The sequence below is a fragment of the Acinetobacter sp. 1294243 genome (assembly GCF_000588015.1).
In the GTDB taxonomy this organism is placed as follows: domain Bacteria; phylum Pseudomonadota; class Gammaproteobacteria; order Pseudomonadales; family Moraxellaceae; genus Acinetobacter; species Acinetobacter pittii.
This window is the reverse complement of the sequence record NZ_JFXG01000005.1, coordinates 173,014-230,684: the sequence shown is the minus strand read 5'-3', so window position 1 is coordinate 230,684 and position 57,671 is coordinate 173,014. Positions and strand designations below refer to the sequence as shown.

The following is a 57,671-nucleotide window of genomic DNA, read 5'->3' as shown; positions in this document are numbered from 1 at the left end:
GCCCCAGGGTTACCTAACAGTAATAAGATAAAAGCAGTAAATGCTGGGATGAGAATGCTAAAAATAGGCGTGTGTTGTTGCCAAAAAGATAAAAAATCAAACATCACGGCTCATCCTCACGTGGGTCGTATGTTGGGGAAGCATCTTCTTTAGCATCAACATGATCACTACCTGATTCATAACGGCTACGTAGCGCAAGTTGTACAATAAACGCTGTAGTTGCAAAACCGATCACGATGGCGGTTAACACCAACGCTTGAGGAAGTGGATCGGTTATTTTTGTTGTTTCAGTTAAAATTGCTGGTGAGCTGATTTGTAATCGACCCATAGCAAATAAAAATAGGTTTACTGCATAACCGATTACAGCCAATCCGAGCACAACAGGGAAAGTACGAGCACGTAAAATCAGATAAATACCTGTGGCAACAAGTAAACCAATAGCAGAAGCCAGTAAGAATTCTAAACTGATCATGATGATTCCTCCCGATGTGGTACAGGACCGGACATACTCGAATGACGAGAGTCGCCTAATACAGAGATGAGCAACATTGTCGCGCCTACAACGGTGATATAAACACCCAAGTCAAAACTTGCAGCTGAAGCTAGATGTAGTTTTCCTAGAATTGGTAATTCAACATAGACATGAGCACTCGTGAGGAACGGACGTAACCAGAACCATGCTGCTATACCAGTCAGACCTGCAATCGTTAATCCTGTGCCAATCCAGACTTCGTAAAGGCGGCCAGACTTCGCTTTTAATAGCTGTTCTGCTTGATCTTGACCTAATGCAATATATTGAATGATTAGCGCCATTGAGGTGATTAGACCTGCAATGAAGCCACCGCCTGGATAGTTATGTCCTCGCAAAAAGATATAAACACTGACGACAAGCGCTAGCGGTAATACCCAAGAGGCCGTAATACGGAACATAAGTGGAGATGGATTAAAACGGTAGGTGAGACCTTGCGTCATGGTTGTGCCGTGTACACGCATACCATCCATTAAACATAGGGCACCAATCGCAGCGATGCCTAATACTGTAATTTCACCGAAGGTATCGAAGCCACGGAAGTCAACTAAAATGACATTTACAATATTTGAGCCACCACCAAGTGGTAAAGACTGTTGGGCAAAGAACCAAGAAATTGAATTGTGATCACGGGTTAAAATGAGCCACGTAATCCAACCAATTCCTAAACCTCCAATAATTGCTAAAGCTGCATCTCTTAAACGTCTAGAACGACGAGATTCATACGGCGTGAGCTGTGGAAGTAACGATAAGCTCATTAATAAGAGAACAGTGGTTACTACATCTACTGTAATTTGAGTTAGTGCTAAATCTGGTGCTGACATGGTGACGAAGACCATCGTTACCACTAGACCAATTGCACCACTAATAAGTACTGCCTTAATACGCTCATGGTGGAACCAGAGCATCATCCAACAGCCTGAGAATAACGTCAGCCAAAGAACTACAGCAATCCATGGAGCATGGGTGAGTTCGCGTGTACCTGTGCTCAACCCTTGATTGAGTAAAGGCATGGTGACCATGATGATGCTAAAAGCAATGATCCAGAACAAATAACTTTGCAATGAGCCATTTTCAGTTTTTTGTTTGATTTTTCGGCTGGTCAGCAACAGATGTTTTAAAAATAAATCAAATAAGATGCGACCTTGTAATCTACCTAGGCGCGGATCAAGGTCAATTTTACGAATCATGCCGTCTTTTGCTAAAGCAAAGTAGAACAGCGTACCGCCAACCAAAGCAATAATACTCATCACAAGAGGGGCGTTAAATCCATGCCAAATTGCAAGGTGTGTACCCGCAAATTCTGGTTGCATCAAGCTTGCTCTTGTTACGCTATTGACCAGTGGTTCTACCAATAACGAAGGTAGAACGCCGACCAAGATACAAAGCACAGCAAGAAGAATGGCTGGAGCACGCATACCGATTGGTGGTTCATGTGCATCTTTATTTGGAACTTGTTTACCAATTGGACCGTCAAAGAACACACCATGCACTAAGCGAATTGAATAACTTACTGCGAAGATACCCGCCAGAGTTGCAATAATGCTGGCAAAGATAACCGTTGAGCCTGAAAGATTTGCCAATAGCTCGGTAAAGAACATTTCTTTTGAAATAAAGCCATTGGTAAGTGGTACCCCTGCCATAGAGGCAGCGGTGATCATGGTGAGTGTGGCAGTAAAAGGAAGTAATTGCCAAATACCACTAAGTTTTCGAAGATCACGTGTGCCAGTTTCATGATCAATAATCCCTGCAAGCATAAACAGCGCTGCTTTAAATGTTGCATGGTTAATAATATGGAAAATAGCAGCGGCAACCGCTAAAGGAGAACCGATCCCGAGTAAACAAACAATAAGTCCTAAATGACTAATGGTTGAATAGGCTAACAGTCCTTTTAAATCTTCTTTGAAAATAGCAAAACACGCTGCCATACAGAGCGTAAATAGGCCGACAAACGTAACGATATTATGATAAATCGCAGCGCCTATAAAGATTGGAAGTAAGCGGGCAAGTAGAAAAATCCCGGCTTTTACCATGGTCGCAGAGTGCAGGTAAGCGGACACTGGTGTTGGTGCCGCCATTGCGTTAGGTAACCAAAAATGAAATGGAAACTGAGCACTCTTTGTAAATGCGCCAAGCAAAATAAGCAATAACATTGGAATAAAAAGAGCGTGGGCTTGGATCGCATCTTTCATGCCCATGATTTCGCTAATTTCATAGGTTCCAGTGATTTGCCCCAATAGAACAAATCCACCTAGCATTGCTAAACCGCCCATCCCTGTAATGGTGAGCGCCATCCGAGAGCCACGTTGAGCAGCTTCATAATGACTCCAATAACCCACTAACAAGAAAGATGAAATACTGGTGAGCTCCCAAAAGACTAATAAAATAATAAGATTATTAGAGAGCGAAATACCCAGCATTGCTGCCATAAACAGCATGAGTAAAGTATAGAGTTTACTTAATGAATTTTTAGGGCCTAAATAATAATAGGCGTATATATAAATGAGTGTACCGATACCGGTAATAAGAAGAGAAAATAATAAACCAAGAGCATCAAGTCTAAAGCTTAGATTAATCCCTAATTGAGGTAACCAATCCCAACTTTGTTGAATGCTTGCACCACCAAGCACAGTTTTAGCTTGAGTCAGTAATAAACCAAAACTGGTTAAACTGACTCCAATTGCCCCTAAAGCCGTTACTCCACGCGAGAACCGTTGAAGCAATGAAACAAGGGTGGTGCCTAATATTAACGGTAATAAGATAATTATCGGTAGCACACTCGTATCCATATGTGATTTAGGCCGAAACCTAAAGGTGAAATTTTAATTTCAGAATAGATAGGAATTCAAAGAGAGTTCCAAAGCTTATTATTCCGAAAACCCAACCAAATTAGAAAATAAAGCGAGAAACAAGTTGTATTGCGCAACTTGAAGAATAAAAACGCAAAATGAAATTTATTGTACACTAAAAAAGCATTGAAAATCTGATGTTATTACATGTAGTAACAACATCTAGTTATTTTAGTGCCTAAAAAACCGTACTCCACCATATATTTTGTGAGTGTGGTTTTTTTGATTATAAAACTCAAACCGAAGGGCTTTCTTCCGGTGCGTCTCCCGCATGAATCATCCTTAATAATTCATTTTTTTGTTGTTCAGTTAAACCCTGAATCTGCTGAAATAAAACCTCAATCTGTGCTGGTGTTGGGTCTATTAAACTCAAAGGCTGTGCTTCTATAGATGGTGTTAAAGGTTCGCTTCTTTGAAGTAAGGTATAGATATGTTCAAGCTGTTGCTTGGTCGTATTTAGGTCAAGATGGCTAATTTTACCAGACTCTAATTTTAGACATTGATAGGTCGAGGCATGTTCAAGTAGCTCTTCACGACTTCCTGTTGCAATAATTTGTAGGCGTGGGAATGCTTGATGAAGCCGATTTAAGATTTCGGAGCAATGTGTTGAGTCGAGCTGTGCATCAATCTGGTCAATGAGTAAAACGCCATCTCCCTCAAGACAAGGGTTTAGGCTTAAAGGATTGAGTAAACAGAGTCGGCGGGCTATATCGCCTACTAAAGCAATCCAGGTTTTCGTTGTATTGGAAAGTTGCTGAAAAGGTAAGATTTGATCTTCATAGTCGACCATAAGTTGTAGTCGAGGCTGATAGTGTAGATAGAGGTCTTTAAGCTCAGGCAGAACTATACTTAATGCATTCTTGAGGGCATAGAGATTGGGTGAAGTAAGCTGTTTAGGTTGCCCTGATAACTCTTTTTGAAGCTCATTTAATAATTCTTTTTGATCTTGCTGATCTAATTGTTTCGATCTAATCCGTTGTACTAGATATGCAGCTTGAGCATTTTCAATATCACTGATTTCTCGTAGCCATTCAAAAAAGCGTGTAAAAGTTGTAAACGGTAGTGGGCTAATGTCATAGGCTGAAATGGCTTGAGTAATGCCGGGTAAATTTTTATTCAAAAGATTAATATCATTCACAAATCGCTCGGCTGGGTAGTAAGCGATTAAGGGAAGTCCTTGTAATGGATCTTTTTTTATGACTTGTTGATAAAGAGCCATGGTTTGGTCAAGTTGCTGAGTTTCAACTTGGCTCACTCCAATCCCACTTGCATTTAAGGTTTTAAAAAGTTTCCAGCTACATAGTGAAGAGTCTACCTGCTGAGCAGAGGTACTTTCTGGCAGGTGACCAATTTCTGAAGGAATTTGAATAGTCACTTCAATTTTTGATTGTAGACGCGACTGAGTAATGTCTTGATCAGGCATGACAATACCGGGACTACGCAAATCTTTAAGGCGAGCAGGGAACCAAGTTAAAGCATGGTAAGTATGTTTGAGCAACATACTTTTACCAGTTGCCTGTTCACCTAAAATTAAGGTGATTGGCTGTTTTTCATAGTGAAAGTTTATTTTAAGGTCGTGAAACAGAGCAATATGTTTAAATTGGACAGATTCAAGTTTCATAGGCTCACCTCAATATGAGCGCTTCAACCAACCGACTGACGAAGACTTAAAGGCGCCCTTAGTTTTAATTGTTGTATCAGATCATAAAGATGATGGATATTTAGACTTACTTTAGCACGAGTACAGGCAACGTACAGTAGTCTTAATTCTTCATCGGTAATCTTGTGTTCTAACCCATTAATTTTAAATTGATAGTCATCTTCAATATGAACACGGTTCCATTCTAAGCCTTTCGCTTTATGGGCTGTAGAGATGACATAGTCAGCTTGCTCAAGTGGTGTAATCTTTGCAAGCGCTTTTTTTAGTGGGTCAGTGCCGTGATCATCCACCAATTTAACCAATGGTTTAATATCACTGCCTTCATTGGTTTCACAGTATTCATGGACATCATGCCATGAATTGAACCATGCTAATTCAGGAACATCAGTAACCCGTTTTCCTTGCTTTAAGAGGCTTGCAGCGTCTACAAAACGGTTTAGTTTTTGATGATCAGCTTGCAAACTCACTTTATCGCCGTGAACTAAACCTGCCAGTAAAAGTTCCATGGCCCGAGCATTGGTACGGCATAAAATCGCATCACGCATTTTGGTATGCGGTTTATTTACGACACTTGATTTTTGATTTGGATTACCAAGCAAAGGAACAGTTTCATTTAATCCGCCCAGCAATGCATTGGCAACATCCGCAATCGTTTCACCAAAACGAAAAGAAGTGGTGAGGCGAGACTCTGGCAAGGGTAATTGTTGCATTGCATTAATTGCACCACGCCACGCATAAATTTGCTGATGTGCATCGCCTACATAGATGACCTGCGTACTTTTTTGGCGAAGTAAAATACCCAGCATTAAAGGGTCGGCATCTTGTGCTTCATCAAATAGTACATAATCGGCTGGGATGTTAGGTTCAGACAAAGCCCAAAGTTTGAGATAAATATCGTGACCAATTCCTGCCTGATGATTTGGGTCGATGGACTCTAACCAACGGCGCTCTACAGCAGGGTAAAGATGAGTTTGTAGCTCGGTAATATCATCCGGATGTAACCAGTTGGGCGCCTGAATATGTCGAGGCGCTGGATATTGAGAACTGGTTGAACAGAAATAGCTGACAGCATTAGCGACAAGGCTTGCGAGGCGACTTGGCATTAAGACGTATTTTTCATAACGTCCACCCATCATGCGTCGTAAAGTAATAGGTTCTAGTCGATATTCTTTTGCGATAAAGCTTGGGCTTAAGCGAGGCAAGCGTAATTTATCAGTCACACCTCGTGGCACACTGCGAAACGCGAGTGAGTGAAAAGTCCGGCAGTCTACATTACGATGAAATTTGTTTTGTGCTTCACCAGCAATGGCTTTGTTAAAAGCCAAATACATACCGCGCCGTTCAGGCATGGCATCACTAATCATTTGTAACGTAGTAGTTTTACCTGTACCCGCATAGGCAATCACTTTAAATGATTGCCCAAGACGTGCGTTATCTATGGCAATAGCTTGCTCATAGGTGGCTTTAGGTTTTTCGATATTCGACACTGAGTGATTTTAAACCTTGTTGCGGTTAGCTTTTTCAACTAAACCAGATAAACCCTGACGACGAGCTAATTCGTCAATAATAAGTTGTGGATTAAGATCGAAATAACCCAACATGACAATGCTATGGAACCACAAATCGGCAGTTTCATAAATCAAGTCATTTAAATTGCTTTCTGTATTTTGAGCAGCGTAGTCTTTCGCAGCAATAATAGTTTCTACGCTTTCTTCGCCGACTTTTTCCAAGATTTTATTGATACCTTTTTTATAAAGGCTTGCAACATATGACGTATCCGCTTCAGCTTGCTTACGCTCTTGCATCAATTGCCCTAAGTGAGCAAGTACATCAACTTGTTCAGTGGTGTGAGCATGATCGTGGCTTTCAGTTTTGGCTTTATCGCCATAAATTGCAGTAGGGTCTTTTAATTGTGCATCGACAATTTCCCAGCCCTGTGGGGTAAGTTTACGGTAGAAACAAGACTCACGACCTGTATGGCATGCAATACCGCCGTGTTGCTCAACTTGTAATATGATTACATCGCCATCGCAGTCTAAACGAATTTCATAAACTGTTTGGAAATGGCCTGATTCTTCACCCTTGTGCCAAAGTTTTTGGCGAGAGCGAGAGAAATACACAGCCTGATTTTTTTCTGCTGTGAGCGCAAGTGATTCACGGTTCATCCACGCCACCATCAAAATACGTCCGGTTTGATGATGTTGAGCAATGGCAGGGATAAGACCTTGTTCGTTAAATTTTACTTCATCGAGCCATTGCGTGTTATTCATGAGGAATCACCAAAGAAATATGAACTATAAATTGATTTCAATCTGATGCTAAAAAATAGCTTGTATAGTGTACGGCATCAACGTCGCTTTGCGGAAAAATTCTTTGTCCTTTTTGTCTTTGTCAGCGTAATGAATAGCTTGTAACACTTACCAATCTGTATCTTATTCAAATGACTAAGGCGTGAGAATATTTGAAATCTCAATCAAATTTTGATCTGGGTCGCGAATATAAACTGAAAGAATAGGATGCATTGCACCAGTACGCTCAATCGGACCTTCTTCAATTTGAATATTTAATTGATTAAGGTGTGCAACCACTTCTGAAATGGGAGTGTCTGAAATAAAACACAAGTCGGCAGATCCGGGAGTCGGCTGTAATGCCTTCGGTTCAAACTCGTTGCCTTGCTGGTGTAAATTTATTTTTTGATTTCCAAACTTTAGAGCTTTTCTATTACCTTTAAACGTGATGACTTCAAACCCCAATATGGTTTGATAGAAATGACAGGTAGTTTCAATATTTGAGACGGTTAAAACAAGATGATCAAGATGGCTGATTTTCATGTGTTAATCACTATTATTTGGTGGGATTAATAGTCAGACAAAGATTGGCTTTCTAAATGAAATGCACTGTTTTCTTTAGGCAATTGAGCGACTTGATCATAATCAAGTTGTTGGAATGGCCCTGTTTTTAAGCCTGAAATTGTAATTGCCATTTCTTTTCGAAAATAAGGGATTTGATACATCCACGGAAAAACTAAATCTCTTAAACCTCCAGCCCACCAATGATCAGACTGATAAAGTGGTGTTAATAAGCGACTAAGGAATTGATAAAACTGGGTGGATGAGCGGCGAAGCTGGTGGTAGTGCTGCCAGAGCAGGGACCAATCAATATTCTGGTTTTTTTGAGCATGTTGCAATGATTGAGAGAAAGCCCAAGCATCCAATAATGCCATATTTGCACCTTGACCTAACTGTGGACTCATTGCATGAGCGGCATCGCCAATCACCCCAACTCGACCCTGACCAAATTGAGTCAGGACGACATCGCGGTAGTTTGCAGATAGCCATTTAGGCTGAGTTTGACTGTTATACAAAATTTCTTTCAGCCATTCTGCAACTTTGGGCCAACGTTCTGAGACTTGCTTTAACCAAGCTTGTTTAGCCTGCTCATCTTGTAAAAAGCTTTGTAGTTGTGGTGTAGGTAAACTCCAAAAAACACTTGAAAGGCGCTGTTGAGGTTCAGTTGGAATCGCTCCTGTAGGAAGAATTCCCATCATAATTTTCGAGCGATCATAAAATTGATGCAGAATTTCAGAATCGAGAACTTGGCACTCAGGTACGATACTCCATGCCGCACCCCAAGGATAAGCTTTGTCAACCTTTACCCATGCTTTAGGGCGTAACTGGCTACGTGCACCGTTGGCAATGAGTAGGCTATCAAAGCAAGCATCAAACTTTTGGTTTTGATGACTGCCGAATAGCTGAACTTCATTGTTATGTTCTTCAAAACTTTCAACAGAATGGTTCATATGCCAAGTGATCTGGCTTGAATACTCGCTAAGCTTTTGAGTGAGTACATGACACAAAGTGGCTCGGGGTATACCTAGACCATAGAGGTTTGCTGATGCTTCGTGATAATGACTATTAACTAAAAGGCGCTTGTCTGGAAGTTGTCCTTCTAGGCCTGTTACTCTTGCGCCTAATGTTAAGGCTTTTTCGAGCACACCTAAGTGTTCAAATACAGCTAAGCCCGCAGGTTGTAGTAATAAACCGGCACCTACCGGAGATAACTCATCAACTTGTTCAAAAATAGTAACGTTATTGCCTTGGCGGGCAAGCAAAATAGCAGTGGCTAAACCTGCTGTACCTGCACCGATAATGGCAAAATGAGGTGTTTTCATTGTTTGTTCTTTTGAAGCATTTATAGCTTCAATTTAGCAATGAACGAATAGCTGATCTATAAATTTTTTGAAAATTAAATTTTTTCCATAAAAAAAATCCCTTGCACTGGCAAGGGATTTTGAACTTATTTCAATATACGCCAAAGCGCTAATAAGCTACTCAGCACAATTAGAATAATCGAAACAAACCAAGGGCTAATAATTGCAATAGTCAGTAAAATCAGCATAGTACTGCCGAACATCCAGCTACGGCGTTGCTGATGTTCCATTTGCAAACGAAGTTGCTGAATTTCGCGTAACTGGCGGTCTTGCCAAGCCGACTGATTTTTTAAACCATTTAAGCTATCAATAATTAAGCTTGGGAAATCTTGAGCGCCTAAAAGCAGGTCAGGTAATTGCTGGCCGAGTTCTTTTACATTTTTGACTGGATTCATGTTGGATTTGACCCATTCCGTCAAAATTGGTTTTGCCAATTTCCAGATGTCGAGCTGCGGGTAAAGGTCAGTCCCTAGGCCTTCTACATGCACTAAAGTTTTGAGTAGCAGCATGAGCTGTGGCGGAATCTCAAGATGGAAGCGTCGAGCAATATCCATCACTTGAATTAAGATACCCGCAAAATCAAGCTGGTCCATTGGTTTAGATACCATTGGCCCAACAGTGCGGCGCATCTCACGTGCTAAAGCATCTTGGTCTGTACCCGGTGGAATCCAGCCAGCTTGGTGCACAATTTGAATGAGCTGCATAAAGTTGCTGTTCATGACAGCAAGCAACATACGGGCAACTGTCATCTGGTCGTGTTTAGATAGCTCTCCCATAATCGCACAGTCCAGTGCGATAAAGCGTGGATTGCTTGGATTAATGGTTTCTACAAAGACATTACCGGGATGCATGTCGGCATGGAAAAAGTTATCGCGGAATACTTGCGTAAAGAAAATGGTTAATCCTTTTTCTGCAAGTTGTGCACGGTCCATGCCTAGACGGTCAAAGGTTGCCGTATCTGAAATAGGGACACCAGTAATACGCTCAGCCACCATGACATCTTTGGTGTCCATGTAGACTTCTGGTACATACATCATGGTTGAACCAGTGAAGTAATGGCGCATACGACGGGTGTTATCTGCCTCAATACTCAAGTCCAGTTCATTTAAAATGATCTGGCGGTAGTCTTGAATAATTTCGGTGAGATGCAACGCACGAGCAGCTTCTAGGCGACTTTCTAAGGTGTTGCCTAGCCAAGCTAAAATTTCAAAGTCTTGTAAAATCTGGCTACGAATGTCCGGACGAGTAACTTTAACAACAACTTCACGGCCATCATGCAGTGCCGCTGTATGTACTTGTGCAATTGAAGCAGCAGCTAATGGTTGGTCATCAAAGCGGGCAAATAGAGTATTTACGTCTGCTTTTAAAGAATCTTGAATACGTTGTTTGGCAACATTGCTATCAAAAGGTTTTACTTGATCTTGAAGTAAAACTAGTTGAGCGAGTACCTCAGGTGGAATTAGGTCACGGCGAGTAGACAGTAATTGACCAAGCTTGATTGCAAGTGGTCCCATATCTTCTAAAGCTTCTTTAAGCTTTAAAGGATTTTTACGTTCACGACTCGACCATGCAGCTGGATGCATTTTAATAATATTTAATGCATGCTGAGCTTTAACTGGTAATTCATCCGCAGGGAACAACGTATCGAGTCTATAGTGCGCTGCAATACGCCAAAGTTCGAGTAAACGTGAAACGTGCGGAATCATATAAAGTCTTACCTAGTCTTGAGAGGGTTGTAGTTGTGCATTGAGTTGCTGCAATCTTGCTTCAAGACGGTCAATGTCTTGATTAAGCTTGCGAGTTGCTTGAGTTAAGTCGTCCATTTCCCAGCGAGGGGCAAATAGGCCGCTATCTTCTTTTAAGGCATCTTCAGCAAAAAACAGATGGCTTTGCACCGAGCGTTTTAAATGTTTTGGTGCAAGTTGAATCTTACCAATTTCATGAGCGAGTTGAGGACCCACCCATCTTGATAAATGCGCAGCTAAATCAGGTTCAGCTTGCTGCATAATTTTTTGAATATCCTGTAATAGGTGATAATCACCTTGGAGCGGGATATTCCCAATCTGGTCTGGATCGCTGACCAATAATTTAATCAGTTCAACGACATCTTTAACATGCAAAGTTGCAGTTGCTTCAGAAATTTTGAATTGGGCATCAAAAGGACGCTGTTCAAAAATAGAAGGCTTTTCACTATGACCTGTTACGGTAGGTTCAAGACGTACTTTTTCTTGGTCAAAGAACACATCGACAGAAAGCTGCGGGCTATCAATCACAACACGCAACATTTTGCCCTGTAACTGATTAAACTGAATGCGAGTAACCGCATCCAGATCGATCAGATGATGAATGATACGTTCGACTGCACCGAGTGCCAGAATCGACCACATATCGTTATCCCTTACAGTTTGAAGCCACGGTGAACGGCAACGATACCAGCAGTAAGGTTGTGATAGTCACAGTTCTGGAAGCCAGCATTTTCCATCATACCTTTTAAGGTGCGTTGGTCTGGGTGCATACGGATTGATTCAGCCAAATATTTATAGCTTTCTGAGTCATTCGCAACCAATTTACCCATAATCGGTAAAGCGGTGAATGAATAGAGGTCATAAAGTTTTGAGAATGGCTCAAATACAGGTTTAGAAAACTCAAGAATCAGTAAACGGCCACCTGGTTTTAACACACGGAACATAGAAGCAAGTGCTGCGTCTTTATCTGTCACGTTACGTAAACCAAAGCTAATGGTTACAAGGTCAAAGCTGTTGTCTGCAAAAGGTTCTAATGTTTCAGCATTGGCAAGAACGAAGTCAACATTGGTACAGCCTGCATCAATTAGACGGTCACGGCCAACATTGAGCATAGATTCGTTAATGTCTGAAAGTACAACATGACCTTGCGGACCAACTTCACGGCTAAATACTTTTGCTAAGTCGCCTGTACCGCCAGCAATGTCTAACACGTGTTGACCACGGCGAACACCAGACATGTTAATTGCAAAACGCTTCCACAAACGGTGAATACCAAATGACATCAAGTCATTCATCAAGTCATATTTGCTTGCAACTGAGTGGAAAACTTCTGCAACTTTTTGTGCTTTATCTTCAGTTCTAACTGTTGAGTAACCGAAATGTGTTGTTTCACCAACGTTGCCAGTATTACCAGCACCACGAGGTAAATTGTATTTAGGTACAGAGCCATTCACAGGTGTGTCTGTTAAGGTTTGCTGTAAAGTTTGTTGTTGCCCTTGAGGAGTACCTTGAGGTAAAGGTGAGCTTAGGAATGGGCTAACTTTGTCTGAACTTTGTGCCTGCTCAGTTGGAGATGTTGGCTTTTGGTTTTCGTTAGACATATTGTCTCTCCTAGACTCAAACTCAAGTGAAACGGAATAAGTTCTGCATGATGACAGATTTTGTCTATTTTTACAGGCATCATCATGCAAATATAATGAATAAAATCTCAACTTCGCGAGGTTGAGTTTTTCTATGTGCCGACCTTATCACACTCTAAACGGATTCGGATGCCCTGAATGTACATTTTCAATAATCTGGCGTTCTTTTTCAGTAAAAGTCTTAATAAAGGTCTCGGCTGATTTTAACGGTTTCATCGCACTAAAACCATCTTGAATGAAATCATACATCAATTCGAAGTGATATTTTTGGGCAATACCTTTACACATTTTAAAAGCAGTAAACATCATAAATGAACGCATGTATTTATCGAGTGCTGCACCTAAATCGTCAAGAAGAGCAAGTTGTTGATAACGAGCTTCGGCCTGATCAAGCTTGATTAAGGTTAAACGCATAATCTCATCAGTTAATACTGTATCTGCCGGATAGTCCTCAAGAAGTTGCATTGCTACTTGCTCATCAAGTTGGGTTGCAAGTACAGCCAAACTTACTGATTTAGTACCTGTTTTAATTGCATTCTCAGGTAAGACTTTTTCTGCTTTATGGGCATATTTTAGTAAACGCTCGATTTGAGCTGCAAGAGCATCAAATTCTGGGCCACCATATAAACGATTTAAAAAGTACTCTGACATGAGCTTGTGCGCTGGCAGATTAAAAAAGTCATGATGCGTATCTTTCATCCGCTCTTTTAACCATGTTTGTACATCTTGCAAACGCTGAGCAAGTACTGGATTATCGTGATAATTAAATGTTTTATATTGTTGTAAAAGATCATCAAAAGCAGCGAGTTTAGACATTTAAGGCTCTAATATTGGGCTATTTGCAAAAAATCATAAAAGGCATTGTAACCTTGTACTATGGCGAGTAGATGTAAAAAAAATGATTCATGCGTCAATTTTTAAACAGAATTTTGGCACAATGACATAATTTGTATAGCAATTCATCATTTAAGCGCATAAGTTAAAGATCATCGAAATTAAACAATAAAAGATTAGAGCCGTGGACTATGAGTGAACAACAACCAAAATTTGAGATTCGTGATGAAGAACAGCTTTCAGTCGATTTGATTGAAGCACAATATGCGTTAAAAGAAAGTCGGGGCAAACCCAACGCTAAGAGCACACTAATATTAATGAGTGGTATTGAGTTGGCTGGAAAAGGCGAGGCTGTTAAGCAACTTCGTGAATGGCTAGATCCACGATATTTACGAGTCAAAGCAGACGCGCCACGTGTGCTGACAGATACAGAAGCATTTTGGCAATCTTACTCGGAGTTCATTCCGACTGAAGGGCAAATTGTGGTGATGTTTGGCAACTGGTATAGCGATTTGCTCGTCACGGCAACGCACGTGTCTGAACCTTTGGATGAAGCACGCTTTGATGCTTACGTTGAAAATATGCGGGCATTTGAGCAAGATTTAAAAAACAACTATGTCGATGTGGTCAAAGTCTGGTTCGATCTGTCATGGAAATCACTGCAAAAACGTTTAGACAAGATAGATCCATCTGAACAGCATTGGCATAAGCTCCATGGCTTAGACTGGCGTAATAAAAAACAATATGACACTTTGCAAAAGTTACGTCGTCGTTTTACCGACGATTGGTACATTATTGATGGCGAAGATGAAAAGCAGCGTGATCAGTTTTTTGCGCAATACCTTTTACAACACATGCGTCAACTTCCAGAGCATGAAACCGAAGTTAAAGGAAAATGGCAGCAAGCTAAAATTCCAGAGAGTTTATTAAACCCTTCTAACGAACCACTTGAAAAAGCAGAATATAAAAAAGAACTCGATAAACTGAGTAAAAAAATTGCCGATGCCATGCGTTTTGATCAACGCAATGTCGTCATTGCTTTTGAAGGCATGGACGCAGCTGGTAAAGGTGGGGCCATTAAGCGAATCGTTAAAAACCTAGACCCGCGTGAATATGATATTCACTGTATTGGAGCACCTGAACGTTTTGAAGCACGTCATCCATACTTATGGCGCTTTTGGAACCGCATTAATGAGGCCGAAAAAATCACGATTTTTGATCGGACATGGTATGGACGTGTACTCGTTGAACGTGTCGAAGGTTTTGCTTCACCTTTAGAATGGCAGCGTGCCTATGATGAAATAAACCGCTTTGAAAAAGATTTATTTGATAGTCAAACGATTGTAGTAAAAATTTGGCTGGCGATTAGTAAAGATGAGCAAGAGCAGCGTTTTAAGGCCAGAGAAGAAACACCGCATAAACGCTTTAAAATTACCGCAGAGGATTGGCGTAATCGTGATAAGTGGGACGATTATTTAAAAGCGGCCGCAGATATGTTTGAGCGAACTAGTACTGAATATGCACCTTGGTATATTGTCGCAACCGATGATAAATATACGGCACGTTTAGAAGTGTTGAAGGCCATTTTAAAACAGCTGAGAGCAGACTAAGCTCTCAGCTACAAGGCAAACCTTAATTTACAATAGTGCTACGGCTTTTTTGCTGAATACGTTTTGCAAGGTTATAACTATCATTCAGATGAGTTTCTGCTATTTTTTTCATCATGAAATAGCCCAAACTTGCTGCTACAATTTGCCCACCTAGTGGTATAAATTTAGTCACCTGTTTCGTTACGATTTTGCCAAGAAAGCCATTAAATGTTTTTTTAACTGTAGTACGCGCTACTACAAAGCCTGAAAATTCAAAACCGCGTTTACGTAGTTCATCCCAATGAATTGTTTTAGTTTTCGGGTCGTAGACACTCACGTGTTCAGGTGCTAAGCCAAAACGGGAATTGATATCTGGAATAAGGTACGACAAAATTCCCAAATCGACTGCCACGTCAAAAAAAGGAATCGGTACAATTGCCGCTCCTGCTGAGACGTAAGCTCTTTTTTTGATGAGATCATGACACTCATCGCGAATTTGTTCCAGATTTAGGCTAGGATCAATATAGTCAGGAATCTTGTCAATTTTCATAATGTCTACCTGTATAAGTTTCTTGAGGGCGTCATTTAAACCAAGTGTAAGTGACACCTAAAGTTAAATTATGCTGTGTTTAAACCAACGTGACATAGTCAGATTCAGTTGTATAGTAATGAATGTTTATGATTTTGTGCATAAATTATGCAAGCAGGATATGAAATAAATGGGGATTCATGTTATTCAAAGTCAACGTATTGATGTGTTGTTGCAAGGTGTATTGACGTCTACATCTCAAGCTTCAACGCATCCATTACAGGTTTTGAAAACCCAGCATTTTATTGTTCCAAGTCCTGCGGTCGAGCAGTGGCTGATACAAAAACTTGCAGAACAGCAAGGCATGAGTGCTAATTACCAGTTTCACCAACGGGTACGCGGCTTCCAGTGGTACGCCTACCAGCAAGTTTTAACTGCGCATAAAGAACAGGTTCGTAAAGCGAACATCCCACGTTTAATTTTTAAATGGCGGGGGCATCAAGCTTTGCACGAATTCATTCAACCAGACACGATAAGTATAGATTCGTCGCATCCTTTACATTCTATTGTCCAGCGTATTTATGACAGCGCAGATCGACTCGAACAAGGCATAGACAAACAATTAAAAAAACAAAAAATGCTGTACTGGGTCGCTGAGCAGGTTGCCGATCTATTTAGTAACTATATGATTTATCGTGGGCAGTGTCAGCGTGGTTGTGAAAATAGTTGTACCTGTCCGGAAAACTGGTTGTCTGCTTGGGGGCAGGGCCGAGCACTCGATATTGAAAAATATATTGTGCAAAAAGATGAAGAAGTGACTGCTTTTGCATTACATCAAACTGAGGAGCTAGAACGTTGGCAGCGTTGGTTATGGCAACAACATTTTCATGATGACTTTTTGCAGATGCAGCAAATTGATGCATTGTTTTGGCAAGAGTTAGATCATCCAGACCGCAGTAAGCGTGCTATTTCAAGATTACCTAATCAGGTGGTGATCTTTACGTTATTAGATTTGCCGCCAAGCCAGTTACAGTTCTTGCGCCGTTTAGGCCAATACGTTGATGTACTGATTTTGCACTATAACCCTTCACAAGAATATTGGGCCGATAGTGTCGATCCACTCTGGAAACAGCGTTATGACTTAGGGGTAAAAGAGCGTTTTATTGCGAAAAATCCAAAGGCTACTGATGCTGAAATTAGTGATTTCTTTAATAAATTTACACTCAACTTTAATGCTGAAGCGCGTGAATCCAGACATCCGCTTTTAACCCGATTGGGTAAACAAGCCCGCGATCACTTTTCTTTATTATCGAATTTATCTACGGGTGAAGAGGGTAAGTGGGTTGACGCTTTTGTGGATGATTTCCCTGAAAGTCTGCTTGGTAAAGTTCAGTCAGATATTTTGCATTTAGTGGAGCCTCAAGCTAAACAATATGAGCTTGCTTCCGATGATGACTCTATTCAGATTCATGTTTGTCATTCGACTCTACGTCAACTTGAAGTATTAAAAGAGCAATTAATCTGTTGGTTGGCTAAACCGCATGAACAGCCGCGCCGTCCAAACGATATTTTAGTTCTAGTTCCTAATTTGGCCGACATAGAGCCTTTAATTCGAAGTGTATTTCCTGCTACTGCCACTGAGCAGGGTGTGCATTTGCCAGTAAAGATTGCAGGTGTTGCATCACTTGATGCACTGAATGCTTGGCGTGCAGTAATTGGGCGTATTCAACTGATGCAGGGGCGTTTTAGCTTTGATGATTTTGCTGATTGGTTAAGTTTGCATGCGACTCAACAACGTTATGAACTTGAATATGTTCAGGTTGAGCGAATTTTAAATTTGCTTGCCGATGCAGGCTTTAAACGAGGGCTTGATGCAGAGCATCTCAAGCGCAGTTTGTGTGAGGGTGATGATGATTATCGATATAGTTTTAAATTTGCCCTAGAGCGATTGGCCCTTGGCATTGCTGTGCCTGTGCATGCAACATTTAATCAGGTGTTGAGTTATGCCAAAGTTCAACCGAGCGATTTCGAGTTGGTGGGTACACTCATTCAGATTTATCAGGATTTGAATGAGCGCCGTGATTGGCTTACTCTGCATGAGCAGGGGAAAGTCTATACCGTTGAATATTGGCTCCAAGTGCTGAGCAAAGATATTGTTGAATTTGAGCAGGTCGGTGTTGCTGCTCTAAAAGCTGTGCGGGAAATTGTTAAGAAACAAGAGCGAATGTTGACCCTCGCAAGTTATTACGCCGAGACAGAAACAGGAACTTTGCGCAAAATTACCTTGCCTCTGCCTTATATTATTGAAGAAATTCAACGGACATTAGAAAGCCAAAGTGCACAAGCTGAACCGACAGGGCAAATTACCTTTGCCCAAATTGGACACATTCGACCGTTACCTTATCGTTTAATGGTCATGCTAAATCTTGATGCAGGGCAATTTCCAAACCGCGATACCCATGTTCCATTTGATTTGATGGATGCACTGCGCCAGCAGTTAGGTGATCGCTCTCGACTTGAAGATGATCAAGGTGCTTTTTTAGATGCTTTATTATTAGCCCAAGAAAATTTATGGCTGTTTTATAACGGCTTTGATGTGAACGATGGCGAGGTGCGCGAACCTTCCAGTATTCTTCAAGAGTTCCGTGAACATCTTGCCTTGATTGTGAAAGCTGAAGATGGTGAACCTGAAAGTGTCGTTATTGAAGGAATTGAGATACCTTCACAGCTAAAACAACTCCATCACTTCCATGATTTACAGCCCTTTGACCCGAAAGGTTTTACTGTAGAGAAGCGTGTTATTCGTTATCAAGATCACTGGTTTAAGGTCGCTTCACAAATTCAGCAAGTCTCAGGAAACCGTCAGCCTTGGGCGAACACGACCTATCCGCTACAAATACCTGACACACTGGTTTTAGAAAGCCAGCAGTGGATACAGGATGTAACATTCCCTGCACGATTATATTTGAAAACTTTAGGGGTAGAAAACTTAGGAAGTGTCGGAGTGCTCGACCAAAATGAACCTTTATTATTAGATGGTTTAGGGCGCTATGCGATCCGACATTTTTTACAACAATCTGAACAGCAAGCACAACCTGAAGTATTAATTGATCAGTTGCCTGTCGGTAAAGTCAAATATAGCGCATGGCAACAAGGTGTTTTTGAGCAAGAATGTTTACTTGAACGCCTTCACCATTATGCACCAGCAGTGACACAAACAACTCAGCGTATTTGGCGAATTGCTAAACAGCTTCATATGAATATTACCGTTCCGAAGTCTGAAACTCGGGACTGGGTGAGTATGGAACCTTCAAGCGCTCGCGCAAAAAGACGTGCTAAAGTCTGGTTAGAATATCTGCTCTGGTTAGCTTATTTGAATGAGGGTAGTGCAGGAGCCGAAAAGCGCCGTATTGTGGTTTTTAGCGATCAAACTGTGATTTGTAGTGGGATTAGTTCTGAGCAAGCTCGGCAATATTTACAACCATGGTTTAAAATCTGGCGCCATGCACAGCAACAACCATTGGTTTTACCAGCAGCCTTATTATTAAAGCCATTAGAAAAAGCTAAAGCATATCAGTGGGAAACAACAAATCAGACAGAAAAAGCAAAACTGGATGAGAAGAGCTATGCTGAGCTGCTAAAATACTGGAATGAAACAGGGTCATTTACCACGATGGATATGACTCAAAATGAAGCTTGTAAGTTGCATCAAGACTGGAGCTTTATTTTACAAGAACAAGATGCGCAAGCTTTGCTTCAACATGCTTGTGATGAGTTTGCGTATGATTTGTATCATCCGGTTTTTCAATTTCAACATTCGGAGTAAGGCATGAACTCAAGAGTACAGGTGTCTTATCAACCTATTATTGATATTGAATTTAGTGGCTTGCACTTAATTGAAGCTTCGGCAGGGACAGGAAAAACCTATACCTTATCAAGTTTGATGGTCCGTATCTTTCTTGAAAAATACTTGCCTAGACAAGTCATTGCGACCACGTTTACCCGTGCTGCTGCTGCTGAGTTAAAAAGCCGTATTCGTGCACGTTTGGTTGAAACGTACCGTTATTTAGATGCCAAGCGTAGTTTTACAGAACAAGAATTACTTACGCAGGCAGAGCAAGAACCTGACTTATTACTCCAGCATATTCTAAAGCATTTTGCGACGCGTATTGCCTATGCGTGTGAACGTTTAAAATTGGTTATAGATCAGTTAGACGAGTTATTTGTCGGAACACTCGATAGCTTTAGCCAAAAACTATTACGTGAGTTTGCCTTTGAGAGTGGCAAAATTGAACGCGCTCAAATTACCGATGATGCTAAAACTTATAGTCGACAACTGATTCATGATGTTTTACGTGAATGGATACAGTCTCAACCTCAGACCGTGATTGATGCATTGTATCTGGCTGGTGAACTCAAGAGTGTCGATAGTTTTGTCAAACTTGTTGAAGACTCACTTAACTTTAGTTCTGCTCATTTTAAACTTCCCGAAAAACCAACCATTCAATTTGAAGAACTTACGCAGCTCAAACAATTAGCGACAGAAATTGATATCAGTCTTTTAGAAGCATATTACTTGCTTGATGGCGAGCACTATAAACATGTGAGCGGGACAGTATTTAGAAATGGGGCATTTAATAAACTATTTAGTGAATGTTTACCGCAGCTACTACAAGTTCTAAAGCAAAGCGACAGCATTTTGGTTTTTGATGGGTCATTAGCCGCACAACGAGAACTTGTTTTTAAGTTTTTAGGTCAACTTGCCGATCAAAAAGTTTTCAAGAAATGCCCTGCTGAAATTTCAGATGGTTTCTATCAACATCCTTGTATTCAACAGATTCAGCAGTTATTTGGTGTGTTAAAAAACTACGCCGAGCAGTTCGACCAGCTTCATATTTTTTTAAAGGCCTATTTATGTGTAGAGGTTAAAAAACGCTTACCTCAGGTTTTGCAAAATAAAGGTGAAACTACTTTTTCTCAGCAAATTCGTACACTTTCAGAAGCTTTAAAAGGTGAGCAGGGGCAACGTTTTGCTGTATTTGTTCAAGCGCGTTATCCCTTAATTTTGGTCGATGAATTTCAAGACACTAACCAAGATCAAGACGATATGCTGGCGAGCATTTGGCGTCATCCGGAGCGCTACCAAAAAGGCTGCATGATTATGGTGGGTGACCGTAAACAGGCGATTTACGGCTTCCGTGGTGGGGATATGCTCACCTTTTTAAATGCCTATAAAGATATTCAAGCCAAACATGGTCGTGAATATAAGTTAATTCATAACCATCGTTCTGTTGCTGATCTGGTTGATGTGGTCGACGCCTTATTTCAACGACAAATTGATTTTGGTGAAGAGGTTCAATATGACCCAATTCGAGCGGGCACTCGACCTCATCCTGTACTGATTGAGCAGAACAATCATAATCCTTACCCTTTGCGCTGGTTAATGCTCAAAGATAAAGAAACAGAGGCTCAGCAAGTTGCATGGAAGATTCGAGATCTACTTAACCAGTCACATGCTGGACAACTATATTTTCAAAAAGATACTCAGACTCAAACCTTAAACGAAGATGATATTGCGGTATTGTCTCGTAATCATGATGGCCTCGATAAAGTTCAATTTGAGCTAGAGCGTTTAGGAATTCGGGTTAACAGGCCATCAAAACGAAGTGTTTTCGATTGTACGATTGCTCAAGACGTGGGGGCTTTGCTGACCGCCATACTTCATCCTTACGATGAGGCAAAAGTGAAGCGAGCTTTGATTAGCCGTCTATTTGCCATGGATTTAAAACAACTCTTGCAACTTGAGCAGACAGCCGAAGGGTTAAGCCAGTTTATGACTGGTTTTGACACGATTAGAGAGTTGTGGTCCGCTCAAGGCTTTTTAGTGGCATGGCAACAATGTCTCATCCAGTTTGATATATGGCAAAATTTGGTTGCAGCTCAAAGTAAAGATAATGAACGGGTTGTGGTGAACTTGCGTCATTTAACTGAAATTCTGAGTCAGCACAGTGAAAAATACTCAGGTGCTCAGAACCTTTATCACTGGTATCTCAAACAGTTGCGTTCTCCTCTTGACCGTGATTGGGAGCTAGAACGTAAATTGTCGAGTGAAGCTGGTGTTCAGCTCATGACCATTCACCAGTCAAAAGGGCTGGAATTTAAGATTGTATTTTTACTAGGTGCAGACAAGCCCTTTCGAGAAAATAATAAAACACTCAATTTTTCGACCCAAGATATTGTCCAACTAGACTCAAACCAGACTTTGACTCAACGTGTCGTTGCGATTGCTGACAAGACTTATTTGAATGAAATAGAACTTAAGCAGCACGAAGAACGAGCGCTCGCTGAACAGAATCGACTTTGGTATGTCGCTTTAACGCGAGCAAGCCACCGCGTCTATGCACTTTTACAAGATCTTGATGGCAAGTCAGTATCAGGTCTCGCATTTTGGAAAAATAGGACTGAGCCTTTTCAACACCGTTGCTGTACGGATGAAATGGTTTTGGAGCAGATTCCACAGGCAATTCATTTAGCCAAACAAACAAGTATTATTGAAATACAAGCACAACGGTTTCCGGAACAACGTTTTTATTCGAGAGGTAAAACCAGTTTCAGTTACTTGGCACAGCATTTAAAACATAAGGCTGGCACAGATTTATTGGCGAGTCAGAGCAATGATGCGGTATTAGCAGAAGATGAGCTGGATTTGATCAACACTGCTGAAGAAATCAGTGCTCAGCCGATTGACTGGATAAAGAGTAACTTTCCGCGAGGAACGCTTGCCGGTAATTTCTTGCATGAAATCTTTGAGCATATCGATTTTCAATGTTCAGATGACTGGGTAAGTGAAATACGTCGTCGTTTTAAAAATGACTATAGTAGTCTTTGGCAAGATTTACTTAATAAATATAACGAGAGCTTCCCAGAGCAAGAAGATGCCGAGCATCTGCTTTACCAGTCAGTTGCAGAGTGGCTGAAAGATATTTTGCGAACACCGCTTTATCAAGGTTTCCGACTAAATCAGCTTCAACAAGAGCAGTATTTGTCAGAGTTTCCTTTTTATTTGGCGTTGTCAGATCGGGTTCTAGCGATGACACGTATTCAGCAGCTTTTCGCTGAGTATGGTTTGAATATGCCGGAATTACTTGAGGCTCGCTCAGCACGTTACCTCAACGGTTCTATCGATTTGGTTTATTTTGATGGGCAGCGTTACCACATTGCCGATTATAAAAGTAATTACTTAGGTGATGATCTTGTAGATTATCGTAGCGATAGCATTGCCCAAAGCATGTCTTTAGCAAGTTATTGGCTACAAGCAGGTCTATATCTCGTTGCATTACATCGCTATTTGCAAGTCAAAATGCAGGATTACCAAATTGAGCAACACTTAGGTGGGGCAACTTATCTTTATTTACGTGGTATGAATGGTGAAGCTGAGCAGGGCTATTATTACTGGCAGCCTAGCATTGAGTTTATTCTGCGTCTTGATGCCATTTTAGGGTATTTTGCTGAGGATAAAATTGCATGAAAAATGCTGATAAAGTATGTAATTTTAATATTAACAAATATTTGGCATGTGGATAAGCCTGTCTATAACCATGTGGACAAGCGTGTGGAAAACTAGGTGGATAAGTGTGTGGACAATCTAAACAGCCCTGAACAAGCCGATTTAAGCTGGTTAACAACGTGGAGTAACTTCTTAAATCAGGCTCCATTTACTGAACAATCGCAAGTGTCAGAAGCTACTTCTTACTTGCAGCAGCTTATTGAAGCGAGCTTACAAGGCGATAGTTGTATTGATATCAGTTTAGAGCAAATTGCAGCACTTGGTCAGCTTGCTATATCTGCCGATCAAGCAAACTTAAAAGTTGCGCCGTGCGTCTACGATGAGCAGGGGTTGGCATTATACCGATATTGGCACCTAGAGCAACGACTTGCAGAACAAATTTGTCGATTAAAGCAACAATTAATTCAACCTGTCTCTTGTGATGACTATTTAGACCTGCTTACCGATGCTCATCAACAGGCAGCTTTACAAATGGTTGCTCGGCAGAGCCTGAGTATTATTACGGGTGGGCCGGGTACAGGTAAGACTTATACGCTGGCACGTATCATTGCTGTACTTAGCCAAGCTATTCCACATATTCGTGTGGCGATGGCTGCTCCAACAGGTAAAGCAGCACAGCGAATGCAAGAGGCTTTACAGAACTCGTTTAATGACCCTAAATTGCTTGAGTCCGGATTAGTGAGTGAAGAGCTCAGAAATCAGGGAACACAAACGATTCACCGTTTGTTGGGGATGGGACATAGCCAGACACCACGGTTTAATCAAAAACAGCCTTTGCCTTATGACGTGATTGTCGTCGATGAAGCTTCCATGCTGGATTTAAATCTGGCTACTCTTTTATTTGAAGCTGTGCCTGAGTCTTGTCGAATTATTTTATTAGGAGATGCAAATCAGCTCGCTTCCGTTGATGTCGGGGCGGTTCTTGCAGATTTGCAGCAAATACAGGCGTTGGCTGATAACCGGGTACAATTACAAACCAGTCGTCGTTTTACTGAAGGTGCGTTGATTGGACAAGTGGCCAAATTTATTCAGGCACAAAGCTATAAACAAGACCATGTAGAGGTTTTGCAGCGGTTTGAAATTGATATTGTTCAGGTTTCAGAATTAAAGCCTATACTTTTACAAAGTGACATGCCTGATGTTGTTCAGCTTGAATATTTACCAGAAGGGGGGCTATTAGACCTAGATACCTATTATCAAAAGCTAATGCTCGGTTTCCAAGGATATGTACAGAGTCTAAAAAATTATTTAAAAGAAGAACGCTCGATTGAACAGGTCCAAAACGTAGTAAAAGCATTTGATGACTACCGGATTTTAACCGCGGTTCGTCATGGTCCGTTTGGATTGCAGCAGTTAAACCAATATGCGCAGCGTTGGTTGCAGCAGCAACTTTCAATAGTGACTCTTGGAGGATGGTATGTCGGTCGTCCTGTAATGATGACCTATAACGATTATCAGCTCAGTATTTCAAACGGGGATATTGGTTTGTGCTTTGAGCACAGGACTCAGCCACAGCAGTTTGAAGTATATTTTCCAAGTTTGAACAAATGGGTTGCTGCAAATCGATTACCTAAAAGTATTCAAAGTGCATTCGCTTTAACAATTCATAAATCGCAAGGGTCTGAATTTACACATACTGCTGTCGTTTTAGATCAGGCTGCCAAGAACTTATTAAGCCAAGAACTTATTTACACTGCGATTACACGAGCTAAGAAAGTAGTCAGTCTTTTGGTGCATCAAGAGGCTTTATTACAAGCATTTACAGTTCGTACTACACGAAAAAGCGGTTTAGTTCAAAAAGTTAATCGGTTAGTTCGTTAAGACAAACTTAATATTTTTACCCTTGTAAGAAAAAGCTTACATAGATTCGAGATATTTGCTGCTAGAGTACATCCCACGTTTTTGAGATTATAAACGCACAACGAGCTTGGCACGGAATGTCGGGCAAAATCGCACAATAATAATAACTTAAGTCGAGAGACTGCGAACTTACAATGAAGTAGGTGTATAAAGAGGAAACTTACAGCCGCTAAGCCTTGTAGTTTTGGGAGAGACTACAGGGCTTTTTTATATTCTACTTTTCACTATGTTTAAAAAAGCATTACAACATTTCGTTTTTAGCACTATCTTCACTCTGTTTTTGTCTAAAGATTTAAATCAATAATATCAATATATTTATCTATAATATGATTTCAAAACAGGCATTTTTCCTGTGAATTGTTAAGTTATATGTTATACAGAACTGTACGTTAAAGGTTAAAAATGGCTATTTACCAAATATTATACAGACCTGTACGTTTTCACTTACATGATGATAAGAAAAATACTACTTTTCTTCATAATTGGATATGTCACAATACATCACATAAGGAAATAGAAACAAAAACATCGGAAGTGAGTTAGAACAACAAGAAGGATGTGACTAGCATCTCACCAACGACAATAAAAACAGCAATAACACGATAAACAAAAACTACAGCGCAAAAAACCCAAGCAGAAATGCTTGGGTTTTTTATTTGTATTTGTTTCTACACTAAGTCAGTTTCATGAGAATCACTACCAAATAACGAACGGCGTTGATCTCTCGGTATACGTGGACATTGAGTTGAGATTTGATAGAGCACTTTAGCTAAAGCAGGTAGGTGAGTACCCACTACAGATTTACCAGTTGTTAATAGGGAAACACTGATATCTCTTTCAGGGTCAGCCCAGCATAAAATGTTGGAGAATCCTAAATGACCAAAAGCTTGCCCCGTCATTGGGCCAAAAAGACCTACAGGATTGCTACCTAACATTGGCCCCAGAGCATAGCGCATTGGAATTAGCAAAGTACGGTCAATGTTAACTCCTGTGGTTGGCAGTGTTGCTCTGAAAATTGTTTTCTCACTAAAGATTTGCTGACCGCCGTAGCTTCCACCACTTAAAAGCATTTCAAAGAAGCGGCCAGCTTGTTCTGCACTGGTATAGATGTTTCCAGCTGGGCAAATGGTGTCCATAAAACGACTATCGTTAGTCACATCAACTGCAAGTTGTAAACCGCCACCTAACACATGATTCAGATAGTGATCGGTACCAAGGCGAGGGTGCAGACCTGTTGCACAGTTTAAGGCGACTTCTGAACGGTATTCTGGTTTTAAGCCATAATTGAAATAAGGCATCCCCATTGGTTTTTCGATAGTTTGATGTACAAATTCACGTAAATCCTGCCCAGTCCCCCGTTCAATGACTTCTCCTAAAATATACCCTGCCGTAACAGCATGATAGGCAAGGTGATTGCCAGCAGGAGACACAGGTCGGGCAGCATATAAACGTTTTAAAATTTCGTCTTTATCAAATAATAAATCTGGTGTGACATCGCCATCAATATAAGGAATGCCACCACGATGTGCTAATAAATGAAAGATCGTTGCACGACGCTTACCGTTGACACCATATTCAGGAACATAATAGCTCACAGGATCAAGCAAATTGATTTCACCCTTTTCATCTAATAGATGAATCAACATGGCTGTGATCATCTTTGATGCTGAAAATAGGCAAACAGGTGTGTCAGGTGTTGCAATCAGGGCATTTTTTTGAAGTCCTGCCGGAGAGTTTCCTTGAGCATATCCAATGCTTCGATTCAGCAAAATTTTACCTTGTCTGCGTAAACAAAAGGTAATGAGTGGATAGTTTCCGGTTTTATATAGTGTTTCTATACTTTTCCAGATTTTTTGAATCTGGTGATCACTCATTCCACCCTGTTCAGCAGCAACTTCATCTTTTTGTCGAATGACTTGCTCAATATTGTCCGGTATTGGACAAGTGTTGGTTGAAAAAATTTTCACACGTCCCTCGCGCTTCTTTCTTTTTATTCGAGGCTAGTGTGCAGGGTTAAGGTCCTCATGTCAGTGTCTAAAATGACAAGTTACTGAAAACTATTTTGCAATCCACCTATAGATACCTTAAAATAGGCGACTTGCTGTAGTGATGCACGGCAGTCAGTTGCCTCAACTGATTCATATCGTTTACTTTTTTAAGCATCTCGGAGAAATCGAATGGCTTTAACTAATGCAGACCGCGCAGAGATCATTGCTAAATTTGCTCGCGCTGAAAATGACACTGGTTCACCAGAAGTACAAGTAGCTTTATTGACTGCTCAAATCAATGATTTACAAGGTCACTTCAAAGCTCACAAACACGACCACCACAGCCGTCGTGGTTTGATCCGTATGGTTAACCAACGTCGTAAATTGCTCGACTACTTAAATGGTAAAGACCACGGTCGTTACACTGCTTTGATCGGTGCTTTAGGTTTACGTCGTTAATTCGATTTTCACTTTGTTTTCGCTATTTCGCATGTCGCAATGCTTTATCGCTGAAAAGAGAGTTTCACTTAACGTTAGGTTAAGTGATTTTTAGAAGGGGCGCTTGTGCGCTCCTTCTTTGCGTTTAACTTATTTTAAATAATTGATCTAGTGTGATGGCTTCTAAGCTTTGTCATTTATCTACCAATCGGTGTAGTCTGAATGCCAAACCTTAGGGGTCTCACTAGAATAAAATTAGGAAAATACAATACATGTCAATGTTTAATATCGTTCGTAAAGAATTCCAATTCGGTCAACATCAAGTCGTTTTAGAAACGGGTCGCGTTGCACGTCAAGCAAACACAGTTTTAATCACTATGGGTGGCGTAACTGTTTTAGTTGCAGTTGTTGCTCAACCTAAAGCAAAAGCGGGTCAAGACTTCTTCCCGTTAACAGTGAACTATCAAGAAAAACAATATGCAGCTGGTCGTATCCCTGGTGGTTACGGTAAGCGTGAAGGTCGTGCTTCTGAAGCTGAAACTTTAATTTCACGTCTTATTGACCGTCCAATTCGTCCGTTGTTCCCAGAAGGTTACTTCAACGAAATCCAAGTAACAGCAACAGTTGTTTCTTCTGACAAAACTATGGATGCTGACATTGCAGCAATGCTTGGTACATCAGCAGCATTGTCTATTGCTGGTACTCCTTTCCGTGGTCCAATTGGTGGTGCACGCGTTGGTTTAATCAACGGTGAATATGTTCTTAACCCGAACTTCGAACAGTTGAAAGAAAGTGACCTTGACCTTGTGGTTGCAGGTACAGAATCTGCTGTATTGATGGTTGAATCTGAAGCGAAAGAACTTTCAGAAGACCAAATGCTTGGTGCTGTTCTTTTCGGTCATGACGAAATGCAAATCGCAATTCAAGCGATTAAAGAATTTGCTGCCGCTGCTGGTGCTGTTGAATCAACTTGGGTTGCTCCAACTAAAAACGAAGCTCTTCTTGAGCAATTAAAAGCAGCTTTCGAAGCGAAAATCTCTGAAGCATATACAATTGCGGTTAAACAAGATCGTTATGCAGCACTTGATGCACTTTATGCAGAAGCTGTAGCTCAGTTCGTTCCAGAAAATGACGAAACTGGTATTGCTGATGAAGTAAACGAATTATTCGAAGACCTTAAATACCGTACAGTACGTGACAACATCTTGTCAGGTAAGCCACGTATCGATGGCCGTGATACTAAAACTGTTCGTGCTATCGACGTTCAAGTTGGCGTATTAGATCGTGCACACGGTTCTGCATTGTTTACACGTGGTGAAACTCAGGCGTTAGTAACAACAACTTTGGGTAATACTCGTGATGCGTTAATGGTTGATACCCTTGCTGGTACTAAGACTGACAACTTCATGTTGCACTACAACTTCCCTGCATACTCTGTAGGTGAAACAGGCCGTGAATCTGGTCCTAAGCGTCGTGAAATTGGTCACGGTCGTTTAGCACGTCGTGGTGTTCAAGCAGTTCTTCCTGCGGCTGACCGCTTCCCGTATGTAATTCGTATTGTATCTGACATTACTGAATCAAACGGTTCATCTTCAATGGCTTCTGTATGTGGTGCTTCATTATCACTTATGGATGCAGGTGTTCCGCTTAAAGCACCAGTTGCGGGTATCGCAATGGGCTTGGTGAAAGAAGGCGAGCGTTTCGCAGTACTTTCTGACATCTTGGGTGATGAAGATCACTTAGGTGATATGGACTTTAAAGTAGCAGGTTCTGCAAACGGTATTACTGCACTTCAAATGGACATCAAGATTGAAGGTATTACTGAAGAAATTATGGAAGTTGCATTAAACCAAGCATTTGCTGGTCGTATGCACATCCTAAACGAAATGAATAAAGTCATTTCACGTGCGCGTGCTGAAATCAGTGCTCATGCACCGACGTTTGAAGTGATTAACATCAACCCAGACAAGATCCGTGATGTTATTGGTAAAGGCGGCGCAACTATTCGTCAAATTACTGAAGAAACTAAAGCTGCAATTGATATCGAAGACAATGGTACAGTTCGCGTATTTGGTGAAACTAAAGCTGCTGCTAAAGCTGCAATTGCTAAGATTCAAGCAATTACTGCTGAAGTTGAACCAGGTAAGATCTATGACGGTAAAGTAATTCGTATTGTAGAATTCGGTGCGTTTGTAAACATCATGCCGGGTACTGATGGTCTTCTTCACATTTCACAAATTTCAAATGAACGTATTGCGAACGTAACTGATGTTCTTAAAGAAGGTCAGGAAGTGAAAGTACAAGTTGCTGATGTTGATAATCGTGGTCGTATCAAATTGACTATGAAAGACATTGAACAAGCATAATTGTTCTGGTGACATGAAAAAGTCCGCTTGATGCGGACTTTTTTTATGGCATGATGCAAGTAATACAAAAACAGATCATTGTGGTATGCAGGTTTATTACTTTTATCGCCATCACGCTGACGGCTATGTCTTTTTAAGCCGTGAGCAGCATAATGAACACATTCTAGAGTTTTTCTGGATTGATAGTGTCAGAACGGATGTGGTGAACCATAACGAAGAATGGCAACAAAAGATTCAGCAGCTTTCAGACGTGGTTATCAATGAATTTCATATGCGAGATATTGCGAATATTGAGCATCCTTGTGCATTTGATACGCTTGAAGAATACGACCTGCTTATTTTTAGAAAGCTCGTTACACCTGATGATGAAATTAAAAATGGGGAATCCCATGAGAGTGTATTTGGTCTAGCAACCACGCCGATTAGCTTTATTTTTACCCCTAAAGTTCTGATTAGTGTTCGTGAGCAGGGCAATAAGTCGATTGAAAACTATATTCAACGTCTCGAAAATATTTTATGTAAAACTTTGGAAGAACAAAACAAAACCCGTAAGCTGCCTAATTCGCCTGTAGATTTATGTTTACGTCTGCTGAATAGCATGGTGGATGGCTACCTTGATATCCGTTCACCTTTAACTAGAAGGGTTGAGCATTGGCAACAACAATTGTTGCAAGGTAATCGTCGTTTTAAACAGTGGCATCAACTGTTTCATGAAAACATGGCCTTTCAGCAGGTTGAAAATTTATGCGAAGAGCAAATCGAAACCTTACAAGAGTTTCGAGATGAAATTGTAGAAAACTATCATCATGTTATTGGTGAGAAGACGCATAGTTCTCAAGATCTTTTATTAGTTCGTTTGAATGATTTAATGAGTCATGTCGAACGTATTCAAAAACATACTTTACGTTTACGTAGCGCCATTCAGTCGGCGATTGATTTGCACTTCTCAGCAATTGCCAACCAGACCAATGAGAATATGCGTATTCTTGCCATTATTACTGCTGTATTTGCACCGCTTACGCTTTTAACCGGTATTTATGGAATGAACTTTGAGTTTATTCCAGGGCTTAAATCACCGGTAGGTTTCTGGATTATGCTCGGAGTCATGCTGCTAAGTACTGTTTTGTTACTGTACTATTTTTATCGACAACATTTGGTGGGGCGCGGTGAAAAAAGTGTGATTGATTTACTGGCTCAACAGCATCGCCAAGATCGAATGAATTTGTTTTGGTTTCTGGAATATGAACCGATTAAGCAGACTTTGAAGGAAGTGGAAAAGATTACTCGGTTGAAATAATTCTTCAATTTTTATTGAATTTTTTCCAAATTTGCTTGAGCTAAGCGTCATCCACAACCTGAGCGAGAAAAAGCAAACATCGTTTGCTTCGAGCGCAAGACAAACGAAGTGCGTAGCTTGTGTTCAAATATAAATTTGATCTTAGTACGCACTTCAATATCTCTGGTTTTGGCCTTGCGTAGCTTCGCTACTCATGCCAAAACAAAAGTAACGTAATTGGCTGATGAAATAGATAGTGAGTGCCAGTAGGACTCCGTCGTCACTATCTAATCTAATGAAAATGCTTCAACTGTTTTCTAAGTTGTTGCACTTCATCAATCAAATCTAACATTACAGCAACTGCTGCCAAACTTGCGTCAAAGTCACGTTGTAGACGATACGCTTTACGTGCACGTGCGACATCTTCACCCATAAACTGGTGTGCCTCAGGTGTGTTCTCGACTGATAAAATATCATATTCAATGAGCTGAAGAATCCAGTCAGGACTTTGGCCACAAGCTTGGGCAAATTGTTGTAAATCAAATGTCGATTGTTCATCAACGACCTCTGCACTAAAGGTATGGCCGTCATATACAATTTCTCGATAGTGAATGGTTGTCATGATCTTGCTCCCTAATGAGATGAACGAGGTTCGAATGAAGCAAAGGCTTCTGCCAGTTGCTGATACGCTTCTTTTTCTTTTTCAGAATTTGCTGGGGGGAATACAATATTTAAAATTAAATAGAGATGGCCTGGCGTTTTATTTGGTATCCCTTTGTCTTTTAAGCGTAGCTGTTGTCCTTGTTTGGCATTTTTAGGTAAATTGACATGTAAGGATCCTGCTGGAGTTTTTACTTCAATACCTTGACCTAGTGCCGCTTCCCAAGGAGCTACATCTACGGTCAGATATACGTCACTGCCTTCAACATGAACACGGTCTGTATCTTTATACTGGATTTCAATATAAAGATCGCCGTTGGCACCGCCATTAATCCCGCTTTGGCCTTGTCCACTTAAGCGAATTTGTTGACCTTCTTTCATGCCTTTTGGTATTTTCACCTGCAAGGTTTTGCGTTGAACTTCAGGTTCGCCATAAGCGTTTATGGTTGGAATTTGCAAAGTAATTTGCTGTGTTGAACCATGATAGGCAATATCAAGATCAACCTCTATGCTGGCATGTTGATCTTCACCGTGATAACTACGTTGTTGTCTTTGATATTGTTGTTGCCCACCGCCAAAGCCTGCACCAAAGCGACCAAATAAATCTTCAAAACCACTAAAGTCTGCTTGTTCACCACCTGTAAAACCTTGGCGATAAAACTGTGCTCCATCAAAACCACCTTGTGCAGCACCCTGACCAAAGTTATTAAAACCTTGAGGATGATCTAACATTTGGTCATATTCGGCTTTTTTTTCTGCATTGCTTAATGTGTCGTAGGCAACATTAATGGCCTGCATCTTTTCCTCTGCATCTTTTTCTTTGCTGATGTCTGGATGATATTTGCGGGCTAATTTTCGATAAGCTTTTTTAATTTCATCAGCAGAGGCTTTGCGTGTAACCCCTAATTCTTCATAATAATTTTTTGCCATAATGTTTTATCACGATGGTGTTGTTTATTTCATTATGAAACGATTTTTAGAGTTTTCAATAAGCTAGATTGTATAAGAGTTGTTCTATTACGAAATCCAGCGGAACGTAAGGAGGTATAGCAAAATTAGACTATACCTCTAATAAGTTAGATAAAACTTTGATACAAGCCGTAAAGAGCAATCAGTAAAAGTAATAAACCGCAGAGGCCTAATATTTTTGGATATAAATGACTGTTAGAAAGGCGGCGGAAAAAGATATAAACCAAAGATAGGGTGAGGAAGTCTAAAACAATCCATGTCAGCGTAAGTAGGGTTAAACTTAAATTTAACTGAGGGGTAATAGAGACAAATTGCGGAAAGAAAGCCGAGAAAAAGATAATATCTTTTGGGTTTGAAATACCGACAAGAAAACCTTTTTTAAAGCCACCATTTTGTGCTGAAACTGTTTGTATCGCTTCTGGGTGAGGTGCCTGAATCACTTCTTTAAGAATACTCAACCCCAGATAGCCAATATATAGGCAGCCTAAAATACGAATGATATTGAGGTAACTATCATTAACACTCAGTACTCCTTTTAAAACCAGTACTGAAATAAAAATTAAAACAAGGGATGCTAGGTTTGTACCAAAAATGGTTTCCAGTGCTTTTTTATAGCCCCCTTTAAGTCCAGCGCTTGCAACTAAAATCATGACAGGGCCAGGGGTCGCAATCATGATAACTACGCTAAAAATAAAGAGAAAATAATCAAAATAATTCATGGTATTTAGGCATCTTATTTATTAGGCTATAAAGTAGCCTTATATTATCCTATTTGAATTAACATGTTGAAAATTATCATCAAAAAATGCAGGTAAATAAAAAAGGCGGTATAACCGCCTTTTTATAAAGTTAAAAGATTAACTTAAATGTTCACCAAATAACGCTAAAGCCTCTTCAGCGGTAAAGGTATATTGCGTATTACAGAACTGACAGTCCATACGAATCGGGTTCTGATGTTCTAGGGTTTCATGAACAGCGTCTACACCAATTTGAATCAGGGCATTTGCACAGCGTTCTTTTGAACATGTACAGCCAAATTTTAAAGCTTCAATTTCTGGTAAACGAACTTCTTCTTCGTTATATAAACGATACAGGATTTCATTTGCATCTAAATTGGTAAGCTCTTCAGCTTTTAATGTTTCGGTCAACATTGTCAAACGTGGCCATAAATCTTCATCGACCAAGTTTTGCTCTTCTTCATCATGACGTGGCAAGAGTTGAATCAGTAAACCGCCAGAACGCTTATCTGTACTTGCCAACACAATACGAGTTGGAATTTGTGCAGATAAATCGTAATACTGCATCAAGCAGCCTGCTAAATTTACTTGATCAAGCGGCACGATCCCTTGATAACGTTCGCCAAATTCCGGTTCAATATTAATAAATAAAACAGGATTAACTAGGGCGCCCAGAACTGTGCTGCTGTCTGTTGCTTCAACAAAGCGAGGATCAGTTTCATAGTCCGCTAAAGCACGAACCTCTCCTAAATGATTACATTCAGCCATCGCCCATTTGAAGGTGCCGCTAGCCTGGATTTGCAAGCTGATACGGCCTTTGATTTTTAGTGTACTTGCAAGTAATGCAGTCGCACTCAACATTTCACCTAGCAGAATTTTAACAGCAGGCATATAGTCACGTTGAGCTAAGATGGTTTGTAGGGCTTCTTCAAGATGAACTACTTCTCCACGTACTGGAAAGTTCTCTATATAAAAGCGTTGGCGTAAATCAGACATAATATTCTCCAGGGCCCTAAGCAGAGTATAACTATTTCGTTTTAATCAAGCTTAGGAAATGCAGCGAAGCCGCAAGCCGGACAGGGGGCAGATTTGTGCCCATTGTCCAATTATTTAGGCAATGTGAATAAGTCCTTAATATAGCCATTTTCTGAAATCTCAAGTTATTCTAGATGATCTCTTGTAATGTCGATGCGATTTGGTTGTAAATGACGCTTTAAATTAACATCATGTTTTGATGTAGCCTGTTGCTGCGCATCACTTTCAAACAAATGTTCAAGCTCGGCTAAGGCATTACGATGTGTTTCAAAGATCTTCTGTTCGTCTGTATAAATACTTTGCTGCTGTATAAGCAATTTCTCATCATAATCCCGAAAGATTTCGATATTGTTATAGGCTTGTTCATCAGAGATACCGAGTTCTCGCAAAGCGCGGTAAGCCATACCTAATGAAGATAGATACGTTTCACGCCAAATGTATTCAACACCTAAATCTCTTAAAAGATGGACATGGTGACGGTCGCGAGCACGAGCCAACAGCTTTAAGTTTGGATAATTTAATCTAAGATGGCGCGCGACATTCATAGAGTCTTCAACATCATCAATCGCTAAAATAAATACTTTAGCTTTTTCAATACCGGCAGAACGCAGTAAATCGGGCTGGGTTACATCGCCATAATAGAGTTTGCCGCCGTAGCGACGAACAAAGTCCACTTGATGAAGATTGTTGTCGATTGCAGTAAAGCCTAAATGTTGTAGGCGGGCAATACGCGCGATAATTTGTCCAAATCGACCAAAACCGGCAATGATAATCGGATTATCCTGCTGAGGAATTTCGTCATACTCAGGTGGACGTTCTTTATTAAACAGAGGAATGATCTGAGTTGCCATAATCCAGTAAATTACTGGTGTAAGTACCATCGACAACGTTACGATTAGAGTCACGGGTTCTAATATAGCTTGAGTTAAAACCTTCTCACTTTTTGCAAGACTCAAAATTACAAAAGCAAATTCTCCGCCTTGTGCCAAGCAAGTACCTAAAAGCAAGCTGTTATTCCAACTGTATTTTTTATAGCGGGCAATAGCGGTCAATATCAGCGTTTTGATGAGTAATAAACTGACTGCACCACCAATAATAAGCAAAGGCATTTCAATGAGCAGTGACAGCTGTGTGGTCATGCCAACGGTCATAAAGAATAAGCCAAGCAATAAACCTTTAAATGGTGCAATACTCGCTTCAACTTCGTGGCGAAATTCTGAATCTGCTAATAATACACCTGTGAGGAATGCACCTAATGTAGTGCTAATTCCTAAAGTGTCCATAAGCAAGACAACAGCAAGAATAATAAATAATCCTACTGCTGTAATAAGTTCAGTCGCTCCACTTTTGGCAACAAAGCGGAAGAATGGACGCATCACATAGCGACTAAACAGAAATAGACCAGTAAAGGTTGCAATGATAGCCGCAAAATAAGCTCCCCCATGATGAGTTGATTCTGTTCCTGCCAATAATGGAATAATGGCAAGTAAAGGAATAGCCGCTATATCTTGGAAAAGTAAAATGGAAAAAGACTGCTGACCATAAGTCGTATTGAGTTGCTGCTTTTCGGTCAGAAGTTGTAATACAAAAGCGGTGGAAGACAGCGCAAGGGCAAAACCAATGACAAAGCTGACAGAAAGCTGCTGTTGAAACAGTAATAGTACGATCAGCATAAGAATAGCCCCACTAATGAGGACTTGCAGACTTCCCATTACAAAAATAGAGTTACGCATTTCCCATAAACGTTGTGGGCGCAACTCTAAACCAATCAGGAACATTAATAAGATAACGCCAAATTCGGCAAGTTCCATAATCGCTTCAGGGTCATGTGCAATATTTAAAACACTAGGGCCCAGAAGTATTCCTGTAAATAAATAGCCTAAAACTGTTGCTATCCCTAGGCGTTTGCCAAGAGGGACTAAAATCAGAGAAGCTCCAAGAAAAATTGTTGCTTGCAGTAAGAATGACATTCATTGCCTCGAATGTATTAGTCTCTTTTAAGTGTAAAGCCAAAAAGGCTTCTTCACACTATGATATTCAAGCCATCTAATTAAATTCTTGCGGATCAACATCAATTGAGAGTCGAAGTTGATGCTGCCTTGATGCATGAACCAATTGTGACCACCATTGTCTTAAGTAAAAATGGAGGCGAGCACGGTCAGCAGATAAAATCACCATGTGGGCGCGGTAGCGTCCAGCTTTACGCTCCATAGGGGCTGGAATTGGCCCCCAAATATCAACAATTTCACCCGCAATTTGGCGTAAATGTTCTGCCGCTTCATTTAAAAATTGCAAGGTATAGTCACGATCTTTGGATTCCGCACGTATCAGTACTGCATAACGGTAAGGCGGCAGTAATGCGACTTTACGTTCCGCAAGAGTTTGTTTGGCAACCGCCCGATAATCTTTTTCGATGAGCGTGGTCAGTAAAGGGTGATCTGGTCTTAGGGTTTGTAAATAAACATGGCCTTTATGTTCACCACGGCCTGCACGACCCGCGACTTGTACAATTAACTGTGCAGTACGTTCTGGCGCACGAATGTCTACGCTGAGTAACCCAGCATCAATATCTAAAATAGCAACCAAAGTCACGTGTGGGAAATGGTGACCTTTTGCCAACATTTGAGTACCAAGCAAAATTGTTGGTTTGTTTTGATGAATCCGATCATAGATTTTTTGCCAGCTACCGACACGACTGGTGCTGTCACGGTCAACCCGAATCACATCATAGTCTGGAAATAGTTCTTGTAAGTGCTCTTCAACCTTAGCTGTTCCAGCACCTAGGGTTTTTAGGCTTTTTTGCTGACATTCAGGGCAGTGATCGGGTAAGCGATGAACAGTACCGCAGTGGTGGCAGTGTAAATAAGAATAAGGCTGAGTGTGCAACGTAAAATGTGCATCACAATGTGGACAATTTGCTTGCCACCCACAACTTTCACAGACCAGTACAGGTGCATAGCCACGACGGTTTAAAAAGATTAAAACCTGTTCTTTTCTTGCTAACGTATGCTTGATTTGCTCAATAAGAGGTTGGCTAATTCCATGTTGCTTTTTGACAATTTTAAGGTCAATCAAATGCATTTTAGGCAAAAGCGCATGGCCTGCACGTTGGTTAAGTTGCAGTGAAGTTAATTTACCAGTTTCGACCAAATAATAACTATCGATGCTCGGTGTTGCTGAACCTAAAATAACTGGACAGTTTTGTAAGTGACCTCGGTACAGTGCGACATCACGTGCATGGTAACGGAAACCTTCTTGCTGTTTATAAGAGAGGTCATGTTCTTCATCTAGAATGATTAAGCCCAAACGTGGCAGTGGCGTATAGATGGCTGAGCGGGTTCCTAAAATAATAGATGCTTTGCCAGTCTGAGCCTGTTGCCATGCTTGTAAGCGTTTGGAGTCATTTAAGCCTGAGTGCAATAGAGCAATATCACAGTTAAAACGAGACTTAAAACGAGAAATCGTTTGAGGGGTTAGACCAATTTCTGGGACTAATACCAGTACTTGCTTACCTTGCTTGAGCACTTCGTGCATGATGTGCAGATAAACTTCAGTTTTACCACTTCCTGTTAAACCATCTAACAAAAAAGCTTGGTATTGATGCTGTGCGTTTACGACGTGCTGAGTTGCTTTCTTTTGGTCTTCATTGAGTGTAAGTGGCATTTGTGCCAATTGAACAGGTGATGGGCTAAAGTCGTGCGGTTCAAGCGTACAGTCGACTAGTCCCTTCTTTTGAAGTGCTTTAAGCGTAGCCGTTTCTACACCACTTAAATTAAGAATATTCTCTGTAGTTCCGGCAGGGTGTAACTTTAAAATTTGATACGCATCTTGTTGTTTAACAGAGCGTTTAAGAAGTGCTTCAACATTATCACATGGTGTGATTTTCCAAAGATGGAACAAAACATCCATTGGTTTGCCTTGACGCAATAATGCAGGTAGGGCAGTTTGCATGACCTCACCAATTGGAAATTGGTAATACTGAGCTGACCATGTCAATAAACTTAAAACTTGTTCATCTAAAATTGGTTCTTCATCTAAAAGGTCAGAAATGGCTTTAAGCTGAAAGGTACCTGTAAATGATTCACTTGGATCAACTTTTTCAGTAATGATGCCAATCAGATTTTGGCGTCCAAATGAAATAGCGACGCGTGAGCCTACGTGAGCCCGTTCATATTGTGCTTGGGTGAGTGTATAGTCAAAAGTATCGTACAGATGCACAGGTACGGCTACACGCACACGATAAACAACTGAATCAGGCTTTGGCGTTATGGTCATAGAGGCTCATTTCGTCAATTTTAAAAAACGGCATAGCGTCGTGAAGAGGACTTGGGTATTCTACACAGGCTATAGAACGAATATGAATGATTGCGTAGCATAGATGCAACAGCAGCGACTATTATTTTTGGAAAATTAGAACATTACCATGCCTGCATATCAATTTACTGCCATTGATGCTTCAGGGAAGCAGCAAAAAGGGGTGCTTGAGGGAGACTCAGCGCGCCAGATTCGCCAACAATTACGTGATAAAGCATGGACTCCAATTAGCGTTGACCCTGTTGAACAAAAAGATAAACATCAGAGTCAGGGATTATTCCAAAAAAAGTTCAGCGCTTACGATTTGGCGCTCATGACTAGACAACTTTCGGTCTTGGTTGCCGCTGCTATTCCACTTGAAGAAGCTTTGCGCGCCGTGAGTAGGCAAAGTGAAAAAACACATGTGCAAAATCTTTTATTATCTGTGCGTTCTCGAGTCTTAGAAGGGCATTCACTCGCACAAGGTATGCAGCAGTCTGGACGTTTCCCTGACCTTTATATTGCAACGGTGGCTGCTGGCGAGCGTTCTGGGCATTTAGATCTCATTTTAGATCAGCTTTCGGATTACACCGAAAACCGCTTTGCCATGCAAAAGAAAGTTCAGGGCGCCATGATTTATCCAATTATTTTAATGCTAATGTCTTTTGGTATTGTGATGGGTTTAATGACTTATGTTGTGCCAGAGATTGTAAAAACTTTTGATCAAAATAAAGATGCTTTACCGTGGATTACAGTCGCTTTAATGAAAGCGAGTGATTTTATTCGCCACGCGTGGGTGTTTATTATTCTTTTTGCAGTGGTAGGTGTTATCGCATTCGTTCGGTTTTTAAAAACCACTGCTGGACATTATGCTTTTGATCGATTAACACTCAAATTGCCATTATTCGGTAAACTGTCACGTGGTATTAATGCTGCACGATTTGCCAGTACCTTATCTATTTTGACCCGTTCAGGTGTCCCTTTGGTCGATGCCTTAAAAATTGGTGCAGCAGTGACCAATAACTGGGTTATTCGCGACTCAATTGCTCATGCGGCTGAGCGAGTGACAGAGGGGGGTAACTTAGGTACGCAACTGGAGCGCAGTGGTTATTTCCCGCCAATGATGGTACAAATGATTCGAAGTGGAGAGGCATCAGGCGAGCTTGACAGGATGTTAGAACGAGCATCGACCATGCAAGACCGTGAGGTGACGACATTTATTTCAACCTTACTGGCATTACTTGAACCGCTTATGCTGGTTTTAATGGCAAGCATTGTACTGGTTATTGTAATCGCGGTTATGCTGCCAATCGTAAATATGAACAATATGATTTAATAACTTTGATATTAGAGATAATGATGAAAGTAAAAAATATTCAAAGCGAAACAGCGATGGAACAACATAGTGAATCTGCGGTTTCAAATCAGTTTGAGCCAACGTGCCATTCCGAGCATTGCTCTCTATCAGATGTTTGCTCCTCAAGCACAGCTTTCGGACTTGCGGCACGTTCGAGCGGTGCTCGAATGAAGCGTGCCTCAGGCTTTACCCTCATTGAAGTCATGGTCGTGATTGTAATTTTAGGTGTGTTAGCAGCTTTAATCGTACCAAATGTCATGGGGCGTAGTGAAAAAGCTAAAATTGATACGACTCAAATTGCATTAAAGGGTGTGGCGGGTGCTTTAGATCAGTACAAGCTAGATAATGGCCATTTCCCAACCATGCAAGAAGGTGGGTTAGATGCTTTGGTTAACCAGCCTGCTACAGCGAAAAACTGGATGCCAGGTGGTTATGTAAAAGGTGGTTATCCTAAAGACAGCTGGAAAAATGATATTCAATATGTCATTCCTGGGGCAGATGGTCGAGCTTTTGACTTGTACTCATTTGGAGCGGATGGCAAAGAAGGCGGTGAAGGTAATGATGCAGATATTTATTATCAACCTTAATTAAAATGTAATGGAGATTATCAATTCAGTTAAACAGTTAAAATGATAATACGAATTGATAATCTCTCTCAATCAGAAAAATATAATAACTAACTGAAAAATATAAATTAAAGTTAATATAAATATTTGAGATTTATAATAAGAATTATTCCCATATTTAATAGTTACAAGAAAGTTAAAATTTAGAGAAAAATAAGCTATATATTTAAATGAAAGCTTTGCATAATAAATAAAAAGCACTTTATTCAATTAAAAGGAGAGATTAAATGAAAGCATTTCTCATAGTAGATGAACTGACTCAGTTTCATTGGGTAATGCTCAAGTCTGTCCTATTGATTTTGGGTTTATTGCCGATTGCTGAAGTTTCATTAAAGTTATGGCTGAGTACAGAGGGAAGTAGCCAAATCATGATTGGTTTCTTTGCATTAAGTATTGTGAGTGCATGGTTAATGGTGAGCTTCTTTACTGCATTAAAAGCGAGCGTGTGGCAAGCTAAACAAATATCTACTCAATATGAGCAATTTCTTTTTAAAGCTTATCGTTATGTACCTATGGTCTTTTTATCGAGTTTAGTTGCATATTTATCTCTGCAATTATCAATCGCTTTTTAATAATATTTTAAAACCAAATTTTTAGATAAAACGTAGACTCAACATCTACGTTTTATTTTTTAACAGGACTTAAAAACAGGGTGTTTCTTCATTTGTACATATTATATGCTTCAAATCAGCAATTTAAGAAAATGAGAAATATGAAATGGAACAAATCGATTGGAATGATTTTTTAAAAGTAGAGCTTCGTGTTGGTAAAATTATTCAAGCTGAGGTTTTTGAAAAAGCGCGTAAACCTGCTTATATTTTGCATGTAGATTTTGGTGAAGAATTGGGTGTACGTAAATCGAGTGCGCAAATCACCAAGCTCTATCAACCACAAGATTTGGTGGGTAAATTAGTTGTTGCTGTAGTGAATTTCCCTAAAAAACAAATAGGGCCTATTCAGTCAGAATGTTTGGTGACAGGATTTCATAATGCAGATGGTGATGTCGCACTTTGTATCCCAGAGTTTGAAGTGCCTCTGGGTACAAAGTTATTATGATTTAGCGACGAGATTTAAAAGAAACATCAACTTTACGTGGACGGTAAACCCAACCTAAAATCAGCAGTAAGACCGCAAATCCTAAAATTGGATAATCACCTAAACGGTTATAAAGAGTTTGGCCTTGCATAGCAGGTAAATCACCTCTCAAGACGAACTCTTTATCGATTGGTGCTTGTTCAGTGATATGACCATTTTGATCAATAAACGCTGTTACACCTGTGTTGGTTGCACGAATAAACCAGCGGCCATTTTCTTTCGCGCGCATCTGCACCATTTGTAAATGTTGCCAAGGCCCAGCAGTACCCGTAAACCAAGCATCATTCGATACAGTCACCAAAAAGTCGCTATCTTCTGCATTACGTCTTGTCAGGTTGGGGTAAGCCACTTCATAACAAATTGCAGCAGCAAGCGCATGCCCTTTAATTAAAAGTGGTTTCTGATCACTCTCACCACGTGTAAAACCGCTCATGCTAATGTCATTTTGCATGGCTGGTAACACCCAAGAAAGCAAACCTGACAGCGGAATATATTCACCAAAAGGTACGAGACGTTGCTTTTTATAGAGGCCGCTTGAATCGCTACCAGAGGCCATAATACTGTTGTAATACAGCGGGCTACCAACTTGATGTGATTTTGCAACATCCCAGTAGGGAATTCCGGTTACCCATGCAGTATGGTTCTTTTTAGCTTGTGCATCCATTGCATCCAAAAACGGTTCAATATCGGTTTGGAAAAGCGGAATTGAAGACTCAGGCCATACAATCAGGTCACGGCCCCATTCAGATTGTGTCAGACCAGCATAAATTTCTAATGTTCTAACTTGGTATTCAGTCAGCCATTTTAAATCTTGTGGAATGTTACCTTGAATGAGCGAAACGCTAAGCGGCTTGGCATCTTTAGGTTTTACAAACTGTATATATGATGCTCCCCATGCACCCAAAACTAACAGAGCAGAAGGGATAACCCAGAAAATACGTTTGCGTAGAACTTCGACGAAAGCACACGCTAATACAATGACGACGAAGGAAATTGCATAAATACCAAATAGAGGTGCATAACCATCGAGTAAGCGTTCAGTAAAAGCGTAACCTACAAACAGCCATGGGAAACCTGTAAATACCCAAGTTTTTGCCCATTCGAAAACAATCCAAAGTGGGGCAAAAGTAAGTGGTGTTTCAGGGAAGAATCGTCGGTAAACCCATGTCTGAAATGCCGTAAATAGACCCATCACAAGGGCCATAATAGCAATCATACACACGCTTAGAAAAGCATTGGTATCGCCATATACATGGATGGAAGTATAGAGCCAGAAAGCACCTACAAACCATAAGCCAAAGCCATAGCTCCAACCAATAGCAAAGGCTTGTTTAGCTGAGCGCTTATGTAATGTTGCATAGAGTAGGGCTGGAGATAAAATTGCCAACCACCACCAATAATAAGGTGCCAGTGAAAAACTGAACACGGCACCTGAAAATAAAGCAATGAGTAAAGGAAAAATTAAAGGAAGCTGTTTTTGTTGTTGCGAAGAATCTAACAGCTTTTCAAAGTATGCTCTCATTGACGTACAGCTCGAATCAGATGAATAGTGCGGGCATCTGCTTCAACGATTGTAAATAACCAATTTCCAAGCTCAACAGTTTGACCTTGTAAATCACTTACCAGACCAATCTCTTGAAGCAATAAACCGCCGACAGTTTCTACTTCATCGTCAGAAAAATCAGCATCTAAAACAGTATTGAAATGTTCGATTGGTGTAAGTGCTTGCACCATCCATGCATTTGCTACCGTATGGTCATTGTCAGGAACAATGTACTGAGCATCTTCATCGACCGTGTCGTGCTCATCTTCAATTTCGCCAACGATCTCTTCAAGAATATCTTCAAGCGTAACAAGACCGGCTGTTGAACCATATTCATCAATCACAATCGCAATGTGAGTCTGAGTATGCTTTAACATGCGTAGGACCTGATCGGAACGTGCACTTTCAGGAACAAATAAAGGCTGGCGCATAAGAACTCGAATATCGACTTTGGTATTCGGTTCAGTTAGAAACGGCAACAAATCTTTTGCGAGCAAAATCCCGACAACATTGTCAGGTTGATCGGCAGAGAAGACTGGAAAGCGTGAGTGAGCAGACTCGACCAGTACATCAAGAATATCAAGTAATTGATCATCTTCTTGTAAACTGATCATTGCTGTTCGTGGCGTCATGACTTCACGAATTTTTGTGGCTGGAAGGTCAAGAACGCCTTCAAGCATAGCAACAGTATCTGGTTCTAAAAAGCGGCGTGAATTTTGGACTAATTTTAATAATTCATCACGGGTTTCTGGCGCTGTACCTAACCATTTTCGTAAGCCTCGCATTCCCCACGACGGACTTGGTTCCTCTTGCATGATCTTTCCTAAAGACTCAATGTATCAAATGAATACACAGATCATACCGAAGAAAAGATGCTTATGCATCTATAAAACAAGCTAAAAGACAAAACGTATATTGTTATGTAAAAGCCAGTTACAGTTAACAGCTCAGTAATTTGTTTATGCTAAAATGTGAAAATTCTATTTGTTCGAGTTTGTTATGTCAGAGCAACCCATTTCACCTACTGTACAACTCAATACGCGTGGTTTACGTTGTCCGGAACCTGTCATGATGTTGCATCAAGCCATCCGCAAATCTAAGTCTGGGGATGTGGTTGAAGTCTTCGCAACAGATAATTCGACCTCGTGGGATATTCCTAAGTTTTGTATGCATTTAGGCCATGAGTTGTTGTTACAAGAAGAACGCTTAGATGAAAATGGTCATAAAGAATTTCATTATTTAGTGAAGAAAGGTTAATAGGATAATAAGGCTTCTAATAAAGACGATTAGAAGCCATGAATAATTTAACTTTAATTTGAAATGATAATTTTTTACAAATAAGAATCGTTATATAATTTATAAAATTAAGCATATAAATGACGTATAAAAATGAATGATTATTTTGTGAAACGAAGCTTATTAATCTGTCTTTGGTTTTTCACTATTGCTGGTTTATTACATTTAGAGATCTCTTGGTTATCTGAAACTGTTGCTATCATTATTATATCTATTCTCATTATTTTAGGTTCAATTCTACTCGGTTATAGAAATACATCTTTTGCTCCTGAACCAAAGATAAAGATGAGTTTGATCTTGCATACAAGGTTTCTCGGGCTGATGTTAATTCTTGATTTATTATTTGGTAAATCGGTTTGGTACTACGATTTAGCGCGAAACTTTGGTTTTCTTGGCTTATTTTTATTAGGCACATTTATTTTCTATAAAAAGAATTTTAATTTAAACGTAGCAAAAATACCGCCTTTTCAATAAGCGGATACTAATAAAAAAGCCCCGAATAATCGGGGCTTTTTTATTACATATTAGGATATGAGCCGCGGCTAAAGCGGCGCAAGGAATTACATGTTAGGGTAATTCGGACCACCGCCGCCTTCAGGCGTTACCCATGTGATATTTTGAGATGGGTCTTTAATATCACAGGTCTTACAGTGAACACAGTTCGCTGCGTTAATCTGGAAGCGTTTAGAGCCATCATCATTTTCCATGATTTCGTAAACACCAGCTGGGCAGTAGCGCTGAGCAGGCTCATCCCATTTCGGTAAGTTCACATTCACTGGAATTGAAGGATCAGTAAGCTTCAAGTGAGCTGGCTGGTTTTCTTCATGTACAGTGTTTGAAATAAACACTGAAGATAAACGGTCAAATGTAAGTTTGCCATCTGGTTTTGGATAGTTTGGCTTAAAGCTTGTTGCATCAACAGTTTTCAATACAGCAAAGTCTTGCTTCAAGTCATGTAAAGTGAATGGCACTTTAAAGACATTCTGGTCGATAAAGTTAAATGCACCACCCATCCATTGACCAAATTTATGCATTGCTGGGCCAAAGTTACGAGAGTTATAAAGCTCTTCTTTTAACCAGCTGTTGTTAAATTTGTCAGTGTATGAAGTTAATTCTTTAACGAATAAATCTTCGCCTTCAGTAACACGTGCAATCGCAAGATCACCGCCTTTTTCTACACCCGCAGCAATCGCTTCAAATACAGCTTCACCACATAACATGCCTGATTTCATGGCAGTGTGTGAGCCTTTGATTTTTGCAAAGTTTAAGAAACCTGCATCATCACCAATCAAGCAACCGCCCGGGAAAGTTAATTTAGGAAGAGAGTTGAAACCGCCTTTCACTACCGCACGTGCGCCGTAAGAAATACGTTTACCACCTTCTAAATACTGTTTAATTAGTGGGTGAGTTTTCCAGCGCTGCATTTCCATAAATGGATACATGTGTGGATTTTCATAAGACAAGTCCACAATCATGCCCAAAGTCACTTGGTTGTTTTCAGCGTGGTATAACCACCAGCCACCTGAAGAAGCTGTTTCTGCTAAAGGCCAACCTGCACCGTGCATGACTAAGCCCGGTTTATGTTTTGCTGGGTCAATTTCCCAAAGCTCTTTAATCCCGATACCGTAGTGCTGAGGATCAGCATTTTTATCAAGGTTGTATTTCGCAATTAAGCGTTTACCTAAGTGACCACGGCAACCTTCAGCGAAGAGGGTATATTTAGCATGAAGCTCATAGCCTGGAGTAAAGTTATGCGTTGGTTCTCCATCTTTACCAATACCCATGTCGCCTGTTTGAATACCTTTTACAGTACCGTCTTCATGATAAAGCACTTCAGATGCAGCAAAGCCAGGGAAGATAGAAACTTCTAACTCTTCAGCTTTTTGACCTAACCAGCGAACCACATTACCTAAAGAGATCACATAGTTACCGTCGTTGTGCATGGTTTTAGGAACCATCCAATGAGGAACTTCTTTAGAAGTGGTGTCTGAAAGTAAGAAGAATGTTTTGTCTTCAGTTACAGGGACATTAAGAGGCGCGCCTTCATCTTTCCAGTTCGGGAAAAGTTCATTGATGGCACGTGGCTCAAGCACAGCACCAGACAAGATATGCGCACCTACTTCAGAGCCTTTTTCAACTACACAAACAGAAAGATCGGGTAAGTTTTTTTCAATCGCTAATTGACGGATCTTAATCGCAGCAGATAGACCTGCAGGTCCTGCACCTACGATGACAACGTCAAACTCCATCGATTCACGTTCGATGTGTTCCATGTAGGACTCCTCAATACTTAAAGGTGGCAACCGTCATATTCAGATAATTCGGTGCTGCCGTGAGTGTTTTAATCCATAGGCGCAAATATGCTATTGTGCCTTTTATCGTTTGGGCTAGTATAGTTTTAAACCATGATCTAGCCAATTGGCTGAGTCGTAACATTTTTTCGTCAGCAAGGCATAAACTATGGTAAATCAAAATAATTCACCATCGGATATGGGAAAAATACCGTTATCTGATGATAAAAACTTAATGAACATTGCACAATACTTAAAAGGTGTACAGCAAAGTCACAAAAGGTCAATTCCACCTTTAGAGCAGTGGCATCCAAAGCATTGCGGCAAAATGGATTTGACGGTGAAATCCAATGGAGAATGGTGGCACGAAGGTCAATTAATCAAGCGCCAAGCTCTATTAGATCTGTTTACCAAAGTCCTATGGAAAGAAGAAGGCAAATTCTACCTGAAAACCCCTGTAGAACAAATTGAAATCGAAGTTGAAGATGAACCTTTATTAGTCAATCAGGCAGATCAGGTCGCAATTTCAGGTGAGCAGTTTTTACAACTGACCACCACTAACCAAGATGTAATTTTGGTTGATGCAGAACATCCTATTTTTATGCGTGAATATGCAGGAGAGTTGCGTCCTTATGTGCATGTCCGTTTTGGGATTAATGCACTGATTCAACGTCAAGCTTTCTATCATTTGGTGAACTATGGGACACTAATTGAAAACGATAAAGGTGAAACCATTTTAGAGCTAAAAAGTGGTAATTTGCTCTTGCAATTAGGCACTTGAGGTTTAAGCTTTAGGGAGTGAAATTTTCTGACACTTCAGTACAGCTATGACCGCCATACAACCTTTATTTTCCGAGCTAGAACCTATGCCTAAAGCATCAGCAGATGCCCCAATTGGTATTTTTGATTCGGGAATTGGAGGGATGTCAGTTGCAGCAGAAATTGCCAAATATTTACCAAATGAACGTATTGTGTATTATGCCGATACTGCCTACGTTCCTTATGGTCCTCGCTCTGATCAAGAAATTAGAGAACTCACGGCTCGTGCTGTTGATTGGCTCTATCGTCAAGGTTGTAAAATTGCAGTCGTAGCCTGCAATACGGCTTCCGCATTTAGCCTTGATCATTTGCGTGAGCATTATGGAGAACACTTTCCAATTGTTGGATTGGTACCGGCCCTAAAACCTGCCGTATTACAGACTCGTTCTAAAGTAGTTGCAGTATTGGCGACACCGGCTACTTTTCGTGGCCAACTCATTAAAGATGTTGTCGAAAAGTTTGCTGTTCCGGCGGGCGTTAAAGTGATGACTTTAACCAGCCTTGAACTTGTTCCTTGTGTCGAGGCAGGTCAGCAAATGGGTGAGACATGTTTAAAGGCATTAAAAGAAGTTTTACAGCCTGCTGCTGAGCAAGGTGCCGACTATTTAGTGCTCGGTTGCACGCATTATCCTTTCTTAAATCAAGCAATCCATCATCTTTTTGATAACCAATTCACACTGGTTGATTCTGGATTGGCAGTTGCCCGACAAACAGCCCGTATTTTAATAAAAAATGAGTTATTATGTGACCAAATAGGTCAGAATGTTGCACGTATTGAATGTTATGTCAGCGGTAATAATGCTGAGGCACTGCAACCTGTTTTACAACATATGATTCCACAAGAGTTAACTTGGACACTTCATAATCTGAACTGATCTTTTTGCATCATTTAGAAAGTAGTGTTTTTTTAGATTTATTATTTTATTTGGGGCGGTTCATGATCTTGGCTGGTATTAAGTCACGGACAGATCATGGGGCGAAAGGGTATTATTATGCTCGATACACGCTATCAGATTTTTATTTCAACATCTGGCCGCGACATGCAGCCAGAGCGGATGATTCTGTCTCAAACCTTGGTAGGGATGGGTTTCTTTGCTTGGGGATTAGAACATCGAACACCCCTCACCACTACACTTGCACGTCGACAAATTGATGAATGTGATTATGTAATCCTACTTTTAGGCAGCCAGTATGGAGAGCAGTCGATTTCTGGTGTGAGTTATTTATCTTTAGAGTATGAATATGCGTTAAGTCAGGCTAAACCTATTATTGTGTTCATGCATGAGCAGCCCGAAAGTCGTGAAATACGTTTACAAGAAACACATCCACAGCTTAAAGATAAATTTCTCGCATTTAGAAAAAAGTTACTACTTGATGTAAATCATATTTTTTACTTTAAAACTCCACGTGAACTAGAGCTGGCTGTCCGTTTAAATATGCCTTTAATGGTTGAACAGCATATAGGACAAGGTTGGGTTCCTGCTCATCAGGCTCATCACTTAGAAGATGAAATTAAGTTATTAAAAAGTAAAATTTTACAGTTAGAACAACAATTAGCAGAATCATCAGCTCAAGTAAACGAAGTTGCTCCCCAAGACGTTTTTGCATTTGAATATCAAATTCAAGCATTTCAGGATGGGAATTTTAAAGAGCTTAAACGACAACGACAAATGACTTGGTCGCAGTTGTTAAGCATATTGGCAAAGCAGTTTGAAACAGCGACACCAGAAGAGAATTTTGGGACATGTTTAAATGAATATTTGAATCAGGCTGGCCTAGAAGATGCTCGTCAGGAGTTACCTCGTGCTCATGCTGTTGCCTGCGCTCAGATTAACCATAAGGCATTATTTCGGATTAAAAAGCAAATGCAGTCACAGGGCTGGATTCTTCCAATTCAGACTGAACAATCCTATAGCTTATGGAAAGTCACAGCTAAAGCTCAAAAGTTATTACTTAGCTATAAATGGAATCATCGGGGCATTCGATTAAAAGCTTAGAGCGATTCAATTTATATATGACAATAAAAGCTGTTACATTAGTGACATAAGATGAATTGAAAGGCATTTACACATGTCGTTTGAACAAAAACCGAAAGTCACAGTCATTTTAGCGAATTTAGGTACACCGGATGAGGCCACTGTTCCTGCGGTTCGCCGTTTTCTAAAGCAGTTTTTATCTGATTCACGTGTAATTGAAATACCGAAATTCATTTGGTGGATTATTTTAAATCTGTTTGTTTTACCTTTTCGCCCAAAAAGGGTAGCACATGCTTATGCTTCGGTATGGTCAAAAGATTCGCCGATGCGTGAAATTGTGTTTGAGCAAACTCAACGTATTGAGGCTTATTTGCAGCGAGAAAATAATCAGTTTGATTTAACCGTGATACCGGCGATGACCTACGGTAATCCGGGTATTGACGCAGTTTTAGAAAAATTGGCGACTAACCCGCAAGAGCATGTCATTTTATTGCCTTTATTTCCTCAATATTCCGCAACGTCTACAGCGCCGTTATATGATGCATTTGCCAAGTGGATTCCAGCTCAGCGGAACTTGCCGGGTTTAACGATTATTAAAGACTACTATCAGCATCCAATGTTTATTCAGGCATTGGCAGAAAGTGTTTTAGCTTATCAAGAGCAACATGGTAAGCCTGAAAAACTGTTGATGTCATTTCATGGTATTCCACAGCCTTATGCAGACAAAGGCGACCCGTATGCAGACCGTTGTCGCATCACAGCAAAGTTAGTAGCTGAAGCCTTACATTTGAAAGATGATGAATGGGCGATTAGCTTTCAGTCACGTTTTGGAAAACAAGAGTGGGTTAAACCATATACAGACCAACTTTTACAAGATTGGGCGAAGCAAGGCGTTAAGTCAGTACAGGTATTAAGTCCAGCTTTTTCTGCTGATTGCTTGGAAACACTTGAAGAGTTAGCTATACAAAATGCTGAGTTGTTTCAAGAGTCGGGTGGCGGAAGCTATTCTTACATTCCTGCTTTAAATAGTGATCAGGCTCATATTGATTTGCTTGCAGGGTTAGTTCAGGCTAATCTTGATGCCCTTACTTATACCTTAGCCCACCGTTAATTGCGTTTTAGCCAGAGGTTCTTATGCTGCAAGTCAAAATTGTTCCAGTTACTGCATTTGCTCAAAACTGTTCCCTTGTTTGGGACAGTGAAACGAAAGAAGCAGTTTTGATTGATGCGGGTGGTGATGCTGCTGTTTTGAAAAAAGAAGTTGAAGCCTTAGGTCTAAAAGTGAAGGCTCTGTGGCTAACTCATGGGCATTTAGATCATGCAGGAGCAGTAGGCGAGCTTGCCAAAGAATGGAGCGTTCCTGTTATTGGTCCACACAAAGAAGATCAGTTCTGGCTAGACATGATTCAGGAAGTATCAGCACGTTATGGCTTTCCAATTCCACAACCTGTCAAAGTCGATCAATGGCTTGAAGGTGGTGAAGTACTAAAACTGGGCGAAGATGAATTTGAAGTACGCTTTGCACCGGGGCATACGCCAGGTCATGTGGTTTTCTATAATAAAAACCATGGCTTACTTTGGACAGGCGATGTTCTGTTTAAAGGTTCGATTGGGCGAACAGACTTCCCACGTGGAAACCATGATCAGTTGATTGAATCGATTAAACGAGAGTGTTTTAGTTTGCCAGATGATACTCAGTTTATTTCGGGACATGGTCCGATGAGTACCATTGGCTATGAAAAACAATTTAACCCGTTTGTCGCGGGTAAAGCAGGTTAATCCTCGTAATCATCTTCATTTTGACTACCCTTGTTATGCTGAGGCGCATCTTGGGTAGGCAGTCTATACTCATCATTTGCCCAAGCACCTAAATCAATTAATTTACAGCGTTCAGAGCAAAATGGACGAAATTCATTACCTTCCCAAACACTTGGTTCACCACAACGTGGGCAGGGGAATGTACGTGGCATAAAGCGATATCCTCAAAGTGAAGAGAAATAGATTAGGCAAAAGTCAGGTGACTTGTTAGACTTATGCCGATTTTTATTTAGTTTGATGTGATTATGCAGATTCGTCAATTTCAAGCACAACGTATGCAAGCGCCTCGCGATTTTACCCCAATTGAAAATACCCCGATTTGTGTAGAAATTGGAGCGGGCAAGGGTAAACATGCTTTGCTTTTTAGCGGGCAACAGCCGCAGCACACATTGTATGCAATTGAACGAACCCGAGAAAAATTCTTGGCAATGCAAAAACAGCATGGTCTGGAACCAAGAGATAATTTAATTCCTGTACATGCAGATGCTTTACCGTGGGTGGTACATGCACTACATCCTGCTCAAGTTGAACATTTCTTTATTCTCTATCCAAACCCAGAACCCCATAATCCAGCACAGCGCTGGTTGAATATGCCATTTTTTGAGTTCTTAATCTCTCGTCTGCAAACAGGTGGAACCATTACTTTGGCAAGTAATATTCCTGAATATATTGAAGAAGCTGAACAACAATTAATTAATGTCTGGAAGCTGCCTTACCAAAAAGAAAAAATTGCTCAAACATCTGCACGTACTCATTTTGAAATTAAGTATTTGGAACGTGGAGAACTTTGCCAACAGCTTGTGATCACTAAACCTGAAGGTTACAGCACACGTTTTGATGGGTTTACCCCATTACAAGGTCAAGTGCATGGCGAATAAGCGGGTTGCCATTATTGGTGCGGGGCCGGCTGGTTTAATGGCAGCTGAGGGACTGAGCCAATATGCTTATGAGATTGATGTATACGAGCAAAAGCCTTCAGCTGCACGTAAGTTTCTGATGGCAGGTAAAACGGGGTTAAACATCTCGCATGCTGAACCATTAGCGCAGTTTATTGAGCGCTATGACCATGCAGAATGGCTCAAACCGTGGGTTGAAAAGTGGGATGCAGTCTGGATTCAAAACTGGATGGAAAATCTGGGAATTGAATCTTATGTGGGTACTTCAGGTCGTATTTTTCCTGTCGAAATGAAAGCGGCACCTCTATTACGTGCTTGGCTAAAACGTTTGGCAGAACAGCATGTTAAATTCTTTTATCGTCATCGTTGTATTAATTTGCAAGGCACAACGGTAACTTTAGAAAACCAAAATAATCAAAGCACTGAAACCTTTACCCAGCAATACGATGCAGTAGTATTGGCTTGTGGGGCTGTGTCTTGGTCACAATTAGGTAGTGATGGTGCTTGGCAGCAATGGATGGATCAATCCAATATTGAACCTTTCCAGCCAAGTAATGCAGGTGTACTTCACACTTGGTCAGCTTTTATGGAAAGCTGTTTTGGTGAACCTTTAAAACGTATCAATGCATGGGTTGATCCTAGCCAGATTACTCATGGCGATATTGTGATTACTCACTATGGTTTAGAAAGTGGTGTTATTTATAAACTTGGACGTGCCTTAAGAGAACAACAAAAACAAGGGCAAAGCTTAAATTTGTTTTTAGATTTATTGCCTGATGTAGAGTTCTCACAGTTAATTAAAAAATTGCAGGCTGGTAAAAAACAATCGCTCACTAATATCTGGCGTAAAGCAGGCTTAGACACGGCCAAAATTAACTTAATTCGAGAAGTTGTTGATAAAGCACTATGGAACCAACCAGAGGCTATGGCTCAGCGCATCAAAGCGCTTCAAATTAAGCTAGAGGGGTTTAGACCCATTGAAGAAGCGATTAGCTGTGCTGGTGGTGTTAAGCAGAATGCATTAAGTCAAAGCTTAGAGCTTACACAAACCTCAGGTGTTTTTTGCTGTGGTGAAATGCTCGATTGGGATGCTCCTACGGGTGGATATTTACTTACAGCATGCTTTGCTACAGGGCGAGCGGCTGGTGAAGGGGTGCATTCATTCTTAGAGAAATAACAGGATAATTTGGTGCTATGTTTGATATGTGAAAAGTGTTATTTTTGAGCGATCAATAATAATAGGATTTACGAGAACATGTCTCAAGCATCATCAGTTTATCAAGGAAGTTGTTTATGTCAGGGTATTCGCTATGAAATTAAAGGCGATATCGGAGATATTATTCAATGTCACTGTCAACGCTGCCGAAAAGCCAATGGAACAGCATTTGCAACGAACGCTCCTGTTAAAAGTACAGATTTTAAAATTACCCAAGGTGAAGACCTTGTCAAAAAATTTGCTGTGAACGGGGTATATCGTTGGTTTTGTAGCGAATGTGGTTCACCGCTTATTAGCTCGCGTGATGCTCAGCCTGAATTATATCGCTTAAGAATTGGGACACTTGATACACCACTAGACAAAAAGCCGACAATGCATATATTTGCTGCTTCTAAGGCTGAATGGGAAAGTATTTGTGACAATTTACCGCAATACGATGAACGTCCATGATTTTAAAAAGTATGTTTAAATCAAATTCAAGATGATCTAATATACTTAAAACAGGGAGATGGCATTCTTCCCTTGAAAAACCGCCGTATTGGCTAATGATGCCTACGTTACCCTCATGTATTTATATCGCTGGGTACGTAGGTTATTGCGTACTCTGCTTATTTTTGGAGTACGCTGTGTCATATTTCCCTTCATTATTTTTTGCTCTTTTAGCGTCTATCTAAAGGGGTGGTCCTATGTATTACTCTCTACTTTCAATTGCTTTAGGCTCAGTTCTAGGGGCATGGTTGCGTTGGTTTTTAGGTTTAAAACTTAACCCGATTTACCCGCAAATTCCACTGGGTACCGTCACTGTTAATTTGGTCGGTGGTTTTATTATTGGTTTTGCAGTTGCCTATTTTGCTCAAAGTGATTTAAGTCCGAACTATAAGCTTTTTGTGATTACTGGTTTTTGTGGTGCTTTAACTACCTTTTCAACGTTCTCGATTGAGATCGTCACTTTATTACAAAGTGGTAAGTTGGGTATGGCGATATTGGGGATTTCCATCCATTTAATTGGATCATTAATTTTTACGTGTTTGGGGTTAGCGACTTATCATTGGGTAGCGGGGCATTGAGTTTTTATATTTAAGAATTGACCATGATTTCAAGTTGTGAGAGCTCATCGAAGTTGAGTGTTGGGTAGGATTTTCACGACGGAGTCTTATCGTTGAGTTATCTAATGGAAGCAGCTAATTAAGTTACTTTGGTTTTGCCCAAAGTAACCAAAGGCATCTGTCATTCGCAGAACCTGTTCACTGAATCCATTTATCTTATGCTTTGCAAAAACGATCTTTTATTGACACCACGCAGGCTGCGAATGACGTTATCGCGTATCGAATGTAAGGGGCTAATAAAATAATTAAGAAAAATAAGGCATTTACTATCGTGACAGACGGCATGGATGCCGTCGTTTCGCTGTGCTACATGGATGTAGCATCAGCGCAACAAAGGATTTTTGTTACTTTTCATCCTTGAAAAGTAAGCTTAGCCTATACAATCCATCATTTGGATATCACTTCCATTTAAGGCAATGCTCATAATAAAAATTAAGTCGTTTCTATTATTTATTTAAATCTATTACTTTTCAGTTAAAGCTTGACCTTCAAACTTCACACCATCCCAACCATTTTGCATAAACTGACGAATATTTGGGTGGTCAGTTCCCTCTGGGGTAGCTAATACAGATGCGTAGTGCTCTGCAAATAAACTTAAAGTTTGTGCTTGGTCTAACCCTTGTAACTTGGCAAAAGAGAAAACTTTTGCACTGCCTTGATTTTCAGTAGCAGCGTTATGCTGTGCACCATTTTGAAAAGCCGTTGGAGTATGTTGGTAACGTGCTTCAATATGAGCTAAAACGTCTGAAAATTTTGCTGTGCCTGCTTGTAATTGGGCAAGTAACTCTTGTGCCATAATCTTAAACTTCCTATCAAATGGGGCTTAAGCATAGCATTGAATACATGCTTTGAAAGCTTGGCAATTATAAAAATTGAGGAGTTATTGAAAAAAATCAGAAGTGTTTTTAGACAACTTGTGGATAAGTTTTCTTTTATACACAGTTTATAAATGATGAAAAATACACATAAAAAAAGAAGCCTAAGTGGAGGAGATAGTCTCAGGCTTCCAATGATTTAAGTGTATTGGTCAAATCTTAACGCAAGATTAACTCTTACGAGTAAAGCGAGCGAAACGTTTATTGAAGCTTGCTACACGGCCTTCGTTACTTGCTTGACGTACTTCACCTGTGTAGAAAGGGTGTGATGCACTTGAAATATCAAGAGTGACATAAGGGTAGACTTTCCCTTGATACTCTTTGGTTTGTTTAGACTGAAGAGTACTACCAATTAAGAAGTACACGTCTGCATTGGTGTCATGAAATAACACTTGTTGATAAGCAGGATGAATATCTTTACGCATGAGAGATTGTCCTAAATTATTTTTGATTAAAGAAATGTTATAACATAACAATTAAAAAGTCAATGTAACCCATAAAAGGCTACACTGATCAGTAAATTAAGTTAGTTAGAAGGTGGAACAAGCTCTTCAAATAGATCGTTTAGATTGTCATGAACTTTTAAGTGAATCAGGTTCCAGTAATGTCCTGAAATGGTTCTGTTGACCATTAAAGTATCTGGTGATGGTTTAAAGACATCCCAATACTTCAAAGATTTTTTCACAAGTAACATGCCATCATGATGTGATGAGTTCTCTGCAAAATTATAAGTGGTGGTAAGCGGACGTAACAATACTTCAATCCAGAGTTTATATAGATCACTCGGGAATTTGCCTTTTTCAGCAAGTGAATGTAGTTCAAATAATTCTGTTTCGATCAAATCGATATTTTCATGGCGAGCTGCATTTACTAAGCGTTTAAAGTGCTGCACGATTTCATTTGAAAGCGTTTTAACACTGCCATAGTCATAAATAATGACACTGCCATCTTGGCGGAAAGCAAAGTTACCCGGATGAGGGTCACAGTGAAAACGTTTTAAAAAGAACATTTCCTGACCTAAAGCACGAATCAAGCGGCGTCCAATGGTATTTCGAATTTCGATAGGCCAAGCGCTGGCAGTTTCAATGCTGTCACCTTGTTCGAGACTCAAGGTTAAAATACGTCTTGAAGAGTAATCTTTATAAACAGTCGGGATGATAATTTTGTCATCTAATTGGCTATGAAATGTTTTGAAAACTTCAAGGTTTTGAGCCTCGATTTCATAGTTAAGCTCTGCTGACAGACTATCTTGAATCTCTGCAAAAAGCTGATCTTGTAGCTTTTTATCAATTTTAAGCACACCCATTAAACGAAGTGCCAAACGTACTTGTTTTAAGTCACTTTCACAGGCTTCATCAACACCCGGATATTGCACTTTAACAACAACTTGCTCGCCACTTGGCAAGACAGCTTTGTGAACTTGTCCAATTGAAGCAGCTGCAAAAGGTTCTTGATCAAAAGATTTAAAGGCAACATTCAGCGGCTTTCCAAGCTCACGTTCAACTTGTTGTTGAATAGCAGCAAAGGGCATAGGTGGAGCTTGGCGCTGTAACTTAGAAATTGCTTTAGCGACCTCGGGTGGGAAAATATCTTTATATTGTGATGCAATTTGGCCGACCTTCATGACGGCACCTTTCATTTCGCCTAAGGTGTCGGCAATTTGCAAACCAATATCCTGAAATAACTTGGTTTTTGAAGCCAGCTTTTGTTCTTCATCTGCGGTCAAGTTTCGAATCGAGTTAGAAACGGTTTTCGTTGCAATGCTCGCGGTCATTCCTGCAAGTTTCATAAATCGTTTGCCGGGTGAACTTGCATTCTTTGCCATATCTTCGATACCTCATTGACTACAACATAATATTGCCTAGTTTTGATCATAGGTGACAAAGCTTAAAAAGCCTATATGAAATTGTTTATCTCATGTAAGAAATTTTTCGAAAAACAAAATGTTATTTTTATAGTAAAAAATATGAAAAGCTTGTGAAA

Annotated in this window: 49 protein-coding genes and 1 riboswitch (1 of these 50 running past the window's edge); of the genes, 22 read left to right on the top strand and 27 right to left on the bottom strand. The window is 40.4% G+C overall.

What is annotated here, in order from left to right; translation table 11 throughout:
• From J655_RS12855 to J655_RS12800, 12 genes are all read right to left on the bottom strand, one after another.
• Positions 1-104: the 5' portion of a monovalent cation/H+ antiporter subunit D gene (locus J655_RS12855; protein WP_032005665.1), read on the bottom strand. It extends 1,708 nt beyond the left edge of the window; 104 of the gene's 1,812 nt are visible here — the first part of the coding sequence; the start codon lies at positions 102-104; its stop codon lies off the left edge, out of view.
• Positions 104-472 carry a Na+/H+ antiporter subunit C gene (locus J655_RS12850; RefSeq protein WP_002115033.1) on the bottom strand — a complete coding sequence of 123 codons (369 nt, stop codon included), beginning with the start codon at positions 470-472 and terminating at the stop codon, positions 104-106. Before J655_RS12850 ends, J655_RS12855 begins: the two co-directional genes overlap by 1 nt.
• Positions 469-3,318 (bottom strand): monovalent cation/H+ antiporter subunit A, encoded by a 2,850-nt coding sequence (locus J655_RS12845; protein WP_032005663.1) that lies wholly within the window; start codon positions 3,316-3,318, stop codon positions 469-471. The genes J655_RS12850 and J655_RS12845 overlap by 4 nt, the downstream gene beginning before the upstream one ends.
• A 295-nt stretch (positions 3,319-3,613) precedes the next feature.
• On the bottom strand, positions 3,614-4,999 hold the full coding sequence (locus J655_RS12840; RefSeq protein ID WP_017481955.1) for an AAA family ATPase: 1,386 nt from the start codon (positions 4,997-4,999) through the stop codon (positions 3,614-3,616).
• Between the two features lie 23 nt (positions 5,000-5,022).
• A complete protein-coding gene (locus J655_RS12835; RefSeq protein ID WP_005065896.1) occupies positions 5,023-6,525 on the bottom strand; it encodes a UvrD-helicase domain-containing protein in 1,503 nt (500 codons plus the stop codon).
• Positions 6,526-6,534: 9 nt separating this feature from the next.
• The gene (gene hisIE, locus J655_RS12830; RefSeq protein ID WP_014208235.1) at positions 6,535-7,308 is read right to left on the bottom strand and encodes a bifunctional phosphoribosyl-AMP cyclohydrolase/phosphoribosyl-ATP diphosphatase HisIE; all 774 of its coding nucleotides are present in this window, start codon (positions 7,306-7,308) and stop codon (positions 6,535-6,537) included.
• 174 nt (positions 7,309-7,482) lie between these two features.
• Positions 7,483-7,869, bottom strand: a complete 387-nt coding sequence (locus J655_RS12825; RefSeq protein ID WP_005079321.1) for a VOC family protein — start codon at positions 7,867-7,869, stop codon at positions 7,483-7,485.
• Between the two features lie 26 nt (positions 7,870-7,895).
• Positions 7,896-9,209 (bottom strand): FAD-dependent oxidoreductase, encoded by a 1,314-nt coding sequence (locus J655_RS12820; protein ID WP_032052430.1) that lies wholly within the window; start codon positions 9,207-9,209, stop codon positions 7,896-7,898.
• 125 nt (positions 9,210-9,334) lie between these two features.
• Positions 9,335-10,954, bottom strand: coding sequence for an ABC1 kinase family protein (locus J655_RS12815; protein ID WP_005079317.1), 1,620 nt, complete (start codon positions 10,952-10,954; stop codon positions 9,335-9,337).
• 12 nt (positions 10,955-10,966) lie between these two features.
• Positions 10,967-11,635, bottom strand: a complete 669-nt coding sequence (locus J655_RS12810; RefSeq protein WP_005079315.1) for a ubiquinone biosynthesis accessory factor UbiJ — start codon at positions 11,633-11,635, stop codon at positions 10,967-10,969.
• Between the two features lie 11 nt (positions 11,636-11,646).
• The gene (ubiE, locus tag J655_RS12805) at positions 11,647-12,594 is read right to left on the bottom strand and encodes a bifunctional demethylmenaquinone methyltransferase/2-methoxy-6-polyprenyl-1,4-benzoquinol methylase UbiE (RefSeq protein ID WP_002114829.1); all 948 of its coding nucleotides are present in this window, start codon (positions 12,592-12,594) and stop codon (positions 11,647-11,649) included.
• 147 nt (positions 12,595-12,741) lie between these two features.
• Positions 12,742-13,449: an FFLEELY motif protein gene (locus J655_RS12800; RefSeq protein WP_005079311.1), complete on the bottom strand. Its 708-nt coding sequence runs from the start codon at positions 13,447-13,449 to the stop codon at positions 12,742-12,744.
• A gap of 209 nt (positions 13,450-13,658) precedes the next feature.
• On the opposite strand from J655_RS12800, the gene J655_RS12795 reads away from it, so the two are divergent.
• Positions 13,659-15,077, top strand: coding sequence for a hypothetical protein (locus tag J655_RS12795; RefSeq protein WP_005079309.1), 1,419 nt, complete (start codon positions 13,659-13,661; stop codon positions 15,075-15,077).
• Between the two features lie 22 nt (positions 15,078-15,099).
• Here J655_RS12795 and J655_RS12790 read toward each other — a convergent pair whose 3' ends face one another.
• Positions 15,100-15,606, bottom strand: a complete 507-nt coding sequence (locus J655_RS12790; protein WP_005079307.1) for a hypothetical protein — start codon at positions 15,604-15,606, stop codon at positions 15,100-15,102.
• 169 nt (positions 15,607-15,775) lie between these two features.
• On the opposite strand from J655_RS12790, the gene J655_RS12785 reads away from it, so the two are divergent.
• From J655_RS12785 to recD, 3 genes are all read left to right on the top strand, one after another.
• Positions 15,776-19,411 carry an exodeoxyribonuclease V subunit gamma gene (locus J655_RS12785; protein WP_032052429.1) on the top strand — a complete coding sequence of 1,212 codons (3,636 nt, stop codon included), beginning with the start codon at positions 15,776-15,778 and terminating at the stop codon, positions 19,409-19,411.
• A 3-nt stretch (positions 19,412-19,414) separates the two neighbouring features.
• Entirely contained in the window at positions 19,415-23,113 is a 3,699-nt protein-coding gene (locus J655_RS12780) for a UvrD-helicase domain-containing protein (protein WP_005079303.1), read from the top strand.
• Positions 23,114-23,221: 108 nt separating this feature from the next.
• Positions 23,222-24,973, top strand: a complete 1,752-nt coding sequence (gene recD / locus J655_RS12775) for an exodeoxyribonuclease V subunit alpha (RefSeq protein ID WP_005079301.1) — start codon at positions 23,222-23,224, stop codon at positions 24,971-24,973.
• A 707-nt stretch (positions 24,974-25,680) separates the two neighbouring features.
• Here the strand turns inward: recD and J655_RS12770 are convergent.
• Positions 25,681-26,979: an EstA family serine hydrolase gene (locus J655_RS12770; protein WP_032005657.1), complete on the bottom strand. Its 1,299-nt coding sequence runs from the start codon at positions 26,977-26,979 to the stop codon at positions 25,681-25,683.
• 210 nt (positions 26,980-27,189) lie between these two features.
• Here J655_RS12770 and rpsO point away from each other — a divergent pair, with 210 nt between their 5' ends.
• From rpsO to J655_RS12755, 3 genes are all read left to right on the top strand, one after another.
• A complete protein-coding gene (rpsO, locus tag J655_RS12765; RefSeq protein ID WP_002114951.1) occupies positions 27,190-27,459 on the top strand; it encodes a 30S ribosomal protein S15 in 270 nt (89 codons plus the stop codon).
• A gap of 257 nt (positions 27,460-27,716) precedes the next feature.
• Positions 27,717-29,804 carry a polyribonucleotide nucleotidyltransferase gene (gene pnp / locus J655_RS12760; protein ID WP_170814194.1) on the top strand — a complete coding sequence of 696 codons (2,088 nt, stop codon included), beginning with the start codon at positions 27,717-27,719 and terminating at the stop codon, positions 29,802-29,804.
• An 85-nt stretch (positions 29,805-29,889) separates the two neighbouring features.
• The gene (locus J655_RS12755) at positions 29,890-31,101 is read left to right on the top strand and encodes a magnesium transporter CorA family protein (RefSeq protein ID WP_005079297.1); all 1,212 of its coding nucleotides are present in this window, start codon (positions 29,890-29,892) and stop codon (positions 31,099-31,101) included.
• Between the two features lie 271 nt (positions 31,102-31,372).
• Here J655_RS12755 and J655_RS12750 read toward each other — a convergent pair whose 3' ends face one another.
• From J655_RS12750 to J655_RS12725, 6 genes are all read right to left on the bottom strand, one after another.
• Positions 31,373-31,702: a chaperone modulator CbpM gene (locus J655_RS12750; RefSeq protein WP_002114963.1), complete on the bottom strand. Its 330-nt coding sequence runs from the start codon at positions 31,700-31,702 to the stop codon at positions 31,373-31,375.
• An 11-nt stretch (positions 31,703-31,713) separates the two neighbouring features.
• Positions 31,714-32,670 (bottom strand): DnaJ C-terminal domain-containing protein, encoded by a 957-nt coding sequence (locus J655_RS12745; protein ID WP_005079294.1) that lies wholly within the window; start codon positions 32,668-32,670, stop codon positions 31,714-31,716.
• A gap of 146 nt (positions 32,671-32,816) precedes the next feature.
• A complete protein-coding gene (locus J655_RS12740) occupies positions 32,817-33,428 on the bottom strand; it encodes a LysE family translocator (protein ID WP_005079293.1) in 612 nt (203 codons plus the stop codon).
• Positions 33,429-33,566: 138 nt separating this feature from the next.
• A complete protein-coding gene (locus tag J655_RS12735) occupies positions 33,567-34,442 on the bottom strand; it encodes an Hsp33 family molecular chaperone HslO (RefSeq protein ID WP_005079292.1) in 876 nt (291 codons plus the stop codon).
• Positions 34,443-34,606: 164 nt separating this feature from the next.
• Complete coding sequence (locus tag J655_RS12730) at positions 34,607-36,451, bottom strand: monovalent cation:proton antiporter-2 (CPA2) family protein (protein ID WP_032052428.1); 1,845 nt, start codon at positions 36,449-36,451, stop codon at positions 34,607-34,609.
• A 76-nt stretch (positions 36,452-36,527) separates the two neighbouring features.
• Complete coding sequence (locus J655_RS12725) at positions 36,528-38,756, bottom strand: primosomal protein N' (protein WP_005079289.1); 2,229 nt, start codon at positions 38,754-38,756, stop codon at positions 36,528-36,530.
• 148 nt (positions 38,757-38,904) lie between these two features.
• On the opposite strand from J655_RS12725, the gene gspF reads away from it, so the two are divergent.
• The 4 genes from gspF (at position 38,905) to J655_RS12705 (ending at position 41,813) form a co-directional block, all read left to right on the top strand.
• Positions 38,905-40,110 carry a type II secretion system inner membrane protein GspF gene (gspF, locus tag J655_RS12720; protein WP_005065941.1) on the top strand — a complete coding sequence of 402 codons (1,206 nt, stop codon included), beginning with the start codon at positions 38,905-38,907 and terminating at the stop codon, positions 40,108-40,110.
• A gap of 23 nt (positions 40,111-40,133) precedes the next feature.
• Positions 40,134-40,718 (top strand): type II secretion system major pseudopilin GspG, encoded by a 585-nt coding sequence (gene gspG / locus J655_RS12715; protein ID WP_005079288.1) that lies wholly within the window; start codon positions 40,134-40,136, stop codon positions 40,716-40,718.
• Between the two features lie 266 nt (positions 40,719-40,984).
• A complete protein-coding gene (locus J655_RS12710) occupies positions 40,985-41,329 on the top strand; it encodes a hypothetical protein (protein ID WP_005079286.1) in 345 nt (114 codons plus the stop codon).
• 145 nt (positions 41,330-41,474) lie between these two features.
• On the top strand, positions 41,475-41,813 hold the full coding sequence (locus J655_RS12705; RefSeq protein WP_005079284.1) for a tRNA-binding protein: 339 nt from the start codon (positions 41,475-41,477) through the stop codon (positions 41,811-41,813).
• Position 41,814: 1 nt separating this feature from the next.
• Here the strand turns inward: J655_RS12705 and lnt are convergent, their stop codons facing one another.
• Both lnt and J655_RS12695 read right to left on the bottom strand, forming a co-directional pair.
• Positions 41,815-43,374, bottom strand: coding sequence for an apolipoprotein N-acyltransferase (lnt, locus tag J655_RS12700; RefSeq protein WP_005079282.1), 1,560 nt, complete (start codon positions 43,372-43,374; stop codon positions 41,815-41,817).
• Positions 43,371-44,210 carry an HlyC/CorC family transporter gene (locus J655_RS12695; RefSeq protein ID WP_002114976.1) on the bottom strand — a complete coding sequence of 280 codons (840 nt, stop codon included), beginning with the start codon at positions 44,208-44,210 and terminating at the stop codon, positions 43,371-43,373. Before J655_RS12695 ends, lnt begins: the two co-directional genes overlap by 4 nt.
• 184 nt (positions 44,211-44,394) lie before the next feature.
• Here J655_RS12695 and tusA point away from each other — a divergent pair, with 184 nt between their 5' ends.
• Together tusA and J655_RS25405 are read left to right on the top strand one after the other, a co-directional pair.
• Positions 44,395-44,652 carry a sulfurtransferase TusA gene (gene tusA, locus J655_RS12690; RefSeq protein ID WP_002053527.1) on the top strand — a complete coding sequence of 86 codons (258 nt, stop codon included), beginning with the start codon at positions 44,395-44,397 and terminating at the stop codon, positions 44,650-44,652.
• A gap of 132 nt (positions 44,653-44,784) precedes the next feature.
• On the top strand, positions 44,785-45,165 hold the full coding sequence (locus tag J655_RS25405) for a hypothetical protein (protein ID WP_005079280.1): 381 nt from the start codon (positions 44,785-44,787) through the stop codon (positions 45,163-45,165).
• Between the two features lie 86 nt (positions 45,166-45,251).
• Here the strand turns inward: J655_RS25405 and J655_RS12680 are convergent, their stop codons facing one another.
• Positions 45,252-46,964, bottom strand: a complete 1,713-nt coding sequence (locus tag J655_RS12680; protein ID WP_005079278.1) for an electron transfer flavoprotein-ubiquinone oxidoreductase — start codon at positions 46,962-46,964, stop codon at positions 45,252-45,254.
• Between the two features lie 187 nt (positions 46,965-47,151).
• Between J655_RS12680 and J655_RS12675 the strand changes: the two genes are divergently transcribed.
• The 5 genes from J655_RS12675 to J655_RS12655 all read left to right on the top strand — a co-directional run bounded on the left by J655_RS12675 (position 47,152) and on the right by J655_RS12655 (position 51,556).
• Complete coding sequence (locus J655_RS12675) at positions 47,152-47,763, top strand: DUF1285 domain-containing protein (RefSeq protein ID WP_005079276.1); 612 nt, start codon at positions 47,152-47,154, stop codon at positions 47,761-47,763.
• Between the two features lie 46 nt (positions 47,764-47,809).
• Positions 47,810-48,676, top strand: coding sequence for a glutamate racemase (gene murI, locus J655_RS12670; protein WP_016806054.1), 867 nt, complete (start codon positions 47,810-47,812; stop codon positions 48,674-48,676).
• Between the two features lie 117 nt (positions 48,677-48,793).
• On the top strand, positions 48,794-49,798 hold the full coding sequence (locus J655_RS12665) for a DUF4062 domain-containing protein (protein WP_016806053.1): 1,005 nt from the start codon (positions 48,794-48,796) through the stop codon (positions 49,796-49,798).
• A 73-nt stretch (positions 49,799-49,871) separates the two neighbouring features.
• Positions 49,872-50,888, top strand: a complete 1,017-nt coding sequence (gene hemH / locus J655_RS12660) for a ferrochelatase (RefSeq protein ID WP_005079270.1) — start codon at positions 49,872-49,874, stop codon at positions 50,886-50,888.
• Positions 50,889-50,911: 23 nt separating this feature from the next.
• Complete coding sequence (locus J655_RS12655; RefSeq protein WP_005045031.1) at positions 50,912-51,556, top strand: MBL fold metallo-hydrolase; 645 nt, start codon at positions 50,912-50,914, stop codon at positions 51,554-51,556.
• Here J655_RS12655 and J655_RS12650 read toward each other — a convergent pair.
• Entirely contained in the window at positions 51,553-51,747 is a 195-nt protein-coding gene (locus J655_RS12650) for a DNA gyrase inhibitor YacG (RefSeq protein WP_002114956.1), read from the bottom strand. The two genes, J655_RS12655 and J655_RS12650, sit on opposite strands and share 4 nt — an antisense overlap.
• An 87-nt stretch (positions 51,748-51,834) precedes the next feature.
• Here J655_RS12650 and J655_RS12645 point away from each other — a divergent pair, with 87 nt between their 5' ends.
• The 4 genes from J655_RS12645 to crcB all read left to right on the top strand — a co-directional run bounded on the left by J655_RS12645 (position 51,835) and on the right by crcB (position 54,774).
• Positions 51,835-52,473 (top strand): SAM-dependent methyltransferase, encoded by a 639-nt coding sequence (locus J655_RS12645; RefSeq protein ID WP_080632758.1) that lies wholly within the window; start codon positions 51,835-51,837, stop codon positions 52,471-52,473.
• Positions 52,463-53,668 carry a TIGR03862 family flavoprotein gene (locus J655_RS12640; RefSeq protein WP_032052427.1) on the top strand — a complete coding sequence of 402 codons (1,206 nt, stop codon included), beginning with the start codon at positions 52,463-52,465 and terminating at the stop codon, positions 53,666-53,668. The genes J655_RS12645 and J655_RS12640 overlap by 11 nt, the downstream gene beginning before the upstream one ends.
• Before the next feature lie 78 nt (positions 53,669-53,746).
• A complete protein-coding gene (locus J655_RS12635; RefSeq protein WP_005079262.1) occupies positions 53,747-54,157 on the top strand; it encodes a GFA family protein in 411 nt (136 codons plus the stop codon).
• 45 nt (positions 54,158-54,202) lie between these two features.
• Positions 54,203-54,269, top strand: a riboswitch (Fluoride riboswitch).
• 124 nt (positions 54,270-54,393) lie between these two features.
• A complete protein-coding gene (gene crcB, locus J655_RS12630; protein WP_002115071.1) occupies positions 54,394-54,774 on the top strand; it encodes a fluoride efflux transporter CrcB in 381 nt (126 codons plus the stop codon).
• 502 nt (positions 54,775-55,276) lie between these two features.
• Here crcB and J655_RS12625 read toward each other — a convergent pair.
• The 3 genes from J655_RS12625 to J655_RS12615 all read right to left on the bottom strand — a co-directional run bounded on the left by J655_RS12625 (position 55,277) and on the right by J655_RS12615 (position 57,513).
• Positions 55,277-55,609, bottom strand: a complete 333-nt coding sequence (locus J655_RS12625) for a HopJ type III effector protein (RefSeq protein WP_005079259.1) — start codon at positions 55,607-55,609, stop codon at positions 55,277-55,279.
• A gap of 249 nt (positions 55,610-55,858) precedes the next feature.
• Complete coding sequence (locus tag J655_RS12620) at positions 55,859-56,113, bottom strand: type B 50S ribosomal protein L31 (RefSeq protein WP_005079257.1); 255 nt, start codon at positions 56,111-56,113, stop codon at positions 55,859-55,861.
• A gap of 101 nt (positions 56,114-56,214) precedes the next feature.
• Complete coding sequence (locus J655_RS12615) at positions 56,215-57,513, bottom strand: ABC1 kinase family protein (RefSeq protein ID WP_002115159.1); 1,299 nt, start codon at positions 57,511-57,513, stop codon at positions 56,215-56,217.
• Positions 57,514-57,671: the final 158 nt, after the last annotated feature.

Coding starts and splice junctions, on each gene's coding strand:
- J655_RS12650 (WP_002114956.1), bottom strand. CDS start 51,747: ATGCCACGTACATTCCCCTGCCCACGTTGTGGTGAACCAAGTGTTTGG.
- J655_RS12785 (WP_032052429.1), top strand. CDS start 15,776: ATGGGGATTCATGTTATTCAAAGTCAACGTATTGATGTGTTGTTGCAA.
- J655_RS12680 (WP_005079278.1), bottom strand. CDS start 46,964: ATGGAACACATCGAACGTGAATCGATGGAGTTTGACGTTGTCATCGTA.
- J655_RS12820 (WP_032052430.1), bottom strand. CDS start 9,209: ATGAAAACACCTCATTTTGCCATTATCGGTGCAGGTACAGCAGGTTTA.
- J655_RS12695 (WP_002114976.1), bottom strand. CDS start 44,210: ATGCAAGAGGAACCAAGTCCGTCGTGGGGAATGCGAGGCTTACGAAAA.
- ubiE (WP_002114829.1), bottom strand. CDS start 12,594: ATGTCTAACGAAAACCAAAAGCCAACATCTCCAACTGAGCAGGCACAA.
- J655_RS12815 (WP_005079317.1), bottom strand. CDS start 10,954: ATGATTCCGCACGTTTCACGTTTACTCGAACTTTGGCGTATTGCAGCG.
- J655_RS12825 (WP_005079321.1), bottom strand. CDS start 7,869: ATGAAAATCAGCCATCTTGATCATCTTGTTTTAACCGTCTCAAATATT.
- J655_RS12675 (WP_005079276.1), top strand. CDS start 47,152: ATGGTAAATCAAAATAATTCACCATCGGATATGGGAAAAATACCGTTA.
- J655_RS12780 (WP_005079303.1), top strand. CDS start 19,415: ATGAACTCAAGAGTACAGGTGTCTTATCAACCTATTATTGATATTGAA.
- J655_RS12705 (WP_005079284.1), top strand. CDS start 41,475: ATGGAACAAATCGATTGGAATGATTTTTTAAAAGTAGAGCTTCGTGTT.
- murI (WP_016806054.1), top strand. CDS start 47,810: ATGACCGCCATACAACCTTTATTTTCCGAGCTAGAACCTATGCCTAAA.
- J655_RS12740 (WP_005079293.1), bottom strand. CDS start 33,428: ATGAATTATTTTGATTATTTTCTCTTTATTTTTAGCGTAGTTATCATG.
- gspF (WP_005065941.1), top strand. CDS start 38,905: ATGCCTGCATATCAATTTACTGCCATTGATGCTTCAGGGAAGCAGCAA.
- J655_RS12640 (WP_032052427.1), top strand. CDS start 52,463: ATGGCGAATAAGCGGGTTGCCATTATTGGTGCGGGGCCGGCTGGTTTA.
- J655_RS12850 (WP_002115033.1), bottom strand. CDS start 472: ATGATCAGTTTAGAATTCTTACTGGCTTCTGCTATTGGTTTACTTGTT.
- J655_RS12735 (WP_005079292.1), bottom strand. CDS start 34,442: ATGTCTGATTTACGCCAACGCTTTTATATAGAGAACTTTCCAGTACGT.
- J655_RS12655 (WP_005045031.1), top strand. CDS start 50,912: ATGCTGCAAGTCAAAATTGTTCCAGTTACTGCATTTGCTCAAAACTGT.
- crcB (WP_002115071.1), top strand. CDS start 54,394: ATGTATTACTCTCTACTTTCAATTGCTTTAGGCTCAGTTCTAGGGGCA.
- J655_RS12755 (WP_005079297.1), top strand. CDS start 29,890: ATGCAGGTTTATTACTTTTATCGCCATCACGCTGACGGCTATGTCTTT.
- hisIE (WP_014208235.1), bottom strand. CDS start 7,308: ATGAATAACACGCAATGGCTCGATGAAGTAAAATTTAACGAACAAGGT.
- J655_RS12845 (WP_032005663.1), bottom strand. CDS start 3,318: ATGGATACGAGTGTGCTACCGATAATTATCTTATTACCGTTAATATTA.
- gspG (WP_005079288.1), top strand. CDS start 40,134: ATGAAAGTAAAAAATATTCAAAGCGAAACAGCGATGGAACAACATAGT.
- J655_RS12665 (WP_016806053.1), top strand. CDS start 48,794: ATGCTCGATACACGCTATCAGATTTTTATTTCAACATCTGGCCGCGAC.
- J655_RS12635 (WP_005079262.1), top strand. CDS start 53,747: ATGTCTCAAGCATCATCAGTTTATCAAGGAAGTTGTTTATGTCAGGGT.
- J655_RS12795 (WP_005079309.1), top strand. CDS start 13,659: ATGAGTGAACAACAACCAAAATTTGAGATTCGTGATGAAGAACAGCTT.
- J655_RS12730 (WP_032052428.1), bottom strand. CDS start 36,451: ATGTCATTCTTACTGCAAGCAACAATTTTTCTTGGAGCTTCTCTGATT.
- J655_RS12615 (WP_002115159.1), bottom strand. CDS start 57,513: ATGGCAAAGAATGCAAGTTCACCCGGCAAACGATTTATGAAACTTGCA.
- J655_RS12710 (WP_005079286.1), top strand. CDS start 40,985: ATGAAAGCATTTCTCATAGTAGATGAACTGACTCAGTTTCATTGGGTA.
- J655_RS12810 (WP_005079315.1), bottom strand. CDS start 11,635: ATGTGGTCGATTCTGGCACTCGGTGCAGTCGAACGTATCATTCATCAT.
- tusA (WP_002053527.1), top strand. CDS start 44,395: ATGTCAGAGCAACCCATTTCACCTACTGTACAACTCAATACGCGTGGT.
- hemH (WP_005079270.1), top strand. CDS start 49,872: ATGTCGTTTGAACAAAAACCGAAAGTCACAGTCATTTTAGCGAATTTA.
- J655_RS12745 (WP_005079294.1), bottom strand. CDS start 32,670: ATGGCAAAAAATTATTATGAAGAATTAGGGGTTACACGCAAAGCCTCT.
- lnt (WP_005079282.1), bottom strand. CDS start 43,374: ATGAGAGCATACTTTGAAAAGCTGTTAGATTCTTCGCAACAACAAAAA.
- J655_RS12620 (WP_005079257.1), bottom strand. CDS start 56,113: ATGCGTAAAGATATTCATCCTGCTTATCAACAAGTGTTATTTCATGAC.
- J655_RS12790 (WP_005079307.1), bottom strand. CDS start 15,606: ATGAAAATTGACAAGATTCCTGACTATATTGATCCTAGCCTAAATCTG.
- J655_RS25405 (WP_005079280.1), top strand. CDS start 44,785: ATGAATGATTATTTTGTGAAACGAAGCTTATTAATCTGTCTTTGGTTT.
- rpsO (WP_002114951.1), top strand. CDS start 27,190: ATGGCTTTAACTAATGCAGACCGCGCAGAGATCATTGCTAAATTTGCT.
- pnp (WP_170814194.1), top strand. CDS start 27,717: ATGTTTAATATCGTTCGTAAAGAATTCCAATTCGGTCAACATCAAGTC.
- J655_RS12625 (WP_005079259.1), bottom strand. CDS start 55,609: ATGGCACAAGAGTTACTTGCCCAATTACAAGCAGGCACAGCAAAATTT.
- J655_RS12725 (WP_005079289.1), bottom strand. CDS start 38,756: ATGACCATAACGCCAAAGCCTGATTCAGTTGTTTATCGTGTGCGTGTA.
- J655_RS12750 (WP_002114963.1), bottom strand. CDS start 31,702: ATGACAACCATTCACTATCGAGAAATTGTATATGACGGCCATACCTTT.
- J655_RS12840 (WP_017481955.1), bottom strand. CDS start 4,999: ATGAAACTTGAATCTGTCCAATTTAAACATATTGCTCTGTTTCACGAC.
- J655_RS12800 (WP_005079311.1), bottom strand. CDS start 13,449: ATGTCTAAACTCGCTGCTTTTGATGATCTTTTACAACAATATAAAACA.